Origin of the sequence: Sphingomonas zeae, from assembly GCF_014197135.1 — a bacterium.
GTDB lineage: Bacteria > Pseudomonadota > Alphaproteobacteria > Sphingomonadales > Sphingomonadaceae > Sphingomonas > Sphingomonas zeae.
Genome location: NZ_JACIFA010000002.1, coordinates 166,858 through 222,823, shown reverse-complemented (window position 1 = coordinate 222,823; position 55,966 = coordinate 166,858). Strand labels below are relative to the sequence as shown.

53 protein-coding genes and 1 tRNA gene (2 of these 54 running past the window's edge) are annotated in these 55,966 nt (G+C 66.3%); 16 read left to right on the top strand and 38 right to left on the bottom strand.

The features are described 5' to 3' along the window. The 5 genes from lpdA to GGR45_RS04115 all read right to left on the bottom strand — a co-directional run. Positions 1-408 carry the beginning of a dihydrolipoyl dehydrogenase gene (gene lpdA, locus GGR45_RS04130; RefSeq protein ID WP_175312880.1) on the bottom strand. Its footprint begins 1,005 nt before the window's first position, so the window shows 408 of its 1,413 coding nt (coding positions 1-408); the start codon lies at positions 406-408; its stop codon lies beyond the left edge, outside the window. 61 nt (positions 409-469) lie between these two features. After that, positions 470-865, bottom strand: coding sequence for an acyl-CoA thioesterase (locus GGR45_RS04125; protein WP_175312879.1), 396 nt, complete (start codon positions 863-865; stop codon positions 470-472). Continuing rightward, entirely contained in the window at positions 862-1,074 is a 213-nt protein-coding gene (locus tag GGR45_RS04120; RefSeq protein ID WP_175312878.1) for a hypothetical protein, read from the bottom strand. The genes GGR45_RS04125 and GGR45_RS04120 overlap by 4 nt, the downstream gene beginning before the upstream one ends. Before the next feature lie 20 nt (positions 1,075-1,094). After that, complete coding sequence (locus GGR45_RS19975; protein ID WP_415640788.1) at positions 1,095-1,172, bottom strand: hypothetical protein; 78 nt, start codon at positions 1,170-1,172, stop codon at positions 1,095-1,097. Then, positions 1,145-2,437, bottom strand: coding sequence for a pyruvate dehydrogenase complex dihydrolipoamide acetyltransferase (locus tag GGR45_RS04115; protein ID WP_415640786.1), 1,293 nt, complete (start codon positions 2,435-2,437; stop codon positions 1,145-1,147). The genes GGR45_RS19975 and GGR45_RS04115 overlap by 28 nt, the downstream gene beginning before the upstream one ends. 129 nt (positions 2,438-2,566) lie before the next feature. On the opposite strand from GGR45_RS04115, the gene GGR45_RS04110 reads away from it, so the two are divergent. Then, on the top strand, positions 2,567-3,022 hold the full coding sequence (locus tag GGR45_RS04110; protein ID WP_175312877.1) for a universal stress protein: 456 nt from the start codon (positions 2,567-2,569) through the stop codon (positions 3,020-3,022). Between the two features lie 134 nt (positions 3,023-3,156). Here GGR45_RS04110 and trxB read toward each other — a convergent pair whose 3' ends face one another. Next, positions 3,157-4,125, bottom strand: a complete 969-nt coding sequence (gene trxB / locus GGR45_RS04105; protein ID WP_175312876.1) for a thioredoxin-disulfide reductase — start codon at positions 4,123-4,125, stop codon at positions 3,157-3,159. Between the two features lie 118 nt (positions 4,126-4,243). Here trxB and GGR45_RS04100 point away from each other — a divergent pair, with 118 nt between their 5' ends. The 3 genes from GGR45_RS04100 to fdhD are packed head-to-tail and all read left to right on the top strand — an operon-like array spanning position 4,244 to position 7,853. Continuing rightward, on the top strand, positions 4,244-6,547 hold the full coding sequence (locus GGR45_RS04100; RefSeq protein WP_175312875.1) for an FdhF/YdeP family oxidoreductase: 2,304 nt from the start codon (positions 4,244-4,246) through the stop codon (positions 6,545-6,547). Beyond that, positions 6,544-7,050 (top strand): molybdenum cofactor guanylyltransferase, encoded by a 507-nt coding sequence (mobA, locus tag GGR45_RS04095; protein WP_175312874.1) that lies wholly within the window; start codon positions 6,544-6,546, stop codon positions 7,048-7,050. The genes GGR45_RS04100 and mobA overlap by 4 nt, the downstream gene beginning before the upstream one ends. Before the next feature lie 32 nt (positions 7,051-7,082). Next, positions 7,083-7,853 carry a formate dehydrogenase accessory sulfurtransferase FdhD gene (fdhD, locus tag GGR45_RS04090; RefSeq protein ID WP_175312873.1) on the top strand — a complete coding sequence of 257 codons (771 nt, stop codon included), beginning with the start codon at positions 7,083-7,085 and terminating at the stop codon, positions 7,851-7,853. 4 nt (positions 7,854-7,857) lie between these two features. Here fdhD and GGR45_RS19885 read toward each other — a convergent pair whose 3' ends face one another. From GGR45_RS19885 to GGR45_RS04070, 4 genes are all read right to left on the bottom strand, one after another. Continuing rightward, a complete protein-coding gene (locus GGR45_RS19885; RefSeq protein ID WP_175312872.1) occupies positions 7,858-9,081 on the bottom strand; it encodes a diguanylate cyclase domain-containing protein in 1,224 nt (407 codons plus the stop codon). Positions 9,082-9,409: 328 nt separating this feature from the next. Next, a tRNA-Met gene (locus tag GGR45_RS04080) sits at positions 9,410-9,486 on the bottom strand. Positions 9,487-9,541: 55 nt separating this feature from the next. Continuing rightward, positions 9,542-10,045: a 2'-5' RNA ligase family protein gene (locus GGR45_RS04075; RefSeq protein ID WP_175313095.1), complete on the bottom strand. Its 504-nt coding sequence runs from the start codon at positions 10,043-10,045 to the stop codon at positions 9,542-9,544. A gap of 17 nt (positions 10,046-10,062) precedes the next feature. Beyond that, positions 10,063-11,913 carry a potassium transporter Kup gene (locus tag GGR45_RS04070; protein WP_415640787.1) on the bottom strand — a complete coding sequence of 617 codons (1,851 nt, stop codon included), beginning with the start codon at positions 11,911-11,913 and terminating at the stop codon, positions 10,063-10,065. A 510-nt stretch (positions 11,914-12,423) separates the two neighbouring features. Here GGR45_RS04070 and GGR45_RS04065 point away from each other — a divergent pair. Further along, positions 12,424-13,680, top strand: a complete 1,257-nt coding sequence (locus GGR45_RS04065; protein ID WP_175312870.1) for a threonine ammonia-lyase — start codon at positions 12,424-12,426, stop codon at positions 13,678-13,680. A 116-nt stretch (positions 13,681-13,796) separates the two neighbouring features. Next, complete coding sequence (locus GGR45_RS04060) at positions 13,797-14,594, top strand: arginyltransferase (protein ID WP_175312869.1); 798 nt, start codon at positions 13,797-13,799, stop codon at positions 14,592-14,594. A gap of 156 nt (positions 14,595-14,750) precedes the next feature. On the opposite strand, the gene GGR45_RS04055 is transcribed toward GGR45_RS04060, so the two are convergent. The 4 genes from GGR45_RS04055 to GGR45_RS04040 all read right to left on the bottom strand — a co-directional run bounded on the left by GGR45_RS04055 (position 14,751) and on the right by GGR45_RS04040 (position 20,184). Then, on the bottom strand, positions 14,751-15,530 hold the full coding sequence (locus tag GGR45_RS04055) for a transglutaminase family protein (RefSeq protein WP_175312868.1): 780 nt from the start codon (positions 15,528-15,530) through the stop codon (positions 14,751-14,753). Continuing rightward, positions 15,530-16,465, bottom strand: coding sequence for an alpha-E domain-containing protein (locus tag GGR45_RS04050; protein ID WP_175312867.1), 936 nt, complete (start codon positions 16,463-16,465; stop codon positions 15,530-15,532). Before GGR45_RS04050 ends, GGR45_RS04055 begins: the two co-directional genes overlap by 1 nt. Continuing rightward, positions 16,465-17,958 (bottom strand): circularly permuted type 2 ATP-grasp protein, encoded by a 1,494-nt coding sequence (locus GGR45_RS04045; RefSeq protein WP_175313093.1) that lies wholly within the window; start codon positions 17,956-17,958, stop codon positions 16,465-16,467. The genes GGR45_RS04050 and GGR45_RS04045 overlap by 1 nt, the downstream gene beginning before the upstream one ends. Before the next feature lie 204 nt (positions 17,959-18,162). Then, a complete protein-coding gene (locus GGR45_RS04040; RefSeq protein WP_175312866.1) occupies positions 18,163-20,184 on the bottom strand; it encodes a protein-disulfide reductase DsbD family protein in 2,022 nt (673 codons plus the stop codon). A gap of 67 nt (positions 20,185-20,251) precedes the next feature. Between GGR45_RS04040 and GGR45_RS04035 the strand changes: the two genes are divergently transcribed. Beyond that, positions 20,252-21,943: an alkaline phosphatase family protein gene (locus GGR45_RS04035; RefSeq protein ID WP_175312865.1), complete on the top strand. Its 1,692-nt coding sequence runs from the start codon at positions 20,252-20,254 to the stop codon at positions 21,941-21,943. Positions 21,944-22,079: 136 nt separating this feature from the next. Here the strand turns inward: GGR45_RS04035 and GGR45_RS04030 are convergent, their stop codons facing one another. The 7 genes from GGR45_RS04030 to GGR45_RS04000 all read right to left on the bottom strand — a co-directional run bounded on the left by GGR45_RS04030 (position 22,080) and on the right by GGR45_RS04000 (position 30,772). Continuing rightward, positions 22,080-22,676: a DUF1989 domain-containing protein gene (locus GGR45_RS04030; RefSeq protein ID WP_175312864.1), complete on the bottom strand. Its 597-nt coding sequence runs from the start codon at positions 22,674-22,676 to the stop codon at positions 22,080-22,082. Then, positions 22,673-23,392 (bottom strand): guanitoxin biosynthesis heme-dependent pre-guanitoxin N-hydroxylase GntA, encoded by a 720-nt coding sequence (gene gntA, locus GGR45_RS04025; RefSeq protein ID WP_175312863.1) that lies wholly within the window; start codon positions 23,390-23,392, stop codon positions 22,673-22,675. Before gntA ends, GGR45_RS04030 begins: the two co-directional genes overlap by 4 nt. A gap of 120 nt (positions 23,393-23,512) precedes the next feature. Continuing rightward, the gene (locus tag GGR45_RS04020) at positions 23,513-24,667 is read right to left on the bottom strand and encodes an EAL domain-containing protein (protein ID WP_175312862.1); all 1,155 of its coding nucleotides are present in this window, start codon (positions 24,665-24,667) and stop codon (positions 23,513-23,515) included. Positions 24,668-24,846: 179 nt separating this feature from the next. After that, the gene (gene metH / locus GGR45_RS04015; RefSeq protein ID WP_175312861.1) at positions 24,847-27,444 is read right to left on the bottom strand and encodes a methionine synthase; all 2,598 of its coding nucleotides are present in this window, start codon (positions 27,442-27,444) and stop codon (positions 24,847-24,849) included. A gap of 128 nt (positions 27,445-27,572) precedes the next feature. Next, positions 27,573-28,619: a homocysteine S-methyltransferase family protein gene (locus GGR45_RS04010; RefSeq protein WP_175312860.1), complete on the bottom strand. Its 1,047-nt coding sequence runs from the start codon at positions 28,617-28,619 to the stop codon at positions 27,573-27,575. Positions 28,620-28,871: 252 nt separating this feature from the next. Then, positions 28,872-29,813 carry a methylenetetrahydrofolate reductase gene (gene metF / locus GGR45_RS04005; RefSeq protein ID WP_175312859.1) on the bottom strand — a complete coding sequence of 314 codons (942 nt, stop codon included), beginning with the start codon at positions 29,811-29,813 and terminating at the stop codon, positions 28,872-28,874. Further along, the gene (locus GGR45_RS04000; protein ID WP_175312858.1) at positions 29,810-30,772 is read right to left on the bottom strand and encodes an ArsR/SmtB family transcription factor; all 963 of its coding nucleotides are present in this window, start codon (positions 30,770-30,772) and stop codon (positions 29,810-29,812) included. The genes metF and GGR45_RS04000 overlap by 4 nt, the downstream gene beginning before the upstream one ends. A 125-nt stretch (positions 30,773-30,897) precedes the next feature. Between GGR45_RS04000 and GGR45_RS03995 the strand changes: the two genes are divergently transcribed. Beyond that, positions 30,898-31,275 carry a hypothetical protein gene (locus tag GGR45_RS03995; RefSeq protein ID WP_217498082.1) on the top strand — a complete coding sequence of 126 codons (378 nt, stop codon included), beginning with the start codon at positions 30,898-30,900 and terminating at the stop codon, positions 31,273-31,275. A gap of 86 nt (positions 31,276-31,361) precedes the next feature. Here GGR45_RS03995 and arfB read toward each other — a convergent pair whose 3' ends face one another. Together arfB and GGR45_RS03985 are read right to left on the bottom strand one after the other, a co-directional pair. After that, positions 31,362-31,787: an alternative ribosome rescue aminoacyl-tRNA hydrolase ArfB gene (gene arfB / locus GGR45_RS03990; protein ID WP_175312856.1), complete on the bottom strand. Its 426-nt coding sequence runs from the start codon at positions 31,785-31,787 to the stop codon at positions 31,362-31,364. Between the two features lie 12 nt (positions 31,788-31,799). Further along, complete coding sequence (locus tag GGR45_RS03985) at positions 31,800-32,441, bottom strand: RluA family pseudouridine synthase (RefSeq protein ID WP_175312855.1); 642 nt, start codon at positions 32,439-32,441, stop codon at positions 31,800-31,802. A gap of 49 nt (positions 32,442-32,490) precedes the next feature. Between GGR45_RS03985 and GGR45_RS03980 the strand changes: the two genes are divergently transcribed. Further along, complete coding sequence (locus GGR45_RS03980) at positions 32,491-33,273, top strand: M15 family metallopeptidase (RefSeq protein ID WP_175312854.1); 783 nt, start codon at positions 32,491-32,493, stop codon at positions 33,271-33,273. 66 nt (positions 33,274-33,339) lie between these two features. On the opposite strand, the gene wrbA is transcribed toward GGR45_RS03980, so the two are convergent. Further along, complete coding sequence (wrbA, locus tag GGR45_RS03975) at positions 33,340-33,942, bottom strand: NAD(P)H:quinone oxidoreductase (RefSeq protein ID WP_175312853.1); 603 nt, start codon at positions 33,940-33,942, stop codon at positions 33,340-33,342. 29 nt (positions 33,943-33,971) lie between these two features. Then, positions 33,972-34,718 carry a pirin family protein gene (locus GGR45_RS03970; RefSeq protein WP_175312852.1) on the bottom strand — a complete coding sequence of 249 codons (747 nt, stop codon included), beginning with the start codon at positions 34,716-34,718 and terminating at the stop codon, positions 33,972-33,974. Between the two features lie 136 nt (positions 34,719-34,854). On the opposite strand from GGR45_RS03970, the gene GGR45_RS03965 reads away from it, so the two are divergent. From GGR45_RS03965 to ctrA, 3 genes are all read left to right on the top strand, one after another. Then, entirely contained in the window at positions 34,855-35,775 is a 921-nt protein-coding gene (locus tag GGR45_RS03965) for a LysR family transcriptional regulator (RefSeq protein WP_175312851.1), read from the top strand. Continuing rightward, the gene (locus tag GGR45_RS03960) at positions 35,772-36,869 is read left to right on the top strand and encodes an AI-2E family transporter (RefSeq protein ID WP_336621455.1); all 1,098 of its coding nucleotides are present in this window, start codon (positions 35,772-35,774) and stop codon (positions 36,867-36,869) included. The genes GGR45_RS03965 and GGR45_RS03960 overlap by 4 nt, the downstream gene beginning before the upstream one ends. 99 nt (positions 36,870-36,968) lie before the next feature. Further along, positions 36,969-37,670, top strand: a complete 702-nt coding sequence (gene ctrA / locus GGR45_RS03955) for a response regulator transcription factor CtrA (protein ID WP_058717908.1) — start codon at positions 36,969-36,971, stop codon at positions 37,668-37,670. An 85-nt stretch (positions 37,671-37,755) separates the two neighbouring features. Here ctrA and GGR45_RS03950 read toward each other — a convergent pair whose 3' ends face one another. From GGR45_RS03950 to GGR45_RS03940, 3 genes are all read right to left on the bottom strand, one after another. Beyond that, positions 37,756-38,814 (bottom strand): choice-of-anchor A family protein, encoded by a 1,059-nt coding sequence (locus GGR45_RS03950; protein WP_175312850.1) that lies wholly within the window; start codon positions 38,812-38,814, stop codon positions 37,756-37,758. A 77-nt stretch (positions 38,815-38,891) separates the two neighbouring features. Further along, entirely contained in the window at positions 38,892-40,565 is a 1,674-nt protein-coding gene (locus GGR45_RS03945; RefSeq protein WP_175312849.1) for an amidohydrolase, read from the bottom strand. 175 nt (positions 40,566-40,740) lie between these two features. After that, the gene (locus tag GGR45_RS03940) at positions 40,741-41,184 is read right to left on the bottom strand and encodes an Lrp/AsnC family transcriptional regulator (RefSeq protein ID WP_175312848.1); all 444 of its coding nucleotides are present in this window, start codon (positions 41,182-41,184) and stop codon (positions 40,741-40,743) included. A 128-nt stretch (positions 41,185-41,312) separates the two neighbouring features. On the opposite strand from GGR45_RS03940, the gene ald reads away from it, so the two are divergent. Both ald and GGR45_RS03930 read left to right on the top strand, forming a co-directional pair. Next, a complete protein-coding gene (gene ald, locus GGR45_RS03935) occupies positions 41,313-42,419 on the top strand; it encodes an alanine dehydrogenase (RefSeq protein WP_175312847.1) in 1,107 nt (368 codons plus the stop codon). Positions 42,420-42,791: 372 nt separating this feature from the next. Further along, positions 42,792-43,004, top strand: coding sequence for a DUF3072 domain-containing protein (locus tag GGR45_RS03930; RefSeq protein WP_042484874.1), 213 nt, complete (start codon positions 42,792-42,794; stop codon positions 43,002-43,004). Between the two features lie 4 nt (positions 43,005-43,008). Here GGR45_RS03930 and GGR45_RS03925 read toward each other — a convergent pair whose 3' ends face one another. The 6 genes from GGR45_RS03925 to ccmC all read right to left on the bottom strand — a co-directional run bounded on the left by GGR45_RS03925 (position 43,009) and on the right by ccmC (position 47,721). Then, positions 43,009-43,671, bottom strand: coding sequence for a tetratricopeptide repeat protein (locus GGR45_RS03925; protein WP_175312846.1), 663 nt, complete (start codon positions 43,669-43,671; stop codon positions 43,009-43,011). Then, complete coding sequence (locus tag GGR45_RS03920) at positions 43,635-44,012, bottom strand: cytochrome c-type biogenesis protein (protein WP_175312845.1); 378 nt, start codon at positions 44,010-44,012, stop codon at positions 43,635-43,637. The genes GGR45_RS03925 and GGR45_RS03920 overlap by 37 nt, the downstream gene beginning before the upstream one ends. Continuing rightward, the gene (locus GGR45_RS03915; RefSeq protein ID WP_175312844.1) at positions 44,009-44,536 is read right to left on the bottom strand and encodes a redoxin family protein; all 528 of its coding nucleotides are present in this window, start codon (positions 44,534-44,536) and stop codon (positions 44,009-44,011) included. Before GGR45_RS03915 ends, GGR45_RS03920 begins: the two co-directional genes overlap by 4 nt. Next, positions 44,533-46,467: a heme lyase CcmF/NrfE family subunit gene (locus GGR45_RS03910; protein WP_175312843.1), complete on the bottom strand. Its 1,935-nt coding sequence runs from the start codon at positions 46,465-46,467 to the stop codon at positions 44,533-44,535. Before GGR45_RS03910 ends, GGR45_RS03915 begins: the two co-directional genes overlap by 4 nt. Then, on the bottom strand, positions 46,464-46,898 hold the full coding sequence (gene ccmE / locus GGR45_RS03905) for a cytochrome c maturation protein CcmE (RefSeq protein WP_042484865.1): 435 nt from the start codon (positions 46,896-46,898) through the stop codon (positions 46,464-46,466). The genes GGR45_RS03910 and ccmE overlap by 4 nt, the downstream gene beginning before the upstream one ends. A 97-nt stretch (positions 46,899-46,995) precedes the next feature. Continuing rightward, positions 46,996-47,721 (bottom strand): heme ABC transporter permease CcmC, encoded by a 726-nt coding sequence (gene ccmC, locus GGR45_RS03900; protein WP_175313089.1) that lies wholly within the window; start codon positions 47,719-47,721, stop codon positions 46,996-46,998. Between the two features lie 290 nt (positions 47,722-48,011). On the opposite strand from ccmC, the gene GGR45_RS03895 reads away from it, so the two are divergent. Beyond that, complete coding sequence (locus GGR45_RS03895; protein ID WP_175312842.1) at positions 48,012-50,075, top strand: TonB-dependent receptor; 2,064 nt, start codon at positions 48,012-48,014, stop codon at positions 50,073-50,075. Positions 50,076-50,165: 90 nt separating this feature from the next. Here GGR45_RS03895 and GGR45_RS03890 read toward each other — a convergent pair whose 3' ends face one another. From GGR45_RS03890 to GGR45_RS03875, 4 genes are all read right to left on the bottom strand, one after another. Beyond that, positions 50,166-50,615 carry a MaoC family dehydratase gene (locus GGR45_RS03890; protein ID WP_175312841.1) on the bottom strand — a complete coding sequence of 150 codons (450 nt, stop codon included), beginning with the start codon at positions 50,613-50,615 and terminating at the stop codon, positions 50,166-50,168. Then, on the bottom strand, positions 50,612-52,465 hold the full coding sequence (locus GGR45_RS03885) for an acetyl/propionyl/methylcrotonyl-CoA carboxylase subunit alpha (RefSeq protein ID WP_175312840.1): 1,854 nt from the start codon (positions 52,463-52,465) through the stop codon (positions 50,612-50,614). The genes GGR45_RS03890 and GGR45_RS03885 overlap by 4 nt, the downstream gene beginning before the upstream one ends. A 78-nt stretch (positions 52,466-52,543) precedes the next feature. Beyond that, the gene (locus GGR45_RS03880) at positions 52,544-54,142 is read right to left on the bottom strand and encodes a carboxyl transferase domain-containing protein (RefSeq protein WP_217498081.1); all 1,599 of its coding nucleotides are present in this window, start codon (positions 54,140-54,142) and stop codon (positions 52,544-52,546) included. 16 nt (positions 54,143-54,158) lie between these two features. Next, the gene (locus tag GGR45_RS03875; RefSeq protein WP_175312838.1) at positions 54,159-55,325 is read right to left on the bottom strand and encodes an acyl-CoA dehydrogenase family protein; all 1,167 of its coding nucleotides are present in this window, start codon (positions 55,323-55,325) and stop codon (positions 54,159-54,161) included. Positions 55,326-55,505: 180 nt separating this feature from the next. Here GGR45_RS03875 and GGR45_RS03870 point away from each other — a divergent pair, with 180 nt between their 5' ends. Then, positions 55,506-55,966, top strand: the 5' end (the start) of a protein-coding gene (locus GGR45_RS03870) for a histidine kinase dimerization/phosphoacceptor domain -containing protein (protein WP_175312837.1). Its footprint extends 1,702 nt past the window's final position; only the first 461 of its 2,163 coding nucleotides appear in the window; its start codon is at positions 55,506-55,508; its stop codon lies off the right edge, out of view.

The following is a 55,966-nucleotide window of genomic DNA, read 5'->3' as shown; positions in this document are numbered from 1 at the left end:
CTTGGCGGTCAGCTCGGTGGTCTTGTCGCCCTGGACGACCGACAGCTTGCCCTTTCCGGTGATCGTGCCGACGCCCTCATGGACGGCGACCTTGTTCTTCTTCATCAGGCCCTTGACGCCCGCATTCAGCTGGCCCGCCACCTTGCGGCTGCGGTCGACCACCTTCTCCAGACTGAACGAGGGCTTTTCGACCGACAGGCCATATTGCGCGGCATGGGTCATGTAATGATAGACCTCGGCCGAGCGCAGCAGCGCCTTGGTCGGGATACAGCCCCAGTTGAGGCAGATGCCGCCCAGCCGCTCGCGCTCGACGATCGCGACCTTCAGGCCGAGCTGGCTCGCGCGGATCGCCGCGACATAGCCGCCGGGGCCGGAACCGAGGACGATAAGGTCGTAAGTGTCAGCCACTTGGATCTTCCTTCTGAACGCACGCCTCAAGGCGGCGGATGGGGTTACCCCCGAGGTAATGTCAGTCTTGTGCCGGGGCCATCGGCGGAACGGTACGCGGCTTGCGGTCCTTGTCGGTCGCGACGAACACGAAGCGCGCCTGGGTCACCTTGGTCGCGTCCTCCATATGGCGGGCACGGCGCCAGGCTTCGACCTCGATGGTCATCGACGTGTTGCCGACCCGGACGAGCGTCGCATAGACCGAGACCTCGTCGCCGACGAGCACGGGGGCGTGGAACTTCATCCCCTCCGCCGCGATCGTGACCGCGCGGCCGCCAGAGTGGCGCGACGCCACCGAACCGGCCGCCAAGTCCATCTGGCCCATCAGCCAGCCGCCGAAGATATCGCCATAAGGATTGGCGTCCCCCGGCATGGCGGTGACGCGGATCGTCGGGTTCAGATCGGGCAGTGCGGTCATTGTTCGCTATGCCTGCGCGCCATGCGATCGGCGATACGCGCACGGTGGAGCGGGCCGATGCCCATCGCCACCGTCACGATCGCCGCCCCCGCCCCACACCACCAGATTTCGGTGCGTGCCAGCGGATAGGCCCAGGCGGCGGCCCAGGTCATGACGAGCGCCGCGACCAGCCCCAGGCCGATATAGAACAGCTCGATCCCGACCCGCATGGCCCCGCCCCTTCGCTGCTTTAGGCCAGCATGGCGAGCGGACGCTCGACCAGCTCCTTGAACACCTTCATCAGCTCGGCACCGTCGGCCCCGTCGATCGCACGGTGGTCGAAGCTGCCGGTCGCCGACTGACGGTCGCCACGCCCAGCTGGTCGTCGACGATATAGGGCCGCTTCTCGCCCGCGCCGATCGCCAGGATCATGCCCTGCGGCGGATTGATGACCGCCTCGAACTGCTTGATGCCGAACATGCCCATGTTCGAGATCGAGGCGGTGCCGCCCTGGAATTCATGCGGCTGCAGCTTGTTGTCGCGAGCGCGGGTGGCCAGGTCCTTCATCGTGGTCGAGATGGACGACAGCGACCGCGTATCCGCCTCCGACACGATCGGGGTGATCAGGCCCGCAGGCGTCGACACCGCGACCGAGATGTCGGCGCGCTTGAAGCTGATCAGCTGGTCCGGCGTGAACATGACGTTGCACTTGGGCACCGCCATCAGCGCGACGCCCAGCGCCTTGATGAGCATGTCGTTGACCGACAGCTTCACGCCGCGCGATTCGAGACCGGCATTCAGCTCGCCACGCAGCTTGAGCAGCGCGTCGAGGCGCACGTCCACCGTCAGATAGATGTGCGGCACCTGCTGCTTCGACTCGGTCAGGCGACGCGCGATCGTCTTGCGCATGTTCGACAGCTTCGACGCTTCATGCGGGATGTCCGGCACCTGCGCGGGCTTGGGCGCGGGCGCAGGCGCCGACGCGGTTTCCGCCGGAGCCGAAGCGGCGGGAGCGGCGGCCTTGGCCTGACCGGGCTGTGCGTTCTCGACGTCGGCCTTCACGATGCGGCCGTTCGGCCCCGAGCCGGTGACGGCAGACAGGTCGAGGCCTTTTTGCGAAGCGATGCGGCGCGCCAGCGGGCTGGCGATCGCGCGGCCGTTTCCGGCACTCGATCCACCCTGCTTGCCCGAATCGACGGGCTTGCCGTGATCCTCGGCCTGGGTCAGCGTGCGCTCGACCGGCTTGGCTTCGCTGCCGGTCTTGTTGGGATCGGTTGGGTCGGTCGGCATCGGCTTGGCAGGTGCTGGGGTTTCCGACTTGGTCGGGGCCTGGACCGACGCGGCATCCTCGCCCTCTTCGGCCAGGATCGCGATGACGGTGCCGACCTTCACATTGTCGGAGCCTTCGGACACGAGGATCTTGGCGATGACGCCTTCGTCCACCGCCTCGAATTCCATGGTGGCCTTGTCGGTTTCAATCTCGGCCATGATATCGCCGGACTTCACCGTGTCCCCTTCCTTCACCAGCCATTTGGCCAGCGTGCCTTCCTCCATGGTCGGCGACAGCGCGGGCATCTTGATCTCGATCGACATGGAGGTCCTCTCGGGGAAAACGAATTCCGTAGCGGCCCGTCTCTTGCGCCCGAATTGCGCTCGGTCAAGTCATGGCCTTGCATGAAATACTATGTAACGGCATCCCTTCATCGGAATTTGGGGGCCGCCATGCGCATCTATCTGGTCGTAATCGACGACAGTCCGGAATCGAAAATCGCGCTACGCTTCGCCGCTCGGCGCGCCGTCAAGACCGGCGGGGGCGTCGAAATCCTGACCGTACTGCCGCCGCAGGAGTTCATCGCATTCGGCGGCGTGCAGGCGACGATCGAGGACGAGGCGCGGCAACAGGCCGAGGCGCTTTTGGCCAGCGCCGCGGGCACGATCCTGGACGAATCGGGCCTGCGCCCCTCGATCACGGTGCGCGAAGGCGACGGGCCGAAGGTGATCCGCGAGATGATCGCGGCCAATCCCGATATCGCGGCCCTGGTGCTGGGCGCGGCGGCTAGCGGCGCGCCCGGCCAGCTGGTCAGCCACTTTGCTGGCACCGACGCCGGCGCGCTGCCGGTGCCGGTGATGATCGTGCCGGGGTCGCTGACGCCCGAGGCGATCGATCGGTTGAGCTGAAACCATTCCTCCCCTGCAAGGGGAGGGGGACCGCCGCGAAGCGGTGGTGGAGGGGGATGGTCGCAAGGGACGCCCTTTGTGGCACGCCCCCTCCACCAGCTTCGCTGGTCCCCCTCCCCGTTCCGGGGAGGAATTTACTCCGCCGCCTTGGCCAGTTCCTCGAACTCGGCCGCCGCCAGGAAGCGTTCGGCGTCGAGCGCGGCCATGCAGCCGGTGCCCGCCGCCGTCACCGCCTGGCGGTACACCTTGTCCGCCACGTCGCCGCAGGCAAACACGCCCGGCACGCTGGTCCGGGTCGATCCCGTCTCGACCGCGATATAGCCGTCCGAATCAAGTTCGAGATGGCCCCGGAACAGTTCGGTCGCCGGATGGTGGCCGATCGCGACGAAGCCGCCTTCGACATCCAACCGGCTATGCTCGCCCGTCACCGTGTCGAGCAGGTCGAGCGCGACCAGGCCCGCATTGCCACCACCGTCGACGAACTCGCGCACTTCCTTGTTCCACAGCACCTTTACGTTCGGATGCGCGAACAGGCGCTCCTGCAGGATACGCTCGGCACGCAGCGAATCGCGGCGGTGGATCAGCGTTACATCGTCCGAATGGTTGGTCAGGTACAGTGCTTCCTCGACCGCGGTGTTGCCGCCGCCGATCACCGCGACCTTCTTGCCGCGATAGAAAAAGCCGTCGCAGGTCGCACAAGCCGACACGCCCTTGCCCTTCATCGCCTCTTCGCTGTCCAGACCCAGCCATTTGGCCTGCGCACCGGTAGCGATCACCAGCACCTCGCCTTCATAGATATCGCCGCCATCGCCGATCAGGCGGAACGGGCGGTTGGTCAGATCGACCTCGGTGATCGTGTCCCACATCATCCGCGCGCCGACATGCTCGGCCTGTTTCTGCATCTGCTCCATCAGCCAGGGTCCCTGGATGACATCGGCGAAGCCCGGATAATTCTCGACATCCGTGGTCGTGGTCAGCTGACCGCCGGGCTGGATGCCCTGAACCACGATCGGCTGCATGCCTGCGCGCGCGCCGTAAATGGCGGCCGACAGCCCGGCGGGGCCGGAGCCGAGGATGAGCATACGCGTGGTGTGGGTGGTCATGTCCGAGTCCTGTGAAACGATTTGCCCCCAGATAGGCGCTGCCCGTCCAAAAATGAACTGCTTCTCATGCGGCCAATCGGCGCGTGCTTCGTTGGGCGTTTGAGTGGAGATTTGCCCGATGCGCGACGACGATGATGTGAAGATCACCGAATATACCGCCCCCGCCGGCGGTTGGGGTTCGATGAAGGGTATGGCCAAGATCCTCCCCAAGGAGGGTCTGGGGCCGGAGACGCTCGATACGCTGCGTCGTCAGAACAAGCCCGGCGGGGTCATGTGCGTCAGCTGCGCCTGGGGCAAACCCGCCAAGCCACATATTGCCGAGTTCTGCGAGAACGGGGCCAAGGCTACGGCCTGGGAACTCAGTTCGCTTCGCGTCACGCCCGATTTCTTCGCCAAACATAGTGTCACCGAGTTGGAAGCATGGCCCGACCATGACCTGGAGCAGGCGGGCCGCCTGACCCATCCGATGCGCTATGACCGTGCGACCGACCGATATGTTGCGGTCAGCTGGGACGAGGCGTTCGCGGCGATCGGGGCCAAGCTGAAAAGCTGCGACCCGACCAAGGTCGTGCTCTACGCCTCGGGCCGCGCCTCCCTTGAAACCTCGTTCATGTATTCGCTGTTCGGGCGGATGTGGGGGCAGCAGAACCTGCCCGACAGCTCGAACATGTGTCACGAGACCACCTCGGTCGGCCTGAAATCCGCCATCGGTTCGCCCGTCGCGACGATCCAGATGGAAGATTACGACAAGTGCGACGCGATCTTCTCCTTCGGGCAGAATGTCGGGACCAATTCGCCGCGGATGCTCCACAATCTTCAGGCCTGCGCCAAGCGCGGTGTGGAGATCGTCACCTTCAATCCTTTACGCGAGCGCGGCTGGGAACGCTTCGCCTCGCCGCAGAACCCGGCACAGATGCTGACCGGCAGCTCGACCGACATTTCCAGCCAGTACCATCAGGTGAAGGCGGGCGGCGACATCGCCGCGCTGACCGGTATCTGCAAGCTGGTGATCGAGGAAGACGACCGCGCCGTCGCCAAGGGCACCAAGCGCATCCTCGATCATCACTTCATCGAACAGCACACCACCCGGTTCGAGGATTTCGCCAATTACTGCCGCAATGCCGCGTGGAGCGACATCCTGCGCGATTCGGGGCTGACCCGCGACGCGATCGAACAATCGGCGCGCGTCTATATGAAGGCGGAGCGGGTCATTGCGGTCTATGGCATGGGCATCACCCAGCACCGCTATGGCATCGACGCGCTGCACATGATCGTCAACCTGCTCTTGCTGCGCGGCAATATCGGCCGCGAGGGCGCGGGGCCGGGTCCGGTTCGCGGGCACAGCAATGTGCAGGGCCAGCGCACCGTCGGCATCACCGAAAAGACCGAGCTCGCCCCCGTCGAGCGGCTGAAGGAATTGTTCGAGTTCGAGCCGCCGACCGAGGATGGCTGGGACACGGTCGAGGCCTGTCGCCAGATCATCGCGGGGACCGCCCAAGGCTTCGTCCAGCTGGGCGGCAACTTCCTGCGCGCGACGCCCGAACATGCCAGGATGAAGCAAGCCTGGGCGAAACTCCCGATCACCGTCCATATCGCGACGAAGCTCAACAAGAGCCATCTGGTGCCCGGCGAGGAGAGCTATATCCTGCCCTGTCTGGGGCGACTGGAAACGGACATGCAGAGGGGCGGACGTCAGGCGGTGTCGATGGAGGATTCGTTCAGCCATATCTACGGCTCGGTCGGAAAGGCGACGCCCGCCGCCGATACCTTGTTGTCCGAACCCGCCATCGTCGCGGGGATCGCCAAGGCTGTGCTGCCGCCCAACCCCAATGTGCCGTGGGACGAATGGGTCGGCGATTATGGGCTGGTCCGCAACGCGATCGAGAATGTCTATCCGGACAAGTTCGCCAATTTCAACGAACGGCTTTTCGAGCCGGGCGGCTTCTGGAAAGGCAATCCTGCGGCGCACCGCAAATGGGAAACCGAAAGCGGCAAGGCCGAATTCAACGTGCCGCGCGCAATGGACGCTTCCGGCATTACCCCCGCCGAGGGCCGGATGCGGCTCATCACCCTGCGTTCCAACGACCAGTTCAACACCACCATTTATGGCTATGACGATCGCTTTCGCGGGATTAGCGGGACGCGGATGGTCGCGATGATGAACAAGGCCGATATCGCAAAACTCGGCCTGTCCGATGGTCAGACCATCGCGCTGGAAAGCGACGCCGAAGATGGCGTGGATCGCGTGGTGGAGGGCCTGCGGGTGGTCGAGTACAACATCCCGGAAGGATGTATCGGGGGCTATTATCCCGAGCTCAACTATCTGATCCCGCTCGAACATCACGCATTGGAAAGCCATGTCCCCGCCGGCAAGTCGGTGCCCGTGAGGGTCCGCGTACAGGATGCGACCCTAGGCGCATGAGCATATTGGGCGCGGTCCTGACCGGAGGGCGATCCTCGCGCTTCGGATCGAACAAGGCGGTGGCAATGCTGGGCGACCGCACCCTGGTGGCGCACGCCCGCGCGACCATCGCCCCCCATTGCGCGCGGGTCATCCAGGTCGGGGGCATGGACGGTGTACCCGACATGCCCGCCCCCGGCCTGGGGCCGCTGGGCGGCATTGCCGGGGCGTTGGACTATGCGGCGAGCCACGGCTTTCGCTGCGTGCTGACCATCGGGTGCGACATGCCGCACCTGCCGCAAGGATTGATCGAGGCGATCCTGCGTCGCGAGCCCAGCTATTGCCGGGATGCGCCGGTGCTGGGGCTGTGGCCGGCTGCACTCGGGGCGCATCTGATGGCGCATCTTTCGCTTGGGCAGGATCGCTCGGTGCGCGGTTGGGTTCGGGCGATCGGGGCGATACCCATCGCTTCGCCCGAGCCGATCGCCAATGTAAACACGCCCGCCGATCTCGCCGCGTTGTGAGGGCGGGTTCCGATCCCGCCCGTCCGCTGACGATGATCCGCCTGTCCGCCGACGGTGCGGCAGCGTCGATCGAGCGCGCGGTCGCGGTGGAATGTCCGGTTGCGATCGAGGTCGACGGTTTCGGCTATGCCGTGATGATGATGACGCCCGAACGGCTGGAGGATTTCGCCACCGGCTTCCTCCTGACCGAGAGGCTGGTCGACGTGCCCGGCGACATCCTTGCCATCGAGCCCTTTGCCGCCGACACGGGCTGGATCGTCCGGGTGACGCTGGCGGCGCATCTGCGCGGTCGGATGCACGACCGGATCCGCCACCGGACCAGCGATACGAGTTGCGGGCTATGCGGCCTTTCGGGGCTGGAGCAGATCGCTCGCCCCGTCACCAAACGCCCCCCCCGGCCGAAAGCCAGCACCGAGACGCTGTTCGCGACGCTGGGCACCGTTCGCGCGCATCAGCCGCTCAATGCCCGGACGGGAGCCGTTCACGCCGCCATCGCCTGTGACGCAATGGGAGCGGTGCTGACGGCGGCCGAGGATGTCGGGCGGCACAATGCGCTCGACAAGCTGGTCGGCATGTTGGCCCGCGATACGGCGCTGCACGCCGACTTCATCCTTGTCACGTCGCGGATCAGTTATGAGATGGTCGACAAGGCACTGGTGACAGGCATCGGCCTGCTGATCGGGATATCCGCGCCGACCAGCCTGGCGATCGCCCATGCTCGCGCCCATGATCTGACCTTGATCGCGCTGGCCCGGTCCGATGCGATGCTCGTCGCGCACGATCCGCACGGCTGTTTCGCCTGACGGATCAGCCCGCGACGAGCCGGGGCACCTCCGCCCAGCCGATCGCATCGCGATCCGACGGCCTGTCGGGCGTATCCTGCAAGATGCGGTCACGCCCCGCCCGCTTCGCACGATAGGCGAGCTGGTCGGCACGCGCGATCAATCCGTCGAGCGTGTCGCCCGCCCGGTAGCGCACGATTCCACCGCTAGCGGTCAGCGCGGGCAGACCGCGCGCGGCAAAGGGCTTCAGCGCGTCACGAATCGCTTGACCCAGCCGGGCCGCGCGATTGTCTGGCCCAACATCTACGCCGTCGGCATCAGGGATCAGGATCGCGAACTCCTCGCCGCCCATGCGCACCGCCAACATATCCTTCGCGATCAGGCCCTGAAGCACGCGAGCGAAGGCGACCAGCACGGTGTCGCCCGTTGCATGGCCATGACAGTCATTGATCGCCTTGAAATGGTCGAGGTCGAGGACCAGGGCATGAAGCCCTCCGCCGCGCAGCGTCGCCTCGACCATCATGCGCGGCCCCACCCGGTACAGGCGCCGCCGATTGGCGAGACCGGTCAGCGGATCGGTTTCGGCATCGAGGATCGTCTCTTCCAAGGCTCTCTGGATCACCAGCAGCATCAGGCACAGCCCGGACGCGACCAACAGCACGCCGGTCGAGATTTGCGAGATGATCGCATAAAAAGTGCTTAGATAGGCCTTGGCCGAACTGCCCGATCCCAGCGATAGCGCCAGGAACGGCTTGGCCAGAAAATGCGCCCCGGTAACGGCGAATACGCCGACCAGCATGGCACGGATCGGCCCTACCGCCCCGATCTTCCGAACCGCCAGCATCACCCCCGCCGAGGCGATGGCGAAGGGAAGCTGGAACAGCAGCTCATAGGGCATGGTGTTGCGTGTGCCACCCCATATCGCAAGACGCAGCGCCAGTCCGCCGAGCCAGATCAGCAGGGGAAGCCGCCACGGCGGGCGATCCCCGACAAAGACCTGTATGCCCATTCCCATGGCCAGGATGCCACCCAGGAACGCCGCATAGCCCAACAGAGCGAACAGATCGGCAGCGTCGGTATAGCGGACCATCAGCTCGCAAATGGGCGTCAGGAAGCCGAGGAGATAGCTGACCGTGAACCAGATCGCCGCGCGCTGTCGCGGATAGGACACCGCGACCACGCCATAGGTCACGACGAAAAGCGCCGCCATGCAGCTATTGGCTATCAAGGCATAGACGGCGGCATTCACGACCTAATGTCCGAAGCTCCCTGGGAAAATCGTGACGCGAAGCTACCAAACAGAAGAAAAGGAGAGGTTAAGGCGCAACATACCCCTTGCCCCCGGACCCTGCTAGCGCAGAGAGAAGCACGCTATGGCAACCCGTGGCAATAGGCCATGCGGGCAAAGCGCCGAATGCACGAAATGTTATAAAGCCAAGTCATTTTACTTGCAAGAGCAACGCAAAGGCCGCGCTGAACACCGCCTGCCGACCGGCTCTTTCCAACGCACAGCCGCGCGATTCGAGGCGCAGGTCCGCCTGCGCCGGATCGTCACGATGATGGGGAAATACACCGGGTGGTAGCGAAGGAGGGACTTGAACCCCCGACACGCGGATTATGATTCCGCTGCTCTAACCAGCTGAGCTACTTCGCCATGCTAGGCGTTCCACCCGGTGGAGGCGCGCCTATAGACAGGCTGTTTTCGGGCGTCAAGCGAACAAATGACGCGACAGCATTTCCCAAGGACCCCCGCGATACCACCAGGCGCCCAGCCCTATCAGCTCGACCGGGCGGGGCCGGAAATCGCGTTCCATCTGTTGCAGCAGCAGCTTGGCGGTTGCGGGCGTCACCTTGTTCTGGATCGTCACATGCGGACGCCATCCCCCCGCATCCTGCGGGGTCAGCATCCCCGCAAAGGCATCGATCAGTTCGCGACGAATGGCGACGAGGCCGGGCGATTCGATCCGGATCGCCACGCCCCGGCCCAGCGACATCAGCCCGCCCGCGCGCGTATCGGGCGCGCGCACCCCGCGCGTCAGGCCGTTCAGGCGAAGCTTCAGCTCCGCCTCGACCGAGGGCGGCAGATGGTGGAACAGCGTGCAATGCGCGTCGAGCACGTTGCGCTCGGGCGGAAAATGCTGACGACGCAAGCCATCGAACCAGCCCTGGTCGGTACGACCGAACAGCGCGGTGACGATGATGGGCGCCGGGATCGGGGCGGGCTGGCCGCTCAGATTTCCACCTGACTGCCCAGCTCGACCACGCGATTGGTCGGCAGGCGGAAAAACTCCATGGCGCTTTCGGCGTTGCGCAGCATCCAGGAGAACAGCTTCTCGCGCCACATCGACATGCCCGGTCGCTCGGCGGCGAGCAGGGTCTGGCGCGACAGGAAGAAGCTGGTGTCCATCATCTTGAACGCGCCGCCTTCCATCTCGACCCGCTTGAGCGCGGCGGGCACGTCCGCCTCTTCCATGAAGCCGAAGCGCAGGACCAGGCGGTGGAAACCATGGCCCAGATCGTCGCGCTTGGCCCTGTCGCCTTCGGGCCAATAAGGCTGGCTCATGATCTTGACGGTCAGCAAGATGATGCGCTCGTGCAGCACCTTGTTATGCTTGAGATTGTGGAGCAGCGCGTGGGGCACCCCCTCGGGTGAGGAGGTCATGAAGATCGCGGTGCCCGACACCCGGCTCGCCGCGCCCGCCGCCGAATCGATGAAGATGTGGATCGGCATCGTCCCCTCGCGCAGCCGCTGGATCATCAGCTTGCGCCCCGTCGACCAAGTCGTCAGGAAGGTGAAGATGACGAAGCCGACCAGCAGCGGGAACCAGCCGCCCGACGGCACCTTGGTCAGGTTGGCGAGGAAATAGGCGCCGTCGACCAGGAAGAACAGGCCGAGCAGGGGCAGCGCGGCATAGAGCGGCCATTTCCACAACCGGGTCAACGCGACGCCGAGCAGGCAGGTATCGATCAGCATCGCCCCCGTCACCGCGATGCCATAGGCCGAGGTCAGGTTGGACGAGGAGCGGAAGAACAGGACGAGCAGGATCACCATCACCATCAACATCCAGTTGATGAGCGGGATGTAGATCTGCCCCGCGGTCGCCGCGGACGTATGCTCGATGCGCAGGCGCGGCATGAAGCCGAGCTGGATCGCCTGTTGCGTGACCGAAAAGGCGCCGGTGATGACCGCCTGGCTGGCAATGACGGCCGCGGCGGTGGCAAGCAGCACCAGGGGCAGCTGCAACCCTTCGGGCGCCAGCATGTAGAAGGGGCTCTCCAGCGCGGCGGCGCCCTCGCGGAACAGCAGCGCCCCCTGCCCCATATAGTTCAGCATCAGCGCGGGCAGCACGAAGACCAGCCAGGACAGGCCGATCGGTCGCCGGCCGAAATGGCCCATATCGGCGTAGAGCGCCTCCGCGCCCGTCACCGCCAGCACGACGGAACCCAACGCCAGGAAGCCACGCACCGGATCGATGAAGAAGAACCGCACCGCATGATGCGGCGACAGCGCCTGCAACACCTCGGGCGTCTGGACGAAGCTCATGATGCCCAGAACCGCGATCGCGCCGAAATAGAGGAGCATCACGGGTCCGAAGAACAGGCCGACCCGCTCGGTGCCCGAACGCTGGATCTTGAACAACACGATCAGGATGGTGATCGCGATCGGCAGGACGAAGCCGCCAAAGGCGGGCGCGGCGACCGCAAGTCCCTCGACCGCGCTCAGCACGGTGACGGCGGGCGTGATCATGCTGTCGCCATAGAAAAGCGCAGTGGCGAAGACCCCGAGCAGCACGATGCCCCGCGACCAGCGCCGCGTCTTGGTCTGCCCCGACACCAGCGCGAGCAGCGCCAGGCTGCCCCCCTCGCCCTTGTTGTCGGCACGCATGATGATCGCGACGTATTTGATCGAGACGACGATCATCATCGACCAGAAGATCAGGCTGATGACGCCCAGGATATGCGCATTGTCGAGCGGCAGCGGATGGTGCGGATTCGCGAAGGTCTCGCGGAAGGCATAGATCGGACTAGTGCCGATATCGCCGAACACCACCCCGATCGCCCCTAGCGCGAGCCGCGCCATGCCCTGGGGCGGATGGGGATGGGAGTCTTCGTTCGCGGTTGTGGCGATCCCGGTGGGAGAGACGCTCATGACTGGGGGATCGTGCCGGTGATGGGAAGGATCATCGGCGACATCCGTGGCAACCCTGTGATCATCGCGACGCCCTAGCATGGCCCCAAAAGACCAGCAACGCAGGGGCCGAGGGGTTGTTGCGTTGCTGCACGTTTTCGGGGGGCGGGCGATGCCGCAATGCAACAGTGGAGATGGACCTCGAGGCGTTCCTACCGTTGCCCCAAGCACGCCCCTCCCGCAGGCGGGAGGGGATGGGGGAGGGAAAGCCACGGACGCCAGGCTCGGTGAGACACCATACCCTCCCCCGACCCCTCCCGCCTGCGGGAGGGGAGAAAGAAGAGCTCCCCCCGTTCAGCCTGAGCGAAGTCGAAGGCCTCGCCCCGCCCTCACCCCGAACGCCCCACCCCAGACCTTTCCGAAACGGTTCACCTCCCGCCCGCGATCGGCTACGGCATCACCATGGTTAGTCGCACCGCCGCTCAGGCCGCTTCGGAAATCCCGTCCTCGCTCGTCACCATCGACGATGTCCGCGCCGCTCATGCGCGGATTTCGGACCGGATCATCCGTACGCCGACGCTGATCAGCCGGACGCTGTCGCAACTGACCGGGGCGACCGTTTACCTGAAGTTCGAGAACCTGCAGTTCACCGCCGCCTATAAGGAACGCGGCGCGCTCAACACGTTGCTCCAGCTCTCCGAGGAAGCCAAGGCCAAGGGTGTGATCGCCGCCTCGGCGGGCAATCATGCGCAAGGGCTGGCCTATCACGCCAATCGACTGGGCGTGCCCGCGACCATCGTGATGCCGCGCACCACCCCGATCGTGAAGGTCGTCCAGACCGAAGGACACGGCGCCACCGTCGTGCTGGAAGGCGACACCTTCGACGCTGCCTATGCCCATGCCCGCGTGCTCGAGGCGCAGCGTGGCTATACCTTCGTTCACCCCTTCGACGATGCGCGGGTGATCGCGGGCCAAGGCACGGTTGCGCTGGAGATGCTGGAGGACGCCCCCGACATCGAAACGCTGATCGTGCCGATCGGCGGCGGCGGGCTGATCTCGGGCATCGCCACCGTCGCGGCGGCGGCCGACAAGCCGGTCGAAGTCGTCGGCGTGCAGGCCGAACTGTTCCCCTCCATGTACAACCGGCTGAACGGGACGACCCTGCCCTGCGCAGGCGATACGCTGGCCGAGGGCATCGCGGTCAAGGAGCCCGGGGGCCTGACCTCGCAGATGGTCGCGCAACTGGTGCGCGAAATCCTGCTGGTCGATGAGCGTCATCTGGAAGAAGCCGTCAGCGCGCTGCTCCAGATTGAAAAGACCGTGGTCGAGGGCGCGGGCGCGGCGGGCCTCGCCGCGCTGATGTCCCACCCGGAGCGCTTCCGGGGCAAGACGGTCGGCATCGTGCTGTGCGGCGGCAATATCGACACCCGCCTGCTCGCCAACGTGCTGCTGCGCGACCTGGCGCGCTCGGGCCGCCTCGCCCGCCTGCGCATCCGGTTGCAGGACCAGCCGGGCGCGCTGTTCAACGTCGCGCGCATCTTCGACCGTGAGCGGGTGAACATCATCGAGGTGTATCACCAGCGCGTCTTCACCACCCTTCCCGCCAAGGGCCTCATCACCGATATCGAGTGCGAGACGCGCGACGCGCTGCACCTGCACCGACTGATCGAGGCGTTGCGCGCGGCGGGGTACGAAACCACCCAGGTCGAACTCGCCTGATCCACGGCTGTTTTTCGGCCGATCGTCCCGTTTCCGAACGATGCTGCCCCATCGCTTCGGACGGGAAGATCGCTAAAGAGAGTTATCGTCCCCTACTCGTAAGGAACTGCCCGGCGGTGACCGCGCCTTTTCGTTTTCCGCGCTTCTTCGTCACCAGCCCCGCCCCCTGCCCCTATCTGCCGGGGCGCGACGAGCGCAAGGTGTTCACCGAACTGAGCGGCGACCATGCCGATGAACTGAACGAAGCGCTGAGCCGCATCGGCTTTCGCCGCAGCCAGGGGGTCGCCTATCGCCCCTCCTGCGCGGGGTGCAGCGCATGCGTGTCGGTACGGGTCGTGGCGGGTGGCTTTCGGCCCAACGGCACCCAGCGCAAGCTGCTGCGCCGCCACGCCGACCTGGAAGTCACCGCCTGCCAGCCCTGGGCCACCGCCGAGCAGTTCGCGCTGCTCCGCCGCTATCTGGGCGAGCGGCATCCCGGCGGCGGCATGGCGGCGATGGATGAGAGCGACTATGCCGACATGGTCGAACTGTCGCCCGTCCAGTCGGTGCTGGTCGAATATCGCGAACCGACCGCGGCGGACGGGACGCGCGGACGCCTGGTCGGCTGCTGCCTGACCGATCGGCAGGGCGACGGCCTGTCGATGATCTACAGCTTTTTCGAGACGCAGGACGAGAGCCGCCCGGGTCTCGGCAATTTCATCATCATGGACCATATCCTGCGCGCGCGCGCCGCCGAACTGCCCTTCGTCTATCTGGGCTATTGGGTGAAGGGCTCGCCGCGCATGGCGTACAAGACGCGCTATCAGCCGCTGGAGGCGCTTACCGTGCGCGGCTGGTCCCCTTTCTCCGGCGAAAGCCCGACGCCGATCGCGCCTCCCCCGGTCGAAACCGCGATCGAGGCGGGGGAAGCCTGACCTGGCGCGCCCTTATTCCTCCCCTGCAAGGGGAGGTGGCCGGGCGCAGCCCTGACGGAGGGGTGTCACGCTCTCGATAGGGGGACACCCCTCCACCAGCTGCGCTGGTCCCCCTCCCCTTACAGGGGAGGAATGGGGCAGCAGCCTGATACGCCGCTACTGCGCTGCCTCGTCCACCAGCGCGACCTCCCGCCACGCTTCACCCGACAGCGCCGTCGCCCCGGCGGCATCGAGCGCTACGGCGACCCGCACGTGCCGGTCCTGCGGGCTGAGGCCGATACTGGGATCGAAGCCGATCCAGCCCAGCCCCTCGGCATAGGCTTCCGCCCAGCAATGCGCGGTGGCGCTTGCCGCATCGTCCCATGAGGCGAAGCCCGAGACGAACCGGGCAGGCACGCCCAGGGACCGCGCCGCCACGCAGAAGATGTGCGCCAGATCACAGGCACCCAGCGCTCCCGCCGCGAACGCCGTCGCGGCGTCCGGTGCGGGGCTGCGCGCGTCGCTGGCGAAGCGCCGATGAAGCGCCGCGTTCACCGCATGGAGCGCCGCCAGGCTGCTGTCCGCGCCCTTTATCGCATCCTCGGCAAAGGCCGCGATCGCCGCATCGGCGGGCGTGGCCGACGTCGCGCGCAGGAACAGTGCGGGTGGCAGCGTCTCGGTCGTTCCGCGCACCATGCCATGCGCGTCGCTGGTCAGAACCTCACCGGTCGCGGTGATCGTCACCGTCTCCGGCGCGTCTTGGATGTACAGCATGGTGACGACATTGCCGAAGCCGTCCTGTCCGCGCCGCAGCCGCGCATCGCAATCCACGTCGATATGCCAGTTGGCCACCGTCTGGTCGTCGTAATTCTCCGGCGTCAGGCGTAGCATCTGGACCGATGTCGGCCGCCCCGCGCGAGCACGGTGGACGATCTGGTGCTCGATTGCGATGCGCATCAGGCGAACTTGAACTGACGGCCGATCGCGCCGTGCAGCAGGGCATTTTCCTGGATAAAGGCTTCGAGATATTGATGAAGCCCGCCCGCGATCACGTCCCCCGACCGCGTCTTGCTCATCCGGTTTGCGCGCAACCTCGCCATACGATCCGCCTCCCCATGCTGCCCCGTCCGCCGGGCCAACTGTCCCAGCACGTCCACCGTTTCCTCGACCGACGCCGCCAGGCTGCGCGGCAACTCGGCACGCGCGATCAGCAGGTCGATGACGTTCGCGGGCTTCAACCCGTCCGAATAGAGCCAGCGATAGGCGGTGACGGCGGAGACGGTCTGCAGGATCGTCGTCCACTGGTCGCGATCCACGACGCCGCCGATCCGCTCGCCCGCCGGCAGCAGGATATGGTATTTGACGTCGAGCAGCCTGGCGGTGTTGTCCGCGCGCTCGACCGCCTGGCCCAGCCGGATGAACCAGGTCGTCTGGTTGCGCAGCATCCGGTGGACGGCGCCCTCAAACCCGCGCGTCTCGTTCTTCACCGCCTCGACCAGCCCGAGCACGGCGGTAGGATCGTCGGCCGCGGGCTTGGCCTCGAAATGCAGCCATGCGCGGTTGATCGCACTCCACGCCTCGCGGGTCAGCGCGGTGCGCACCGCACGGGCGTTGGTCCGTGCCATGTCGACGCAGCGGACGATCGAGCCGGGATGGCAGCTCTCGACCGTCAGGAAGCGCGCCACCTCGCGACGGCGCATCTCGCGCCCGCCCTCGGCAAAAGCGCTGGCCGTGTCGGTGACGGCCAGCGCCGAGCCCCAGGCGGCCAGCCCTGCTGAGCGCGGCGACAGCACGTCAAGCCTAACCGTCGCTTCGACCAGCCGGGCGATGAAGTCCGCCCGCTCGAAATAACGCCCCAGCCAGTAGAGCGAGGATGCGGTGCGCGAGAGCATCAGTGCGCTCCCTGCGTCTGAATCTGCGACTGCTGTCCCTGGACCTGGACCCAGCTGTCGAGTTCGGCCGGTAACAGGACGAAGCTGTCCTTGGTGCCGCCGCCCTGGCTGGAATTGACGACCAGCGAGCCCTCGCGAAGCGCCACGCGGGTCAGCCCGCCCGGCGTAACCTCGACGCCGCCAGCGCCCGTCAGGACGAAGGGGCGGAAATCGACATGGCGCGGGGCCACGCCGCTTTCGACCAGCGTTGGCACCGTCGACAGCGCCAGCGTCGGCTGCGCGATGTAGCGGTGCGGCTCGGCAATCAGCGCCGCGCGAAATTCTTCGATCTGGCGCGCACTCGCGGTCGGGCCGACCAGCATGCCGTAACCGCCCGAGCCGTCCACCAGCTTGACCACCAACTCGCTCAGGTGGTCCAGGACATAGGATAGCGCCTCCGGTTCCCGGCACCGCCAGGTCTCGACATTCTTCAGCTTCGGCTCGGCGCCCGAATAATAGCGGACGATGTCGGGCATATAGCTGTAGATCGCCTTGTCGTCGGCGATGCCGTTGCCCGGCGCGTTGAGGATGGCGACATTGCCCGCCGCATAGGCCGCGATCAGGCCCGGCACGCCCAGCATCGAATCGGGGCGGAAGACCAAAGGATCGAGGAAATCGTCATCGACCCGGCGATAGATGACGTCCACCTTCACCCGGCCCGCGATCGTCCGCATCCAGACGATGTCGTCATCGACCACCAGATCGGCCGCCTCGACCAGCTCGACACCCATCGAATCGGCCAGGAAGCTGTGTTCGTAATAGGCGGAGTTGTAATGTCCCGGCGTCAGCACGACACAGGTCGGCTCGGCGACGCCGTGCGGCGCGACCGACTTCATCGTGGCGAGCAGCCGGTCGGGATAGCTGTCGACCGCCGCCACCCGGAACTGGCGGAACAGCTCCGGGCAGAGGCGCAGCATCGCCTCGCGATTCTCCAGCATATAGCTGACGCCCGAGGGCGTGCGGGCATTGTCCTCCAGCACGAAGAAATCGTCCGGGCCGGTGCGGACGAGATCGATGCCGCAGATATGCGCCCAAACGCCATGCGGCGGGCGCATCCCGGCGATTTCGGGGCGGAATTGCGGATTGCCGAAGATCAGGTCGGGCGGCAGGATCCCGTCGCGCAGGATTTTCCGCTCGCCATAAATGTCGTCGAGGAACGCGTTGATCGCCTCGACCCGCTGCACCAGCCCTTCGGACAGGCGCGCCCATTCATCGGGCAGGAACACGCGCGGTACGATATCGAAGGGAATGATCCGCTCGGCGGCATCATTCTCGCCGTAAACCGCAAAGGTGATGCCAAGTTGGCGGAAGGTCGCCTCGGCCGCCTGCTGGCGGCGGCGGAGTTCGCTATCGGGGGTAAGATCGAGCCAGCGTTGCAAGGCAGAGAGTTCGGGCCGCGACGAACCTGCGCCGGAAGCCCCCATGATTTCGTCGAACGCGGCGATAGTCCCCATCCGGTCGTTACGCTCCCCCTCGTGTTCCGGTTCCATGCTGCACCGCATGATGGGGGTGCGCAAGGGGGAAACACGATCCTCCCCGGCACGGGGAGGGGACCGCCGCGAAGCGGGGGTGGAGGGGGATCACCGCCAGGGGCTCGCTAGATGGACAGCCCCCTCCACCAGCCTGCGGCTGGTCCCCCTCCCCGTGCCGGGGAGGATTTACGCGCCCAGCTTCTCCAGCATCGACGGGGTCAGCACCTGCGGCAGGACCTGCGGCTCCTTCGCACCCGGCGCATAATAGAGATACAGCGGCACGCCCGCCCGGTTATGCCGCTCAATAAAGCGTCCCAAAACCGGATCGCCATCGGTCCAGTCGCCGACCAGCACCGCTACCTTGTTGCGCTGGAACGCGTCGCGCACCGAGGAACGCTCGATCGCGGCGGCTTCGTTGACCTTGCAGCTCAGGCACCAGTCGGCGGTGAAATAGGCGAAGACCGGGCGGTTCTGCTTGCGCAGATCGTCCAGCTTGGCCTCGGTAAAGGCGGTGTCGGCAGTCGCCTTGGCGACGGCGGCGGCGGGCTTGACCGTCACGACGATTCCGATCGCCAGCACCAGGGCGACGATGGCGGGCCAGCCCGCGCGCCCCTTGCCACTGTGTTGGCGCAGACCCGTCCACCAGAAGCCCAGCGATGCGATCAGCCCAGCGGCGAGGCCCAGCGTCATGCCGGTCACGCCAGCTTCCTGCCCCAAGATCCAGGCCAGCGCGAGCGCGGTCAGGAACATCGGCACCGACAGGATATGGCGCAGCCGGACCATCCACATGCCGGGCTTGGGCAGACGCCGCCGCAGCGCGGGCACAAAACCGATGGCGATGAAGGGCAGCGCGATGCCGATACCCAGCCCCGCGAACACCGCCAGCGCGGCGGCGGCGGGCAGGACCAGCGCCGCCCCCAGCGCCCCCGCCATGAATGGCCCCGAACAGGGCGTTGCGACGAACGCCGCCAGCGCGCCGGTCGCGAACGATCCCATCGCGCCCGAGCGTCCGGCAAAGGCGGGCGTCGGCAGCTCGAACAGCCCCGCAAGGTTGAACGCGATCCCTGCGACCAGCAGCAGCAATATGCCGATCACGCGCGGGTCCTGAAGCTGGAACGCCCAGCCCGCGCTCTGCCCGCCCGCGCGCAACGCCAGCAGGACGACGCCCAGCCCGACGCACACCAGCACCACGCCCGCCGTATAGGCCAGCGCCTCGGTCCGCGCATGGCGCTCGTCCCCGCCGCCCTTGGCGAGGCTCAACGCCTTCAGGCTCAGGATCGGGAAGACGCAGGGCATGATGTTGAGCAGCAATCCACCCAGCACCGCCCCCAGAAAGGCCAGCGCGATCGCGCCGAAGCCATGATCCGCGCTGCCGCTCGCCCCGGCGATGGCACCCGGCTTGGCGGCGAAGGACAGGCCCTGCCCCTCACCGATCGACAGCACGCCCGACACCGGACCCGGCGTCGGCACGGCGGCGGCGGGCATGGCGAGGATCAGTTGGTCGCCGCTGCGCGTCATGACCTGCGGCGCGGCATGGTCGATGATGCCGCTGCGCTCGGGATAGAAATAGACGTCCCTGACCGCGACCGATGCGGGCAGCGGCACCGCGATCCGCACCTGCTTGCCCTGCGTCTCGATCACGCCGTCGCCGCCCAGCGGCCGGGGCAGCGCAGCGCGCCAGCGGTCGAACTCGGCACGCGTCGCAGGTGCCACCGCCCCGTCACCGACCGTCAATTTGGTCGACAGCGTCTGGCTTTCGGGCACGCAGATCGTATCGGTGCAGACCAGATAGTCGAGCTTGACCGTGACGGGCAGCGGCGTCCCCTTGGCCAGCCCGGCCGGGATCGACAGATCGACGAGCAGCGTGAAGGGCCGCTCATAGACATAGTTCATCAGCCCGGCGATCTTCAGCCGCCCCGGCACCGGATAGCGCAACTCGCCCGCGCTCACGCCCTTGGGCAGCGCCCAATGCGCCTCGGTCGGCAGGCCTGCATCGCCGCCATTCTTCCAATAGCCGTGCCAACCCTTTTCCGGCGTCGCGACGATCGCGAGTGTCGTGTGGCCACCCGCCGCCGGGGCTTCGCTTTCGGCGACCAGGCGCATCGGCAGATGGATCGCGCCCGGCGTGGGTGCGCTTTCGGCCATGCCGGGGCTTGCCGCCACCAGCATGAACAGAGCCGTCATCAGGATGTAAAACCAACCGCGCATCGACCTTGCCCTAACCCGCTTTCGCGTTCCATAGCGTCCCTGTCCCCGCTTTGCATCAAGGTTGCCCATGAACTCCCTGACTGCCGCGCTCCTCGCCTCCGCCGCGCTGCTCGCCATGCCTGCTCTGGCCCAGACCGCCAGTCCCGTACCTGGCGCCGCGCCTGCGCCGGTCGCCACCCTGCCGGGCACGCCGCAAGCCCCCTTCCCCACGACGCCGCCCAAGCTGATCGTGGCGATCTCGGTCGACCAGTTCTCGGCCGACCTGTTCGCGCAATATCGCAACCACTTCACCGGCGGCATGGCGCGACTGCTGACCGGCGCGGTCTTTCCCTCGGGCTATCAGAGCCATGCCGCGACCGAGACCTGCCCCGGCCACTCGACCATCCTGACCGGCTATCGCCCCGCCCATACCGGGATCATCGCCAACAACTGGGTCGACCAGTCCGTCAACCGCCCCGACAAGATCGTCTATTGCTCGGAAGACGAAAGTGTCGCGGGCATGGACCACAATAACTACGTCGTGTCGGACAAGCATCTGAAGGTCCCGACGCTGGGCGAGCGGATGAAGACCGCCGACCCCCGCGTCCGTACCGTCTCCGTCGCAGGCAAGGACCGTGCCGCCGTGATGATGGGCGGACACAAGATGGACGAGATCTGGTGGTGGGACGGCAAGACCTATGTCTCCTATGCCGGACGCGCCGTGCCCCTGGTCGTGGAGCGCACCCGCAAGGCGGTGGCCGACCTGATCGCCCGCCCGCAGGAGCCGATGCCGCTGCCGGGTTTCTGCAAGCCGCTCGACCGGCCGATCACGGTAGGCGGCCAGACGCTGGGCACAGGCCGATTCCAGCGCGCGGCGGGCGACCTGAAGGCATTCCGCGTCTCGCCCGCCGCCGATGCCGCCGTGCTGGCGATGGCCGCAGGCTTCGTGCAGGACATGAAGCTGGGCCAGGGTCCGCAGACCGACATTCTGTCGGTGGGCCTGTCGGCGACCGACTATATCGGCCATGCGCTGGGCACCCAGGGCGCCGAGATGTGCATCCAGATGGCCGAACTGGACCGTTCGCTGGCGGGCTTCTTCGAGGTGCTCGACCAGACCGGCGTCGATTATGAGGTGATGCTGACCGCCGACCACGGCGCGCATGACATGACCGAGCGCCAACAGCTTCGCGCCATGCCGATGGAAAGCCATGTCGCGCCCGAGGCCAAGACCAAGACGATGGCCGCTGCGATCGCCCGCACGTTGGGCCTGCCCAACGACCCGCCGATCATGATGAGCGCGGAGGGCGACATCTATATCGACCGCGCTTTACCGGCCGCCACGCGCGCGAAAGTGCTGGCCGAAGCCAAGCGCCGCTACGAAGCACTGCCGCAGGTGGCCGCCGCGCTGACCCGCGACGAGATCGCGGCGACGCCCTGGCCGACCACCCCGCCCGAAACCTGGACGTTGAGGGAAAAGGCGCGGTCATCCTATGACCCCACGCGCTCGGGCGACCTGCTGATCCTGCTCAAGCCTCGCGTGACGACCATCGAGGAGCCCGGCCCCGGCTATGTCGAGACGCATGGCTCGCCATGGGACTATGACCGCCGCGTGCCGATCCTGTTCTGGCGCAAGGGCATGGCCGGGTTCGAACAGCCGCTTTCGGTGGAAACCGTCGATATTGCGCCGACGCTGGCGGCGACGATCGGTCTGCCGATGCCGGGGGTCGACGGGCGGTGCCTGGACCTCGATCCTGGTGCGGCGGATACGTGCAGGCGATGAAAATATTCTCCCCGGCACGGAGAGGTGGCAGCGCGCAGCGCTGACGGAGTGGGGCTTCCACACAGGACGTACCGTGCGGAGACCCCCCCTCCACCACCGCTTCGCAGCGGTCCCCCTCCCCGTGCCGGGGAGGATTTCAGGCCTGCTCGACCCTGTATTCGATCGGTTTGAAGCTGCCCCCGTTCGAGGCGGGCGCGGAGCACGCGGTCAGGCCGATCACCAGGTCCATATGCGCCACGAAGCGGATATGGTCCCCCGGCCCGCTGAGCGGTGGCAGCACCTCCAGCTTGCCGGTCGCGCCGTCGATGGGGACGTTCATGAAACAGTTGAACGCCACCGGAATCCGGTCGGGCACCACGCCATAGGGCTCCAGCGCCGCCGCCAGATTGCCGAAGCAGCCTCGGTGACGCGGCAGGTCGGGGTAGAAATGATCGAATGTGTCGACCGAACACGGCGTCAGCAGGAAGTCGTGCATCCCGACCGTGTCTTCAATGATCTCCAGCATTACCCGCGAACGGTTGGAATAGAGCTTGTGCCCTTTGGTCAACCGGATCGTCTCGGCATAATCGAGCGTGCGGCCCGACGAGATCACCTCGTCCAGATCATCCGCGTTGAAGGCCAGCAGATCCGCCACCTGTCGCCCGCGCGGATCGATCACGGTCAGGCTGTCGCCCTTGGCCATGCGGAACGCGTCGCCGCTGCGCGGCGGGATTTCGACCGTCGCGCCGCTCATGGCTTGGCCTCGCTTGCCCCGCCCGCATAATGGAATGGGCAGCGCCAGCCCTCCTCGACCACGCGGCCGCTATATTGGCGCGCCTCGCTCATCTCGCCGTGGCGCGCGAGCATCGGGTTGCGCGATCCGGCCAGCGCTTCGTCGCGCATCAGGATTTTTTCGCGCATCGTCTCATACTTCCCCTGCGCGCGCAGAATCTCGAACTGGTCGTGCAGGTTGAAGATCATCGCTGGGCGCGGAAAGCGGCGTGCAGGGCGGCTGGCCTGGGGGTGCAGGCCCACCACGAAAAATGCTTCGCCGCCAAAGGAGAGTGAGAAATGCGGGTCGCTCGGATCGGCACTGACCCGCGTGTCCCAATCCTGGCCCAGCCAGACATCCTTGTCGGACAGCGACTGGATGCGCGACCACACCGCCTGCTCGAACGCCGCCTCGTCCAGCGTGTCCGGCCCGGCGAACACCACGGCCAAGCTGCGGAACAGTTGCGGCTCGGCCCGGTAGCGCTCGGCGAAGCGGCGCAGGGAGTCATGGATGCGTAAATCATCCCAGGCGCTGGCGATGTCGCGCGCACCCAGAATTTCGAGCGTGCCGCGCGCCATCGCCGCCTTGGCGCCCACGCATGGGAAATCGGCCTCCGCGATATGGGCGCGGAGCATCGCGGCGGATTCCGGCTCACTCGGATCATGAGCGGGGAATAGACTGCTTTCAGTGTCTGACATCGGATGCCCCAACGCCGCTTGGACCTGGGACGTTCCGAAAGATTCCCTGTTGCCAAATGATTGCGGATCATTTCTCAGGTATATTGATAAGGATCAATCCGGAAGCTGGTGGCGCCGTGCTCAGCTCTTGCCGGACACCAGCCGTGACATGGGCTCGCCATGACCACTGCCGCTACGCACGGCTTCCGGGTAACCATGATAATAGCCCTGTTGCCAGATTGCACCGCTGACAAAGGCCAGGTCGGCCATGGCCTGGGTCTCGACCCCTTCGACGATTACCGTCCCGCCCAATTCGCGGATCAGACCGATGAGATGCGGCAGGCTTTGGCAGGGCTCGCCGTCGCGGGTCGCCCGCTGAAGGAACAGCCCGTCAATCTTCACGAGAGCGGGAACCAGGTCCATCAGTTGGCGAATCGATGTGAAGCCCGCTCCGAAATCGTCGAGCGCCAGCGTCGCCCCCACCGCGCGCAGCGCCCGCGCAAAGGCAATCGCGTCATGAATGTGCGTGATCGGCTCCGTTTCGGTAATCTCGACGACCAGCCGCGCCGCCAGATCGGGCCGCTCGGCCAGTTCCGACAATATGCCTCTCCACCATCCGTTGAGGTGCGCCGAGCTTGCCGAGATATTGACGCCCAGAACCGCATCGGGATGAGCGCGTAGCTCGTCCATTACATGCCGGACCATCGCCCAGTCGAAGGTCGTCGCGGTCCCCGTCCGCTCCAGCGCCGGAAAGATCGCTGCGGGGGACAGCCCCGCCCCCGGTTCGTCGAGGCGGACCAGCCCTTCATGATACAGGGTCCGCGACGGATCGCGGTAGTCGCACACCGCCTGCCAACATACCGTCATCCGACCCTCGTCCGCACAGCGAAGCGATTGCGCAGCCAATTGCATGTCGTTCCGGTACAGCGCGAACCAGCCCTCGCCAGGATCGCGCGCGCCCCGGTATCGCGGCGGCTCGTCATTCCGCCAGGTCATGACGGCATGGACGGCCGCGCCGGGCTCGCCGGTGATCGCCTCGATCGATATCGACTCCGCAGTCAGGCGATAGGACAGATCGGCAAGGCGGTCCTGGGACGGCGCTCGCCCATTCTGCATGCTACCCAATATGCGAAACCGCCCGGACTTCGCATCGAGTTCGATCGCCAGCCCTGCCTCGCGCAGACGCGCCGCGATCCGACTTACGACATGGTCCCCTATCCGCGGCCCCCAGCACGCCGCGATCAGTTCGAGATTGCTGATCTCGATCTCACAAGCCCCATCCGGCACCCTGACCATGTCCCCCCGCGAACAGCAACCACCAAGGCACCACGCCCCCTGATGAATGCATAGAACTATTGCGGAGAGTTAGCGGCGCCTTGCTGAGTTGCATAGGCACAACACTTACATTAACCACGAAATCGAGTGGACTAAGATATCTTGCATATCAGTATTGAGACCGAATTTACGATTTGTCATTAATCTAGATTGGTCCGCAGCCACCGTGTTGCCTGTACCGCATCGACGCCGCGTCGTACGGCATAGTCGGCCACTTGATCCTCGCCGATCCGCGCGACGCCGAAATACTCTGCCTGACCGTGCCCGAAGTAGAAACCGCTGACCGCCGCCGTCGGCAGCATTGCGAAGCTCTCGGTCAGTTCCAGCCCTACGGCCTGTTCGGCGCCCAGCAGATCGAACAGCGTCCGCTTGATGCTGTGTTCCGGGCAGGCCGGATAGCCCGGCGCGGGGCGGATGCCGCGATATTGCTCGCGGATCAGCGCCTCATTGGTCAGCTGCTCGCCCGCCGCATAGCCCCACAGGTCGGTGCGGACATGGGCATGAAGCCGTTCGGCAAAAGCCTCGGCCAGACGGTCGGCCAGCGCCTTCAGCAGGATGTCGTTGTAATCGTCATGCCCTGCCCGGAAGCGTTCGATATGCGCGTCGATGCCGTGGATGCCGACCGCAAAGCCGCCGATCCAATCACCCGCCGGGTCGATGAAGTCGGCCAGGCACATATTGGCACGGCCTTCGCGCTTGGCGATCTGCTGGCGCAGGAAGGGGATGCGGGTTTCCGCGCCATCGGCGGTCAGGATCACGTCATCGCCGTCGCGACGGCAGGGCCAGAGCGCGGCCACCCCGCGCGCGGTCAGCCACTTCTCGGCGATGATCGTGTCGAGCATGGCCTGCGCGTCGGCATAGAGCCCGCTGGCGCTCTCGCCGACCACTTCGTCGGTCAGGATCGCGGGGAAGTTGCCTGCCAACTCCCAGGCGCGGAAGAAGGGCGTCCAGTCAATATAGTCGCGCAGGTCGGACAGATCCCAGTCCTGATAGACATGCACGCCCGGCTGCTTCGGATCGCCCGCCTTCAGCGCCATGTCGGCAACGAAGCCGCGCGCGCGCGCTTCCTCCAGCGGCAGGAGCGCGTTGGAACCCTTGCCCTCGCGCGCCTTGCGGACCGCTTCGTAATCGGCCGCGACCTGCGCGACATAGGGGTCGCGCTGGGTATCGGAGACGAGGGTCGTCGCCACGCCGACTGCGCGGCTGGCATCGAGGACGTGCACGACCGGCCCCGAATAAGCGGGCGCGATGCGCAGCGCGGTATGGACCTTGGAAGTCGTCGCGCCACCGATCAGCAGCGGCATGGTCATGCCCGCGCGCTGCATCTCCTCGCCCACCGTCACCATTTCGTCCAGCGAGGGGGTGATGAGGCCCGACAGGCCGATCATGTCGGCGTCATTCTCATTCGCTGCCGCGATGATCTTGGACCAGGGCACCATGACGCCCAGATCGACCACCTCGAAGCCGTTGCACTGGAGCACCACGCCGACGATGTTCTTGCCGATATCGTGCACATCGCCCTTCACGGTCGCGAGCACGATCTTGCCTTTGCCCTTGGCGCCCGGCTCCTTCGCCGCCTCGATGAAGGGGAGGAGATGCGCGACCGCCTTCTTCATCACGCGGGCGGACTTCACCACTTGCGGCAGGAACATCTTGCCGGAGCCGAACAGGTCGCCGACGACGTTCATGCCGTCCATCAGCGGGCCTTCGATCACCTCGATCGGCCGCGCGAATTGCTGGCGGCATTCCTCGGTATCGTCGACCACATGCGCGTCGATGCCCTTGACCAGCGCATATTCCAGCCGCTTGGTGACGGGCAGGCTGCGCCACTCGGCCGCCTGCTTCTCGGCCACCGCATCGGTGCCGCGATAGCGCTCGGCCAGCGCCACCAACCGCTCGCCAGCCTCGGGATCGCGGTTTAGGACCACATCCTCGCACGCCTGGCGCAGTTCGGGGTCGATCGTGTCATACACGTCCAGCTGGCCCGCATTGACGATCGCCATGTCCATGCCCGCCGGAATGGCATGGTACAGAAACACCGAATGCATCGCGCGGCGCACCGGCTCGTTGCCGCGGAAGCTGAACGACAGGTTCGACAGGCCGCCAGAGATATGGACGTGCGGGCAGCGCGCCTTGATTTCGCGACATGCCTCGATGAAGTCGACGCCGTAATTGTTGTGCTCTTCGATGCCGGTGGCGACCGCGAAGACATTGGGGTCGAAGATGATGTCCTCGGGCGGGAAACCGATCGACATCAGCAGGTCATAGGCGCGCGCGCAAATCTCGACCTTGCGCTCCTTGGTGTCGGCCTGGCCGACCTCGTCGAACGCCATGACGACCACCGCCGCGCCGTACGCCATGCAGCGGCGGGCATAATGAAGGAACGTTTCCTCGCCTTCCTTCATGCTGATCGAATTGACGATGGGCTTGCCGCTGACGCACTTCAGCCCCGCCTCGATCACGCTCCATTTTGAGCTGTCGATCATGATCGGCACGCGCGCGATGTCGGGCTCGGCGGCGATCAGCTTGAGGAAGGTCGTCATGGCGTATTCGGCGTCGAGCAGCCCTTCATCCATGTTGACGTCGACCACCTGCGCGCCATTCTCGACCTGGCTGCGCGCCACCTCCACCGCGCGGGCATAGTCACCCGCCAGGATCATCTTCTTGAACGCCGCCGATCCGGTGACGTTGGTCCGCTCGCCGACATTGACGAAATTGGTGGAGGTGTTGGTGGTCATCGTCTTGTTCCTAGCCCCTCCCCTTCAGGGGAGGGGTTGGGGTGGGGCCTGTCCAGGCAGTCAAAGGTCCGGGATGGAGGCCACGCCCCACCCCCAACCCCTCCCCTGAAGGGGAGGGGCTTTGCGGGTCAGGCCGCCATCGTGAACGGCTCCAGCCCGGCAAGGCGGGTGACGACGGGCGGGGTCGGTATTGTGCGGGGCTTCATCCCCCGAACCTTATCGGCGATCGCCTTGATATGCGCGGGCGTCGAGCCGCAGCAGCCGCCCAGCACATTGACCTGTCCCTCGACCGCCCATTCGCCGACCAGACCGGCGGTGGTGACCGGCGCCTCGTCATAGGCGCCCAGTTCGTTGGGCAGCCCGGCATTGGGATAGATCATGATCAGCGTGTCGCAGATCTCGCTCAGCGTCTTCACATGCGGGCGCAGCTGTTCCGCGCCGAACGAGCAGTTCAGCCCGATGGTCAGCGGCCTGGCATGGCGCACCGCGTGCCAGAAGGCCTCAACCGTGTGGCCCGACAGGTTCCGGCCCGACAGGTCGGTCAGCGTCATCGACAGCATGATCGGGATCTCGCGGCCCAGCGCCTCGCCCGCCTCGATCGTGGCCATGATCCCGGCCTTGGCGTTCAGCGTATCGAACACCGTCTCGATCAAGATGAAATCCGCGCCCCCCTCGACGAGCGCATCGATCTGTTCGCGGTACACGTTCTTGAGGAAATCGAAATCGATCTCGCGATAGCCCGGATCGTTGACGTCGGGCGACAGCGACAAGGTCTTGTTGGTCGGCCCGATCGCGCCCGCGACGAAGCGGGGGCGGCCGTCCTTCGCCTGATATTCGTCGGCGAGGCGGCGGGCGAGCTTCGCACTCTCGATATTGATCTCGCGCACCAGATGCTCGGCACCGTAATCGGCCTGGCTGATCCGGTTGGCGGAAAAGGTGTTGGTCTCGGCGATGTCCGCGCCTGCCTCGAAATAGGCGCGGTGGATGGACTCGGGCACCTCGGGCTTGGTCAGCGCCAGAATGTCGTTATTGCCCTTCTGGTCATGGGACAGGCCCAGCGTCCCCGCATAGGCCGCCTCGTCCAGCTTCCAGTTCTGGATTTCGGTCCCGAACGCGCCATCGGTGATGAGGATGCGCTTGGCCGCTTCGGCGAGGAATGTGTCGCGGGTCGTCATCGTCTTGCTCCTGCTCTGGCGAGCGGTTGTTCTTTTGAGAGTGGGGAGCCTCAGGCTTCATCGCCTGCGGCCCTGCCCTCCCCCATCCCCTCCCGCTTGCGGGAGGGGCGCGCTTGGGTCGTAGGTCGGGCGCTATCGCCGAACCTCGCCCTTCAATTTCATCACTCCCCTCCCGCAGGCGGGAGGGGTCGGGGGAGGGAAAGCCGCGAGTGACACCCTATGTGATATCGCCCTACCCCCGAAGGATTAACATCACGCCGCCGCGACCGCCTCGGCCTTCTTCCCCCGCACGCCCAGCAAATGGCTGATCGCATAGGCCAGTTCGGCGCGGTTGAGGGTGTAAAAGTGGAAGCCCTTCACGCCGCCCGCATAGAGGCGACGGCACATCTCGGCGGCGATGGTCGCGGCGACCAGCTGGCGCGCGGCGGGATGGTCGTCCAGCCCCTCGAACAGCCGGTCCATCCAGTCGGGGATGCGTGCCCCGCACATCGCGGCGAACTTGCGGGTCTGCGCGACGTTCGACACCGGCAGGATGCCCGGCACGATCTCTGCCATGATCCCCGCCGCAGCGGCGGCATCGCGGAAGCGGAAATAGGCTTCGGGCGAGAAGAAGAACTGGGTGATCGCGCGGTTCGCGCCCGCATCGATCTTGCGCTTGAGGTTATCGATATCCGCCTGTTGATCCGCCGAGTCAGGATGACACTCGGGATAGGCCGCGACCGAAATCTCGAACGGGTGCAGCTTCTTCAGGCCAGCAACCAGATCGGCGGCATTCTCATAACCGCCCGGATGGCTGACGAAACGCGCGCCCTCGGCTGGGGGATCGCCGCGCAGCGCTACGATATGCCGCACGCCCGCCGCCCAATATTCCTGGGCGACCTGATCGATCTCCTCGCGGGTCGCCTCGACACAGGTCAGGTGCGCGGCGGCGTCCATCGTCGTTTCGCGCTGGATACGCGCGACCGTCGCATGGGTCCGCTCACGGGTCGAGCCGCCCGCACCGTACGTCACCGACACGAAGCGCGGGTCGAGCGGCTCCAGTGTGCGGATCGCATCCCAGAGCTGCGCGTCCATCTTCTCCGTCTTGGGCGGGAAGAATTCAAAGCTGACCGCAATATCGCCGCCGACATCGGCGAACAGCGGTTCCTCATGCGCCAGCGCGGCCTCGGCTCGCGTCAGGATCGTGTTCGTCATGCCGCCCTCACCCTATTCGCCTCGACGGGCCGAAGCCCCTTCTTCACACCCAGCCAGAGTTTGACGGTCAGTTCGCCGCCCTCCAGCGTCCTCGTCTCCGCCAGCGTCAGCCCGGCAGGGCCGAACCAGCTGGCCATTTGCTCATCGGCAAAGCCCAGGCGGCTATGCGCCGCCTTTTGCCGCAATTCCTCGCGATCATGCGGCGCGAAGTCCGCGATCAGCAAGCGCCCGCCCGGCCCCAGCACCCGCGCCGCCTCGGCGATCGCCGCGCCCGGCTGCTGCGCGAAGTGCAGGACATGGTGCAGGATCGCGATGTCGGCCGCGCCGTCGCCCATCGGCAGCGCATAAAGGTCTGCCTGTCGCAACTCGGTATTGGCGCGCCCGTGCAGCTTGGCGCGGGCGAGCCGCAGCATCTCCGACGAACGGTCGATGCCGAGCGCGCTTTCCGCCCGGTCGCCGAACAGCTCGAGCATCCGCCCGGTGCCGGTGCCGATATCGATCAGCGCGCCCAGATCGCCCTCGCCGATCAGGCCCGCCATTGCCTCCTCGATCTCGCTGTCGGCGACATGGAGCGAGCGGATGGCGTCCCACTCGCCCGCATGATCCTCGAACCAGGCCGCCGCGCTCGCCGCCCGGTCGGCGCGCACCGCCGCCAGCCGCGCGACATCAGCCACCACCCAGGGGTCGGGCGTCTCCGCCGTCCAGCGATCGAGCGCCGCCGTCATCGGCTCCACCGCCTCACGGTCGCCCAGCGCGACGAAGACCCAGCTGCCCTCCTTGCGCCGCTCGGCCAGTTCGGCATCGACCAGGATCTTCACATGGCGGCTGACGCGCGGCTGGCTCTGGCCCAGCACCTGCGCCAGTTCGCCCACAGACAGCTCCATTGAGCGGAGCAGCGCCAATATGCGCAGCCGCGTCGGATCGCCCAGAGCGCGGAAGATTTCGAGCGCATTCGCCATGGATCACGATATAAAGATATCTTTATATGCGGTCAACGGAGCGAACAGATTTCGGCCGACACGGACCCGAAACGGATAATCTGCGTTGGCACGCCGATCATATGTTTGAAACGGGAGTGTTTGCCATGAAGAAGGCCCTGATCCTCGCCCTGACCGGCGCCGCCGCAATCTCGCTGGCCGCGTGCAGCCAAAACAGCCGCGAACAGTCGGAGCAGGCGGCCGACGCGATCGGCTCGGACGTGAAGGCGACGACGCAGAACGCCTCGGATGATGTCGAGGCTGCGACCGCCAAGGCGCTGAACTCGGCCGAGAATGCCATGGACAAGGCAGGCGACAAGCTCGACCGCGCCGGTGACCGCGCCGCCGCCAACGCCGATCGCGCGGGCGACAATATCGATCGCGGGCTGGACCGCGCGGGCGACAAGATCGAAAACGGCACGGCCAAGGCTCGCGAGGCGACCGGCAACGCGCTGGTCCGCGCAGGCGAGGATGTTCGCCGCTAAGGGCTTTATCCTTTCAGATGATGGAAGCGGGTCGGCGATGGGTTCGTCGGCCCGTTTTTTTATCGGGTTCCCTTAGCCCAGTGCGTTCAGTCGAACCGAACCTTCCCCCGCCCCGCCTTGACCTGGGCGCGCCCCTTCTTGGCATCCACGCGCCGGGTCTGCGACGCCCGCGTCGGTTTCGTCGGCCGCCGTTTCTTCGGCACGACCGTCGCCTCGCGGATCAGGTCGATCAGCCGCTCGCGCACCTCACGCCGGTTCATCTCCTGCGACCGGCTGGCATCGGCGCGCAGGGTCAGCACGCCGTCCTTGCTCAGTCGCTGCCCGGCCAGCACCGCCAGACGCAGCTTCACCGCCTCGGGCAGGCTCGATGAGCCTTCCACGTCGAAGCGCAGCAGCACCGCGCTATCGGTCGTGTTGACATGCTGCCCACCCGGCCCGGAGGCGCGGGTGAAGCTCTCGGCGATCTCGCGCTCGTCGATCACGATGGCGCGGGTGACGGGGATCAGCGCCATCGCCGGGCCGTCCTAGTCGCGGAACGCGCCGAAGCGTTCGGGGATCGGAGCCTCCGCCGTGATCGGGTCCTTCTCGCCACGCGGCACGGTCAGACTGGCGGCGTGGAGCAGCATCCCCCCGGGCTCGCCCGCGCCGTACACCAGATCGCCGACGACGGGAGCGCCCAGGCCGGTGGCGGCATGGACACGGATCTGGTGGGTACGCCCGGTTTCGGGCCGGAACTCGACCAGCGTACGCCCACCATCATGGCGCAGCGCGCGCCAGCCGGTACGCGCCGCCTTGCCCGCCGGATCGGCGACCATCCGCCAGCCTTCCTCCATCGTCGATACCTTGGCCAGCGCCAGCTCGATCATGCCCTCACCCTCGACGATGCCGTTCAGCACCGCAAGGTAACGCTTCTCGACCAGCCCCGCCTCGAACGCCTGCTGGAAGCGGGCATGGGCCTTGGGATTGCGCGACAGCAGCAAACAGCCGCTGGTGTCGCGGTCCAGCCGGTGGACCGCATGGGGCCAGCGCTTGAAGCCGAATTTCAGCGATTCCAGATGATTTTCAAGGCTGATCGACCCGTTGCGGGGCCGATCCACGGGCAAGCCCGCCGGTTTGTCGATCACCAGCGCTTCGCCGTCGATGAATAGAACGCGATCTCCGTGCATCGCGCTCCCTTGCCACCGTGCGCGCCGACATGCCAGAGCCCCGCGCGTCATGCCGACCGCTCCTGCCGCTTTCCTGCGCTTTCTGGCGCTGCTGATCTTCGCCGCGCTGCCCGTCGCGGCTCAGGCGCAGTCCTGCGACGGCGCGCTGCTGCCGCCCGGCCCGGATGGTCGCGTCGCGGGCCACTTCCCCTATGGCGATGCGCCGCCCGGGGACATAGTGCCCGCCCCCGCCGGGTTCGGGCTGAAACCCTATTGCCGGGTGCACCGGGCGATGCTCGGCGATCTGCAACGGCTGCTTGATGCGGCGAAGGCCGATCCGTCGGTCGGCGGCGCGTTGCGTGGCCTGTCCTGCCACCGCGAGGTCGCCCGCCAGCGCAACGTCTTCTGCCGCGACCGCAGCGTGTCGGCCGCCGAACGCGCTATCTCGGTCGCGCCTGCGGGGCATAGTGAACATGCGACCGGCTATGCGATCGACTTCGCAGTGCGCCCGGCCAAGGGCTGCCCGGATGCGGAGGCCTGCATGGCGGCCTCTCCGGCTGCGCGCTGGTTGATCGCGAACGCACGGCGCTTCGGCTTCGAGATGAGCTTTCCGGCGGGCAACAAGCAGCGGGTGAAGTGGGAGCCCTGGCACTGGCGCTGGGTCGGAACCAGCCCCAGCGAACCCGGCGCGGCACAGGCGCGGGCGATCTTTGCCAAGGCGCGGGCGCAGTTTCCCGCCGATCCCGGAATCCGCGATCCGTTGAGGGTGGTGGTGACGAGCCAGCCGCCGGTGCCAGTCGTTCCGGTGGCGGCTCCGCCTGCGCCGATGAAGAAGCGGGGCGGGCGGCGATAGGGTTTCGCTTGGCCGGCGCGGACGGCAAAAAAACGAGGGCACCCATCGGCGCCCCCGTCTCTCAAATCACCCGAACAGCTTCGCGGCCGTCTCGGCGATGCGCTTGCCCTGGTAGCGGGCGCCGTCCAGATCGACCTGGCTCGGCTGGCGACTGCCATCGCCATCGGCCAGCGTCGACGCGCCGTAAGGCGTGCCGCCATGGACTTCCTTGACGCCCATCTGGCCCTGGAAGCCGTAATCCAGCCCGACGATGGTCATGCCGTGGTGGATCAGGTTGGTCAGGACCGAGAACAGCGTGGTCTCCTGCCCGCCATGCTGGCTGGCGGTCGAGGTGAAGGCACCGCCGACCTTACCGACCAGACCGCCCTTCATCCACACGCCGCCGGTGGTGTCCCAGAAGGCCGCCATCTGGCTCGCCATCCGGCCATAGCGGGTCGGCGTGCCGACGATGATCGCGTCATAATTGGTCAGCGCGTCGGGACCCTCGATTTCAGGATGCGCGGTATCGGTCTTGAAGTGCGCGGCCGCGACAACCTCTGCGGGTGCGGTTTCGGCGACGCGGCGGATGTCCACCTTGGCACCGGCCGAACGCGCGCCCTCGGCGATGGCGTCGGCCATCTGCTCGATATGGCCATAGGACGAATAATAAAGGACCAGAACTTTGGCCATGTCAGATACTCCCTTCCAGAAAAATGAACTTACTCGGAATCCACCAGAACGATCTCGGCATCCTCGATCGCCGTGATCGTCACGGTCCGACCACCCGGTTCCCTGGCGGACAGCGCCGCCCCATCGCGTGCCGCGAACGGCACACCGTCGATTTCGATCCGTCCGGTGGCGGGGACGAGATAGGCGTGACGCCCCTCGCCAACCGCATGGGTCAGGCGTTCCCCGGCACGCAGCGTCGCACCCAGCACCCGCGCATCGGCACGGATGCGAAGCGTGTCGCCATCCTCGTCGAATCCGCTGGCCAGCGTCACGAACTTGCCCGAACGCTCGCCCTTGGGAAACGGCTTGGCCCCCCAGCTCGGCTGGCCGCCCCGGCTGCGCGGCTCGATCCAGATCTGGAACAGCGTCGTCGCCTCGGATTCCAGATTATATTCGGCGTGGCGCACGCCGGATCCCGCGCTCATCACCTGCACGTCGCCCGCCGCCGTCCGACCGACATTGCCCATCGAGTCCTGGTGCGTGATCGCGCCGGTGCGCACATAGGTGATGATCTCCATGTCGGCATGGGGATGCGGCGGAAAGCCCGAATTCGGCGCGATGACGTCGTCATTCCACACCCGGATCGCGCCCCAGCCCATGCGGGCGGGATCGTAATAGTTGGCGAACGAGAAATGGTGCCGCGCGTCGAGCCAGCCATGATTGGCATGGCCCAGACTGTCGAAGCTGCGCCGATCAATACCTTTGGCGATCTCGTTTCCGAGAACTTGCGTGGTCATGAGGGTAACTCCCTTGGTTATCCCCAAGATAGGCGCGATAATGATCGCGTAAACGGAAACGCTGGAAACCGATCGTTTCCACGTTCATTGTAGCGCAGAGCCAGCCGCCCCGGCGTGGCCATTTGGGGGGGTGTCGATGCGTCTGCCGGATCTGGAAGCCTGGGCGATCTTTGCCGCCGTGGTCGAGCACCGCTCATTCAGCGCCGCAGCCGACGCCATCGGCCTGTCCAAGGCCACCGTGTCCAAGGCGATCACCCGGCTGGAAGCACAGCTCAAACAGTCGCTGTTCCACCGCACCTCGCGCCGTCTGGCCCTGACCGAGGCGGGCAAGCCGCTGGCCGAACATGCCGCGCGCATCCTGGCCGAGGCCCGCGCCGCCGAGGAGGCCGCGCGCGACGCCGCCAGCGCGCCTGCGGGCCGCATCCGGCTGGCCGCGCCGATGTCGTTCGGGGTGACGAATATTGCCCCCGTCATCGCCGAGTTTCTGGCGCAGCATCCGGGGATCGAGATCGAACTCAGCCTGTCCGACGCAAGGGTCGATATCGTTGCGGAGGGCTATGACATCGCGCTGCGCATCGCCGATTTGCCCGACAGCTCGCTGCGTGCGCGGCGGCTGTGCGGCATTTCGACCCATGTCATCGCCTCCCCCGCCTATCTGGCCAAGCATGGCCTGCCCCGCCATCCCAACGAACTGGGCGAGCACCGGCTGCTAAGCTATTCCAACGTCACCGGCCCCTGGCGCTTCCGCCACCCCAATGGTGCAGAGGTGTCGGTCCGGCCTCAGGGACCCCTGACCGCCAATAGCGGCGATGCGCTGGTGCCGGCGGTGACGGCCGGGCTGGGCATCGCACGTCTGCCCGGCTTCATTATCGGGCCGCACCTCGCCTCGGGCCAGGTGGTCGCGATCCTGGAGGATTGGACTCCGCCGCCGATCGGGCTGCATCTGCTCACCCCGCCCAGCCCGCTGCGTCCCGCGCGAGTCGAGGCATTGATTACGTGGCTGGCCGACCGGGTGCGCGATCCGTGCATGACGGCGCAGGCGATGGAGGCCGCATGATGAACCGGCTGCGTCCCGACGAAAGCGATGCGCGTTTTATCCGCCGCGTCATCCTGACGCTGCTGATCCTCGGCGTGACGGCGGCGCTGTTCCGTGCGGGCGACCTGCTGATCCTGGCCTTCGGATCGATCCTGGGCGCGATCGTCATCCATGCCATTGCCGATCTCTATTCCGATCACCTGCCGATCGGGCCGAAGCGTTCGCTGACCCTTTCGATCGCGACCGTACTGGCGGTGCTCGGGTTCCTGGCATGGCTGTTCGGCGTCGCCTTTCGTCAACAGTTGAACACGCTGGTGACGCAGTTGCCCGATCTGATCGACCAGCTGGCGCGCTGGGCCTCGCAATCGCCTGTCGGAGCCAAGGTGGTCGATGCGGTGCGCGCCGCCTATGCGGGCAGCCGGGTGGCGCAGGACATTGGCGGCATCGTATCGGGGGCGGGCGAATTCGTGCTCAACTGCCTGTTGCTGCTGGTGGGAGCGCTGTTCTTCGCTGCCGATCCGAAAATCTATGAGCGTGGTTTCCTGTTGCTCATCCCCCGATCGATGCGCCCGGCCATGGAAGACGCGCTGTTCGACACCGGTTCCACCCTGCGGCTCTGGCTCCGCGCGCAGCTGATCCAGATGACGACGATGGGCGTACTGGTCGGCGTCGGGCTGGCGATCGCGGGCGTGCCCTCGGCCGCTGCGCTGGGGCTGCTGACGGGGCTCAGCGAGTTCGTACCCTATGTCGGGCCGATCGCCGCCATGCTTCCCGCCTTGGGTCTGGCAGCGCAGGGTGGGAACGGCGCGATCATCGGGACGCTCGTCACCTTCGCGGTCGTCCGCCTGGTCCAGACCAATGCGATCACCCCGTTCGTCACCAGTCGGGTCGTCGCGATCCCGCCCGCCGTCACCCTGTTCGCGATCATCGGAATCGGTACGATCTTCGGACTCTTCGGCCTGTTCTTCTCGGCCGCGCTGCTGATCGTGGCGTTCACCCTCATCCGCAGCCTGTATCTACGCGAGGTTCTGGGGGAAAACATTCCGGCGGTGAACCATCAGAGCCTGCTCGGCCCTGGCGCGCGCATAAAACAAGAAAATGAGAATCCGGGTTAGGATCGAATTAACCTTTTACGTTCACATCCACGTTGGTTAATGATCGAAAGGTCAGGTCGCCGGGGCAAGGGGGCGATCATTCGCAAATGGGGAATGTCGATGCGCGTATTGCTGATCGAGGATGAACCGACGACTGCCAAGGCGATCGAGCTGATGCTCGGCAGCGAAGGTTTCAACGTCTATACGACCGACCTGGGCGAGGAAGGCCTCGATCTCGGCAAGCTGTATGATTACGACATCATCCTGCTCGACCTGAACCTGCCCGACATGCATGGCTACGACGTGCTGAAGCGTCTGCGCGTCGCCCGGGTCTCGACTCCGGTGCTCATTCTGTCGGGCATCAACGAGATGGATTCCAAGGTGCGCAGCTTCGGCTTCGGCGCCGATGATTACGTCACCAAGCCGTTCCACCGCGAGGAACTGATCGCGCGCATCCATGCGGTCGTCCGCCGGTCCAAGGGCCATTCGCAGTCGATCATCCGCACCGGCAAGCTCGCGGTCAATCTGGACGCCAAGACGGTCGAGGTCGACAATGCCCGCGTCCACCTGACGGGCAAGGAATATGCGATGCTGGAGCTGTTGTCGCTCCGCAAGGGCACGACGCTGACCAAGGAAATGTTCCTCAACCATCTTTATGGCGGGATGGACGAGCCGGAACTGAAGATCATCGACGTCTTCATCTGCAAGCTGCGCAAGAAGCTGAGCCTGGCTTGTGAGGGCGAGAATTATATCGAGACGGTATGGGGCCGCGGCTATGTGCTGCGTGAGCCCGACGAGGTGGAGCAGGCCGAGGTCGCCTGATCCTATTTTGGTTTTTGCGTAGGAAAGGCCGGTTCGCGGGGCGCGGATCGGCCTTTTTCTTATGGATTCCCGTGGCCTTCCCCCATCAGGCCACCGCCCGCCGCCGCATTGCCAGACCGAGCAACGCCAATCCCCCCGCCAGCAACGCCACACTGGCAGGCTCCGGCACCGGCGCCGGGCTCCCGCCGCTGCTTCCAGTCCCGCCCGAACTGCTCGGCGGATTGAGCGTCCCCGGCGTATAGGTGCCGACATAGGTTCCGAGGTGGAACTCGCCGTTCTGGATCAGGCTGCCGAACACGGCCGAGCCCTCGATATAATTGCCAGTGGTCGCTGCCGCCTTGGGCGCGAGTACCGATCCCTTCCAGGCGGTGGTCAATTCCAGGTTGGTCGCATCGGGGAAGTTCCAGATGACGTGCTCGCCCAGCCCGCTCGCATTGTTCAGGAAGTTATCATCCAGCCGAACCGTGCTGCCGCTGACATTGACGATCACCGTGTCCGCGCCGTTGGTGTTGAATGCGATCTCACCGAAGCGCGACAGGTCGGCGGCGGTCAGGTTGAACACGCCGACGCCATTGGGGCCTGCGACTGCGTTGAACGTCGCGCGATTGTTGCTGATCGAGACCTGCGCCGTGGCCGACAGAGCGGCATAGCTGTTCGACAGGTCGGTCATGCTGCTCGCCAGCAACGTCTTTTGCTGATTCAGCCCGGCAACGAAATTGGGATCACTTAGACCCAGACCCGACAGCACGATATTCTGATTGATGTTGGTGTTGGACAACAGCCCGCCCACCTTCACCGTTTGAACCCCGCCATTCAGGTTGAAGCCGCTCGCGACATTGCCGCCGATCAGCGCACCCGAGCCGTTGTTGAGGTTCTTCGTACCACCAAGTACGTTGCCGACCACGGTCAGCCCAGGCACCGCATAGGTCGAGGCTGGCACCGAGCGAATTTGATAATTGGACGAATTGCCGCTCAGGTTCCCGCCGACAAAGGTCCGCCCCTCCACCTCCGAGCTGGAGGTCAGGTCCCCCAGCACGATCAGGTTCCATTCCTTCAGCGCATCGATCCCGACGACGGGCGAGGCCGCGGCCAGCGACGGGATGGCGGCCGCAATCAGGCCGATGGTGAGGATACGGTGCTTCATGACTGGCCTGATAGACAAGAAAGCCCTGACAAATTATTAGCTGTCGATCGCGACCTGTCCCGCTTTGGGTCGTTCCGTCAGCGCCGCTCCCACACCTTCTGGCCGCCGATCCAGGTTTCCTCGACCTGGGTGCCCCGCAACTCGCTGGGGTTGATGTCGAGGGGGTTGCGGTCGACGATGATGAAGTCCGCCTGTTGCCCTTGGCCCAACCGTCCGAACAGGTCCTCGGCGAACCCCGCATAGGCGCCATCCATGGTGAAGGCGCGCCATGCCGCCTCGCGCCCGATGATCTCCTGCGGCTGCCACCCGCCATAGGGCTGGCCGTCCGGCCCCTGGCGGCTGATCGCCGCCGCCCAGCCCGCAAAGGGATCGGGCCGCTCGACTGGATAGTCCGATCCGAACACCAATGCCGCGCCGTTCTTCAGCATCGAATTCCAGGCATAGGCCCCCGACAGCCGCGCCGCGCCCAGCCGGGTCTCGGCCATCTGGCGATCGCTGGTTTCGTGCACGGGCTGCATCGAGGCGATGATGCCGTGCTTGCCGAAACGCGGCAGATCGGCCGGATCGACGATCTGCGCATGTTCGATCCGCCAGCGCCGGTCGCCCTTATAGGTTTCGGCGAGCTCGTCGATCGCGTCGAGCACCTGGGCATTGGCCTTGTCACCGATCGCGTGCACCGCGATCTGGTACTTGTCCATGGCCGCGCGGCTCATCAGGTTGCGGATCACATCGTCCGACATGAAGCCGAGGCCGGTCTGGCCCGGTGCATCGGCATAGGGCTGTTTCAGCCAGGCGCCGCGCGACCCGAGCGCGCCGTCGCCGTACAGTTTCACGCCGACCAGCCGCAGCCTGTTATTGTACAGCCAGGGCGTCGGCCCGGTTCCGCCGATCCGCACCGTATCGTCGACGCCGCCGCCATAGCTCATGATCCGCACGCGAAGATTGCCCGCATCGCCCATCCGGCGATAGGTCATCCATTCGTCCAGCGTGGTACCCATGTCGGCCGTCGCAGTGATGCCGTGACTCAGCAACTCGTTCTGCGCCTTCAGAAAAGCGGCATTGCGGTCCTTGGCCAGCGGCTGGGGCACCGCCTTCTGGATCAGCTGCATGGCGGCATCAACGAACACGCCCGAAGGCTGGCCACCGACCTTTTCGATCCGGCCTCCGGGCGGAGAAACGGTCTTGGCCGTGATCCCCGCCGCCTTCATCGCCGCACTGTTCGCCCAGAGCGCATGGCCGTCGGCGCGCTCCATGACGACCGGTCGGTCGGAGACGGCGGTGTCCATGTCGGCGGCGGTCGGAAAGCGGCCCAGCGCCCAGCTTTCCTGGTTCCACCCGCCGCCCAGGATCCATTTCCGCTCCGGGTTGGCCGCGACATAGGCGGCGATCCGGCTACGCGCCTCGTCCAGCGACCTGGTGGTCGCCAGGTCGAGTTCGATCTGGCGGAAACCCAACGCCATGACATGTCCATGCGAATCGACGAAACCGGGCAGCATGACCCGCCCCTTCATGTCGGCGCGCCAGTCGAGCTTTTCGGGACGCTTGTCCTTGGCACCGAGCAGCTTCACGACCTTGCCATCCGGGGTCAGCAACAGCCCCGTGAAGCGGACCACCTTGCCATTCTTGTCCAGCGTCAGCCCCGTCACATTGTCGACCAGGGCATCAGCGAAGGCGGCGGCGGGGGTCAGCGCGATCGCCAGCGCGGCGAGAGCGGCACGAAGAACGCGGGGGGAGGAAACCTGCTTTACCATGGCCGTTCCCTATCGGGAGAATGGAGGGGTGGGAAGCGGGGTAACGATCCTCCCCGGTACGGGGAGGTGGCAGGGCGCAGCCCTGCCGGAGGGGGGCTTCCACAAAGGTCGTCCTTAGAGGCACGCCCCCTCCACCACCCTTCGGGTGGTCCCCCTCCCCGTACCGGGGAGGATTTCACGACCGTCGCACCACCTCGCGAATCACGAAATGCGAGGCCAGCCGCGTCACCCCCGGCAGGCGTGCCAGCGTCTCGCGGTGGATACGCTCGTAACTGTCGTCGCGACGCACCTCGACCTGGATCATGTAATCCGCCTCGCCGCTCATCAAGAAGCATTCGACAATCTCGGGACAGCGCAGGATTTCACGCTCGAACGCCGCCATCGTATCCTGTCGCTGGTCCTTCAACGTGACGTTGACCATCACGGTCGAGGGCCGCCCCCGTGCCTCATGGCTCAGGATCGCGCGAAATCCGGTGATGACCCCGCTGTCGCGAAGTTGCGCCACCCGGCGATGCGCGGCGCTGGCGGACAGGCCGACCTTCTCGCCCAGCGCGGCGCTGGTCAGGTCGGAATCGCGGGCCAGTTCAGCCAGGATACGGCGGTCGATCGCGTCGGACATTTCATCCCGATACACGGACGTTCGACGCAAGAATATCCCAAACAGCATGGCAAGACGGGACCGCTTTGCACACCTCTCCTGATCGCCTGGGGCTATTATCGGTGCAACGCTATTCAGGAGAGTCGATCATGCGCGTCGGTGTGCCCAAGGAAATCAAGAACCACGAATATCGCGTCGGCCTCACGCCGCCGTCGGTCGCCGAGCTGGTCGCCGCTGGTCATGAGGTGATCGTCGAGACCAAGGCGGGCGGCGGCATCGATTTCGAGGATCAGGACTATATCGACGCGGGCGCGCGCATCGTCTCCACCGCCGCCGAGGTGTTCGACCAGGCCGAGATGATCGTGAAGGTCAAGGAGCCGCAGCCGGTCGAGGTGGCGATGCTGCGCCCGCACCACGTCCTGTTCACCTATCTCCATCTTGCCGCCGACAAGCCGCAGGCCGAAGGGCTGATGAAGTCGGGCGCGACCTGCATCGCCTATGAGACGGTCACGTCCCCGCGCGGCGGCGTGCCCCTCCTGAAGCCGATGTCGGAAGTCGCGGGCCGCATGGCGGTGCAGGTCGGCGCGCATTATCTGGAGAAGCAGCAGGGCGGCCGTGGCATCCTGCTTGGCGGCGTACCCGGCGTGGCGCCTGCCAAGGTCGCGATCCTGGGCGGCGGCGTCTCGGGCGTGAACGCGGCGCAGATGGCGGTGGGCCTGCGCGCCGACGTCACCATCTATGACATCAACAACGACCGTCTGGCCGAGCTGGACATGTTCTTCTCGAGCCAGATCAAGACCGCCTATGCCTCGAAGGCGGCGATCGCGGCGGCGGTGAAGAATGCCCATCTCGTCATCGGCGCGGTGCTGGTCCCCGGTGCGGCGGCGCCCAAGCTGGTCACCCGTGACATGCTGAAGACGATGAAGCGCGGCTCGGTGATGGTCGACATCGCGATCGACCAGGGCGGCTGCTTCGAGACCAGCCATGCCACCACCCATCAGGACCCCGTGTTTGAGGTCGACGGCGTGATTCATTACTGCGTCGCCAACATGCCGGGCGCGGTCGCTCGCACCTCGACCTTCGCGCTCAACAACGCGACGCTGCCCTTTGCGGTCAAGCTCGCCAACATGGGGGCCGAGGCGGCAATGAAGGCCGATCCGCATCTGGCGGGTGGCCTGAACGTCTCGGGCGGCAAGATCCGCCACGCGGCGGTTGCCGAAGCACTCGACCTGCCTTTCGAGGCCTGGGCGGGCTAAACACCATCGTTCATACTGGGCGAAGTTGAAGGGCATGTCCGGGCGTCAGGCTCGTGGCCTTCGACTTCGCTCAGGCTGAACGGCTTCTGGGATTTAATCCCCACCTCCGTTCACGCTGAGCGTAGTCGAAGCGCACGCCCTTTCCTTCGCCACAAAGGCCCGAATCAGTTCGCGCGGAGACGCGGAGGCGCGGAGATGGCGTATCCAGCCGCCAGGCTGGCCTCTCACCGCCACGGTGCGGCAAAGCCTTCGGCGGAACTGCCGCCGGACGCCCACCCCATCCCGGCCCTCTCTGCGTCTCCGCGCCTCCGCGCGAACCAAAAACGAAACAAAACTGGAACATCGCCGTTGATCCCCTGAAAGGATCACCCGATGACCGACAACCCCAAGACCGAACCCTTCTCCAATGCCGAGAAGGATCCCGATGACTGGACCACCGGCGACGAGAAGATGACCGGTGCGCAGGCCAGTTACCTGAAGACCCTGTCCGAAGAGGCGGGCGAGCCGTTCGACGATACGCTGACCAAGGCGGATGCCTCCAAGCGCATCGACGCGCTTCAGGAAAAAACCGGCCGGGGCCAGTAAGCCCCTATTCCCCCATCATGCGGATCGCCTGATCGAGCAGCATCACCCGTTGCTCGATAGCCGGTCGATAAGCCGCGTTGGCGGGCGACAATTCCAGCGCGCGGTTCCAGAAGGCCCGCGCCTTGCGGAAATCGCCCGCGCGCATCCAGGCCAGCCCCTCGAAGAAGAAGGGCGCGGGGTCCCTCGGCCCCAGCGTTCGGGCGCGGCGAAAGGCGAAGCGGGCGGCGGGCGACATCTGATAGCCGTCATGCGCAAACAGGACATTGCCCAGCTCGGTCCAATAGGGAACGCTGCCCCGGTTTCCGCCGACCGCGCCCAGCATGATCTGCACCGCCGTCCGTTTGTTGCCCGAGCGCGACAGGGCATCCGCAGCGGTGAACATCGCTGCCTCGCCGCCATAACGCCCGATCAACTGCCCGCGCAGTTCGGAAATGGCGTCATTGTCGAGCAGCGCATCGGGGCGCGGTGCGGGCGCGCTCGCCGCCAGGGTCGGCCGCCCCTGCCACGCATAACCCACCCCGCCCAGCGCCAGCGCGGCGCCCAGCATCGTCCAGAGCGGTCGCGGAAAGCGCAGCCACAGCGCCGCGCCCATCGCTCCCGCCGCGATCAGCAACAGGATCAGCCAGCCCATCAGCGCCGCTTCCGAAAGCTGGACCGCGCGATCCATGCACCAAGCGCCAGCAATAGGATCGGCGTCGTCCAGAGCAGCGCGGTCGCGCCCGACAGCGGCGGGTCATAGCTGACATAATCGCCATAGCGCTCGATCAACCAGTGGCGGATCGCCTCCGGGCTTTCACCGCGCGCGATCCGCTGGCGGACAAGCGCGCGCATGTCGGCGGCCATGTCGGCGTCGCTGTCGGCGATCGACTGGCCCTGACACACGACGCAACGCAGCTCGCCCATCAGCGCGCGTGCCTGCGCCTCGGCTCGGGGGTCGGGCAGCTGGGTGTTGCCATAATCCGGCGCGGCTGTACCGGCCGCCAGCAACAGGGCGAGCGACAGACTCATCGCGTCGCCGCCATATCGCGGACGATCTGGTCCACCTGGTCGGCGCGGATGTCGCCGATATATTGCCGCACGATCCGCCCGCGCCCGTCGATCAGGAAGGTCTCGGGCACCCCCGACGAGCCGAGCGACATCTGCACCCGGCTGCGGCTGTCATCGCCGATCGCGGAATAGGGATCGCCGTTGCGGCGCAGGAAGGCGGCGACGGCGGGGCCTTTGTCATGGATCGCGATCGCGTCGATCGGCACTCCGCGCGCCTTCAACGCCATCAGCTGCGGCGCTTCGGCGACACAGGGGATGCACCAACTGGCAAAGACGTTGAGCAGGCGCGGCTTGCCCGTTCCGAAATTGCTGCTGGCCAGCCCCGGCTTGCCCGGCACCATCGGGGCGAGCTCGAAGGCGGGCAACGGCTTGTCGACCAGGGTCGAGTGGACGCCGGTGTCGGCAGGCCGCATCAACCCGGCCGCGATCACCACGAATAGCACCCCGAACAGGCCCAAAGGCAACCAGATCAGCGCGCGCTTCATCCCCACAGAGCCTCCCGCCGTCGTTGCTGCCAGGCCTTCAGCCACCGCCCGACTAGCGCCAGCACCCCACCCAGCGCGATCAGTGCGCCGCCGAGCCAGATCAGCGTCACGAACGGCTTCCACCACAGCCGCAACTGCCAGCGGCCGGTCGCCGCGTCCTGCTGCCCCAATACCGTGTAGAGCTGCCCGTCCCAGCGGGTCGCGATTGCGCTCTCGCTGGTCGTGGTCGGCGGATCGGTGAAGAAGCGCTGTTGCGGGCGCAGGGTCTCCCCGTCACCGTCGCGTGTGGCGGTCAGCCGTGCCTCCAGCGCCGACCAGTTCGGCCCGACATTGGGATAGATACGGTCCAGCTTCACCCGCCACGGTCCGACGATCGTCGCCTGCCCCGGATAGAGCGCGACCAGCCGCTCGGCGGTGAAGGCGCTGTCGCACGCCATGCCGATCATGCTGACGCCAAGTCCCACATGCGCGACGACCATGCCCCAGATGGGTAGCGGCGTGCGCCGCCAGTTACGTCGGGTGATTGGCAATATGCTCGCGACGATCAGCCCGACACCGAAGGACAGGCCGAGCAGCGACAACACGCCCATGCCCCCGGTCAGGGTCAGCATCAGCGCGAAGGTGCCCGCCGCCGCGACCATCGGCCACAGCATCCGGATCAGCACCGCCTCCGCCTCGTCGCTCCGCCAGCGTAAGGTTGGCCCCACCGCCATCACCGCGACCAGCACCAGCGCGATCGGCCCGGCGGCGGCGTGAAAGAAAGGCGGCCCGACCGACAGCCGCACCCCGAACCCGGCGGCGACCAGCGGATAGAGCGTGCCGATCAGCACGATGCCCAGGATCACCGACAACAGCAGATTGTTGACGACCAACCCGCCCTCGCGGCTGACAAAGGCAAAGCTGCGGCCGGCGCGCACCTGCCCGATCCGCGCGCCGAACAGCGCCAGCGCGCCGCCGATATAGAGGCCCAACAAGGCCAGGATGAACGCCCCGCGCCGGGGATCGACGGCAAAGGCATGGACGCTGGTCAATATGCCCGAGCGCACCAGGAAGGTGCCGATCATCGACATCGAGAAAGCGACCACCGCCAGCATCACCGTCCACGCTCGCAAGCCATCGCGCGCCGCCAGCACATTGACCGAATGGAGCAGCGCCGTCGCCGCCAGCCACGGCATCAGCGAGGCGTTCTCGACCGGGTCCCAGAACCACCAGCCGCCCCAGCCCAGCTCATAATAGGCCCAATACGACCCCGCCGTGATGCCGATGGTCAACAGCACCCAGGCACCCAGCACCCATGGCCGCATCGCGCGGGCAAAGGCCGGGCCGACCTGCCCCGTCACCAGCGCGCCCACCGCGAACGAGAAAGCCACCGACAGCCCGACATAGCCCGCGTAGAGCGTCGGCGGATGGAAGGCCAAACCGGGGTCCTGCAACAGCGGGTTCAGCCCCTGCCCCTCGATCGGCGCCGGGTTCAACCGCGCGAAAGGATTGGAGGCGAACAGCAGAAAGGCATAAAAGCCCAGCGCGATCGCGCCCTGCGCCGCCAGCGTCGCGACATGGGTCGCGCGGTCGAGCGTCCGCTCCTTCCACGCGACCAGCGCGCCGCCCGCCCCCAGGATCGTCACCCAGAGCAGCATCGAACCTTCGTGATTGCCCCAGGCTCCGGCGAATTTATAGATCCACGGCTTGGCCGAATGGCTGTTCTCGGCGACCAGTTCGACCGACAGATCGGTGTTCAGGAACACCGCGATCAGCGCCGCCATGGCCATGGCGACCAGCGCGCCCTGCACGATCGCGACCGGGCCGATCGCGGCCATCGCCTGCTCGCCCACCGCGCCCTTGCGTCGCAGGGCAAGGACGCCGAGCAGCAGCTGTAACCCCGCCACCATCGCGGCGAACCAGAGCGCGACCAGACCCGCCTCGGCGATCACGGCTCCAGGCTCCGGCTCTCGTGCATGTTGCCCGCCATTTCGGGCGGCATGTATTTCTCGTCATGCTTGGCGAGCAAATTGGTCGCGACGAAGCGGCCATCGGGCTGGAACTGCCCCTCCGCCACCACGCCCGATTTCTCGCGGAACAGGTCCGGCGTGATCCCGGCAAAGGTCACGGGCGTCGTTGCCTTGCCGTCGGTCACGACGAAGCGCACCGTCACCCCATCAGGCGCGCGGTGGACCGAGCCCGCCTCGACCATCCCGCCCAGCCGCACCGCGCGGCCCAGTGGCAGCCCCTGTTTCTGCGCGTCGGAGGGGGTGTAGAAAAACGCCGCCTGGTCCTTCATCGCCGACATGGCAAGCAGCACCGCCGCGACGATCGCGGCCAGCGCCAGCAGCGCCAGCGTGAGACGTTGGGATTTGGGCGTCATTTCTCGGCGCGCTTCATCGCCAGATAGCTGACAAGGGTCAGCGCGCCCGCGCCCCCCAGCATCACCGCATAGGCCGCCGCGACGAACGCCATCTGGTTCATGCGCGCGCCATCCGCCGAATCCGCGCCTCGGCCTTGGCCTGGGCAAGCAGCGTGCGCATCCGCATCAGGACGATGGCGGCGAACAGGAAGGTGAAACCGCCCAGCGAAATCGGCAACGGCCAAAGCAGCGACCTGTCGATGCTGGACCCGGTCAGCCCGATCGACTGGCCCTGATGCAGCGTGTTCCACCACACCACCGAATAGCGGATGACCGGCAGAAGCGCCGTGCCCGCCAGCCCGTACAGCGCCGGGATCCGCCCGTCGCCGCCGCGATCCGCATCGGCGCGGGCGAGCGCGATATAGCCCAAATAAACGAACAGCAGCAGCAACATCGATGTCAGCCGTCCATCCCATTGCCACCACGTCCCCCAGGTCGGTCGCCCCCAGATCGATCCCGTGGCAAGGCACAAGCCGGTAAACACCGCCCCCGGCCACGCAATGGCACGCCCGGCAACCTGCGCCAGCGGATGCCGCCAGACGATCAGCGACAGGCTGGCGGCCGCGATCCCGCTCCATCCGCCCATGCCGAGCCAGGCGGCAGGGACATGGATATAGAGGATACGCACCGTCTCGCCCTGAAGATAATCGGGCGGAGTCAGGGTCAGCCCCGCCCAGACCGCGACGGCGATCAGCGCGGTACCCAGCCCCAGGCAAATCCCGGTCAGCGGACGAGCGATCTTCAGGAAACGCGCAGGGTTCGCAAGGGCATGAAGGGTCGGCACGATAACCGGACTGTAGGGCGGTTTTTCCGGCGCGTCATCCGTGTTTGCGGTTCGCACGCACCTTCTTGAGCGCTCACCCCTCCTTCTTCTTTAAGCCCCTCCCGTAAACGGGAGGGGTTTGGGGAGGGCAAGGAGTCTCGCAGAGACCATCCCTGTGGCATGCCCTCCCCCATCCCCTCCCGCCTGCGGGAGGGGCGTGGGTCTCAGCGATGGCGGGACCCGTTAACGATTTGATTCGTCTTCGCTTCAAGACATCCCCAACAGGGGAGCAAAGGGGACCACCACACACCATGCCTGCACTCCACCGCCTGCCTCTGCTCGCCCTCGCCTTCACCCCCACCACCCTTCTTGCGCAAACCGCCGAACCCGAAACCATCATTGTCACCGGCCGCGGCCTGAACGACCAACCCGGCGAGCGCGCGCTGGACGTGGTCACGATCGACCGCGATCGGATCATGCAGAACGCCTCGCAGCGTCTGGAAAATGTGCTGGCGGATGTCGCCGGACTGCAGCAGTTCCGCCGCTCGGACAGCCGCTCAGCCCATCCGACCTCGCAGGGCATCACCTTACGCGGCCTGGGCGGCAACGCGTCGAGCCGCGCGCTGCTGGTACTGGACGGCGTGCCGCAGGCCGATCCGTTCGGCGGCTGGGTCATATTCCCGGCCTATGCCACCGGACGGCTGGGGCGCATCCGGGTGACGCGCGGCGGCGGCTCGGGCTTCTGGGGGCCGGGCGCGCTGGCCGGCACGATCGAGATGGACAGCGCGACGCCCGACCAGCTCGCCCCGCTCGACCTGGCGATCGCCTATGGGAGCCGCGATTCGGTCGATGCGCAAGGCTCGGCCTCGCTGGTCCGCGACGGTGGCTTCCTGACCGTATCGGGGGCCTATGCGCGCGGAGACGGCTTCATCCCGATCGTCGCGGGGCAACGCGGTCCCGTCGATCGCGCAGCGCCGTATGAGCAATATTCGGGCGCGGGGCGCGGCGTGATCGCGATCGCCCCCCAGACCGAGTTGCAGATGACGCTGGCGGCGTTTCATGACGCGCGCGACCGGGGGACCGACTTCACCGACAACCGCTCCGACGGCGCGGACGCCAGCATCCGGCTGGTCGGACGGGGGGCTTGGGGCTGGTCGGCGCTGGCCTATGTCCAGACGCGGCAATTCGCCTCGCGCTATGCCAGCGTAAATGCCGCGCGAACGGCGGCGACGCTGACTCTGGACCAATATAACGTCCCCGCCACCGGCCTGGGCGGACGCGTGGAGGTTTCCCCGCCGCTGGGCGACTCGGTCAAACTGCGGCTGGGCGGCGACATTCGCGATACCAGCGGGCGGACGCAGGAACTCTATACCTATGTCGCGGGGCTTCCCACGCGGCGGCGCGAGGCGGGCGGGGCGACGCGCACCATGGGGCTGTTCGCCGATGGCAGCGTCGAGGCAGGGATGCTGACCGTTACCGCCGCGGCGCGGGTGGACGACTGGCGCATTCGGAACGGGCGGCTGGACGAGGGCGTGCTGGCCACGGGTGCGGTGCTGACCGATACCGACTTTCCCGACCGCTCGGGTCAGGAATTTACCGGACGGCTCGGGGCGGCGTTGCGGATCGCCCAGCCGCTGACCCTGCGTACCGCGGCGTATCGCGGCTGGCGGCTGCCGACGTTGAACGAGCTCTACCGGCCGTTCCGCGCAGGCGCCGACGCCACCGCCGCCAATGCCGCGCTGAACCCCGAACGGGTCGAAGGCGTCGAGGGAGGCTTCGACCTGACCCCCGCAGCGGGATTGCGGCTGTCGGGGACCTATTTCCTCAACCGGCTGACCGATGCGATCGCCAATGTGACGATGGGCCGCGGGCCGGGGACCTTTCCCGGCGTCGGCTTCGTCGCGGCGAACGGCGTGTACCGGATGCGACAGAATCTGGACGCGATCCGGTCGCACGGGTTCGAAGTGGAAGCGAATGGTGCGGTCGGTCCGGTGAGTGCGCGGGCGTCCTGGTCGCACATCAGCGCGCGGGTCGAGGCGTCAGGCCTGGCCGCGCCGCTCGACGGTTTGCGGCCCGCGCAGACGCCGCGCGACCAGCTATCGGCGACCTTGGGAATCCAGCATCGCGGCATGGCGCTGAGCGGGACGGTGCGGCACGTCAGCCGCCAGTTCGAGGACGACCAGAATCTTCGCTCGCTGGCGCCTGCGACGACGCTGGACGTCTATGCTGCGGTACCGATCGTGCGGGGCTGGCTGATCGAGGCGCGGGCGGAGAATCTCGCCGATACGCGGGTGGAGGCCGCGTATAGCGGCGCGGGGCTGATCGAACGGGCGACGCCGCGGACGGTTTGGATCGGGGTGCGGACGCGGTTGTGACACCTTGGCCTTGGACTTCGCTCAGGCGGAACGGGAGTTGGGATCGTGGATCACACCCCGTTCGCCCCGAGCGAGGTGGAACTGCACACCCTATCCCCGCTTCTTCACCAAAGCCGTGCGCAGACACCGGCACACCACCTCGTCCCGCTGGTTCAGCGCCTCATGCCGGAACGTCACGAGCCCCGCCCCGGGCCGCGATTTGCTTTCGCGCAGCGCCGTTACCTCGCTCGTCGCGCGCAGCGTGTCGCCGAGGAAGACCGGTGCGGGCATGACCAGTTCGTCATAGCCCAGATTCGCGACCAATGTGCCCAGCGTCGTCTCCCCCACCGACAGCCCGATCATCAGCGAGAAGGTGAAGGTGCCGTTGACGAGGATCTGCCCGAATTCGCTGGCCTTGGCCGCCTCCGCATCGATATGCAGCGGCTGCGGATTATGGGTCATGGTCGAGAACAGGAGATTGTCCGTCTCGGTCACGGTGCGGCGGATGGGATGGTCGATCCGGTCGCCGATCGTCCAGTCGTCGAAGAACCGGCCGCTCATGCCGCGCCCTCCGCGACTATGCGGACCAGCGCGATGCCCTCGGCCACCTGACCGCCGGTGTCGGCCTTCAGGTCGGTGACGACGCCATCGAACGGCGCGGTCAGGACATGCTCCATCTTCATCGCCTCCAGCGTGACGAGCGGCTGGCCAGCGCGGACCGCCTGCCCTTCGGTCACGGCGACCGCGATGATCCGGCCGGGCATGGGCGACAGGATCGCACCGTCCCCAGCCCCGCCCGCCGCCAGGCCATCGGCGCGCCAGCGGGTGAAGGACCAGCTTTGCCCTCCCTCGGAGATCAGTACCTCGTCGGTCGGCGCCGGGGGCACCTCGCCCGCCTCGGTGAAATCGACGGTGATCGGCTGCCCGTCGAGCAGGAAGCGCGCGGTCCGCCTCGGCGCGGCGTTGAGGCGGAAGCCCGACAGTTCGTCCTGACCGATCAGTGCGGCGGCGGCCTCGGCCAGCGCCTCTTCCGACGGCTCGGTCGGCGGCATCAACGCCTCGCCCTCGCGCGCGATCAGGCCGGTATCGACCTGGCCGCTGGCGAAGTCGGGATGGTCGAGCGCCTCGACCAGAAAGCCCGCATTGGTGCGCACCGGCCAGATCACCGCCTCGTCCAGCGCATCGGCCAGCGCCTCGCGCGCCTCGTGGCGGGTGTCGCCATGCGCGATGACCTTGGCGATCATCGGGTCGTACCAAGGGGTGATCTCCGCGCCTTCCTCGACGCCGGTGTCGATGCGGATCGCGGCATCGTCGCCGAGGTCGAACACTTCGAGCGTGCCGATCGCAGGGAGAAAGCCCTTGGCCGGGTCCTCGGCATAGAGCCGCGCCTCGATGGCGTGGCCGTGGATGGCGAGGTCGCCCTGCGCCATCGGCAAGGGCTCGCCCGCCGCGACGCGAAGCTGCCATTCGACCAGATCGACGCCGGTGATCGCTTCGGTGACGGGATGCTCGACCTGAAGCCGGGTGTTCATCTCCATGAACCAGACGCGGTCGGCGCGCAGCCCTTCGGAAGCGTCGGCGATGAACTCGATCGTACCTGCGCCGACATAATCCACGGCCTGCGCCGCGCGGACGGCGGCACCGCATACGGCTTGGCGGGTCGCGTCATCCATGCCCGGCGCGGGGGCTTCCTCGATCACCTTCTGATGACGGCGTTGCAGCGAGCAGTCGCGCTCGAACAGGTGGACGACATGGCCGTGGCGGTCGCCGAATACCTGCACCTCGATATGGCGAGGCGAGAGGATGTATTTCTCGATCAGCACCCGGTCATCACCGAACGACGCCGCCGCCTCGCGACGGCAGGACGCCAGCGCCTCGGCAAAGGCGGTCGGGTCGTCGACACGGCGCATCCCCTTGCCGCCGCCGCCCGCGACCGCCTTAATGAGCACCGGATAGCCGACCGCATCGGCCTCAGCGGCGAGGCGTTCGGGGTTCTGATCCTCGCCCAGATAGCCCGGCGTGACCGGCACGCCGGCGGCGATCATCCGCGCCTTGGCCGCGTCCTTCAGGCCCATGGCGCGGATGCTGTCGGGATTCGGCCCGACCCAGATCAGCCCGGCGGCGATCACACTTTCCGCGAACTCGGCATTCTCCGACAGAAAGCCATAGCCGGGATGGATCGCCGCCGCCCCGCTGTCGCACGCGGCATCGAGGATGCGCGCCGCGTCGAGATAGCTTTCCCGCGCAGGGGCGGGGCCGATCATTATGGCTTCGTCCGCCATGCGGACGTGCAGCGCCTGGGCATCGGCCTCGGAATAAACGGCGATGGTGCGCAGGCCCATCTCGCGTGCGGTGCGGATGATACGACAGGCGATCTCGCCGCGATTGGCGATGAGGAGGGAATCAAACATGGGTTTCAACCTCAATCAGCCCCAAGCCATGCTTGGCGAGGGGGACCATGCGCAGCATGGTGAAGGGGCATCCCCCCATCACATCCGGAACACCCCGAAACGGGGCGCCTCCGCGATGGGTGCATTCAAGCACGCATCCAGCGCCAGGCCCAGCACGTCACGCGTCTGCGCCGGGTCGACGATACCGTCATCCCACAGCCGCGCGGTCGCGTACCAGGGATTGCCCTCATCCTCGTAACGCTGGCGGATCGGGGCCTTGAACGCCTCGACCTCGTCCGCCGTCCAGTTGTCCGCGTCGCGGTGGACGGTCGCAAGCACACTGGCGGCCTGCTCGCCGCCCATCACGCTGATCCGCGCATTGGGCCAGGTGAACAGGAAGCGCGGGGAATAGGCGCGGCCGCACATGCCGTAATTGCCAGCACCAAAGCTGCCGCCGATCAGCACCGTGATCTTGGGCACCTGCGCCGTCGCCACCGCCGTCACCAGCTTGGCGCCATGCTTGGCGATCCCTTCGGCCTCATAGCGGCCGCCGACCATGAAGCCGGAGATATTCTGCAGGAACAGCAAGGGGATGCGCCGCTGGCAGGCCAGTTCGATGAAATGCGCGCCCTTCTGCGCGCTCTCCGAGAACAGCACGCCGTTATTGGCGAGGATCGCGACCGGCTTGCCATGGATATGCGCGAAACCGCATACGAGGCTCGCGCCATAGAGCGCCTTGAACTCGTGGAAGCGCGATCCGTCGACCAACCGGGCGATGACCTCGTGCACGTCATAAGGTGCGCGCACATCCTGCGGGATCAGGCCGTACAAATCTTCCGCCGGATAGAGCGGTTCGTCCACCTCGGCCAGATTGACCTCAGGCAGCGTCTGCGGCGGCAGCGTCTCGACGATGTCACGAACGATCGACAGCGCATGGTCGTCACTGTCGGCGACATGGTCGACCACGCCCGACTTGCGGCCATGGGTGTCCGCTCCGCCCAGTTCCTCGGCCGAGATGACCTCGCCGGTCGCCGCCTTCACCAGCGGTGGTCCAGCGAGGAAGATCGTACCCTGCCCACGCACGATCACCGTCTCGTCCGACATGGCGGGGACATAGGCGCCGCCCGCGGTGCAGCTTCCCATCACGCATGCGATCTGGGGGATACCCGCTGCCGACATCTGCGCCTGATTGAAGAAGATACGACCGAAATGATCGCGGTCAGGAAAGACCTCCGCCTGATGCGGCAGGTTCGCGCCGCCGCTGTCGACCAGATAGATGCAGGGCAGCCGGTTCTCGAGCGCGATCTCCTGCGCGCGCAGATGCTTCTTGACGGTCAGCGGGTAATAGGTGCCGCCCTTCACCGTCGCATCGTTGGCGACGATCATCACCTGCCGGCCATGGACCCGGCCGATGCCCGCGATCATGCCGGCGCCGGGGACCGCATCGTCATAGAGACCGTTGGCGGCGAGTTGGCCGATTTCGAGAAAGGGCGATCCGGCATCGAGCAACTGCTCCACCCGGTCGCGGGGAAGCAACTTGCCGCGCGACACATGGCGGTCGCGCGAGGCTTGGTTTCCGCCAAGGCCTGCGCGCGCCACGTCGGCGCGGAGGCGTTCGGCCAGCGCGCGATTGTGATCGACGTTGGTCTGAAAAGCCGCGTCGCCGCGCGCGATCCGCGTGGGAAGAACCGCCCCCATCACTTCACCCCAAGGCTCATTGCGCCACCTTTTCGAGCTTGCCGATCAGCTCGCGACCGATCAGCATCCGGCGAATTTCGTTGGTGCCGGCACCGATGTCGAGCAGCTTGGCATCGCGCGCGAAGCGTTCGACCGGCCAATCCTTGGTATAGCCCGCCCCGCCCAGCGCCTGGATGGCCTCCAGCGAAACCTTCACCGCATTCTCGCTGGCCAGCAGGATCGCGCCCGCCGCGTCGAACCGCGTCGTCCGCCCGGCATCACACGAACGCGCCACCGCATAGACATAGGCCCGCGCCGAATTGAGCGCGACATACATGTCGGCGATCTTAGCCTGGATCAGCTGGAACTCGCCGATGGCGCGACCGAACTGGCGGCGCTCGCGGACATAGGGCACGACCACGTCGAGACAGGCCTGCATGATGCCAAGCTGAATGCCCGCCAGCACCGCGCGCTCATAGTCGAGCCCGCTCATCAGCACGCCGACCCCGCCATTCACCGGCCCCATCACCTGCGCGTCGGAGACGAAACAGTCGTTGAAGACCAGCTCGGCGGTCGGGCTGCCGCGCATTCCCATCTTGTCGATCTTCTGGCCGATCGCAAAACCGGCCATGTCCTTTTCGATCAGGAAGGCGGTGATCCCCCGGCTGCCCTCACCCGTCTTGGCATAGACGACCAAGGTGTCGGCATAGGGTGCGTTGGTGATCCAGAATTTGGTGCCGTTCAGCACCCAGCCGCCATCCGTCTGGTCCGCGCGCAGCTTCATCGAGACGACGTCGGATCCCGCCGACACCTCCGACATGGCCAGACTGCCGACATGCTCGCCCGAAATCAGGCCGGGCAGGTATTTGGCCTTTTGTTCCGCATTGCCCCAGCGGCGGATCTGATTGACGCACAGATTGGAATGCGCCCCATAGGACAGGCCAAGCGAAGCCGACGCCCGCGACACTTCCTCGATCGCGACGACATGCTCCAGATAGCCCAGGCCCAGTCCGCCATCGGCCTCGTCGACAGTGATCCCGTGCAGACCCAGCACGCCCATTTCCGGCCAAATGTCACGGGGAAACCAGTCCTCCGCATCCATCCGCGCGGCCAGCGGCGCGATGCGATCGGTCGCGAAACGCCGCGTCGCTTCACGGATCATGTCCGCGCTTTCGCCCAGTGCGAAATCGAAATCGTCGATCATGTCCTCTCCAAGCGGCTCTTTGAGTCCGTGGCTTCGCTTTAAACGGACATTACCCAAACGCGCAATATTCGTTCCAACCTGCCATCGCATCGCTGCCGGGTGGATCGATTGCGCACCTCAAACATTTGCAACGTCGTGCAAAACCCGACATGTGGCGGGCAGAGAGGAATTCCGACCCTGATGGCCACGCGCCCCCTCGCCACCGATCCAAGCCAGGATATCACCGCTTGCGATCGGGAACCCATTCATATCCCCGGCGCGATTCAGCCGCATGGCCTGTTGCTGGTCGTGGATGCCACGACCGGGATCATCGTGGCGGGCGCCGGCGCGATCGAGGAAAGGCTGGCATCCGAATGGCATGGCCTGCCCCTGTCCGCGCTGGCGGGCGATCAGGTGGCGGACATGGTGCAGGCCATGCCGATCGGTCCGGGCTCTACCACCTCGGCCGCGCCGGTCCGTGGGATTTCCGAAGTCTTTTGCGTCACCGCGCATCGCATCGCCGGCGACATGGTGCTGGTTGAATTGGAACCGGGGGTCGCCGATGCCCCCTGGGGGGCGGGCAGCCCGCTCGGCTGGCTCGATGCCGCGGCGACCGGCCTGGAGCGGACCGGCGACCTGGCGATGCTGTGCGAGCGTGCCGC

Bases quoted from the DNA above. Each gene is read 5' to 3' on its own strand.
- GGR45_RS04125 (WP_175312879.1), bottom strand. From the start codon at position 865: ATGACCGCACTGCCCGATCTGAACCCGACGATCCGCGTCACCGCCATG.
- GGR45_RS04120 (WP_175312878.1), bottom strand. From the start codon at position 1,074: ATGCGGGTCGGGATCGAGCTGTTCTATATCGGCCTGGGGCTGGTCGCG.
- GGR45_RS04115 (WP_415640786.1), bottom strand. From the start codon at position 2,437: ATGTCGATCGAGATCAAGATGCCCGCGCTGTCGCCGACCATGGAGGAA.
- GGR45_RS04110 (WP_175312877.1), top strand. From the start codon at position 2,567: ATGCGCATCTATCTGGTCGTAATCGACGACAGTCCGGAATCGAAAATC.
- trxB (WP_175312876.1), bottom strand. From the start codon at position 4,125: ATGACCACCCACACCACGCGTATGCTCATCCTCGGCTCCGGCCCCGCC.
- GGR45_RS04100 (WP_175312875.1), top strand. From the start codon at position 4,244: ATGCGCGACGACGATGATGTGAAGATCACCGAATATACCGCCCCCGCC.
- mobA (WP_175312874.1), top strand. From the start codon at position 6,544: ATGAGCATATTGGGCGCGGTCCTGACCGGAGGGCGATCCTCGCGCTTC.
- fdhD (WP_175312873.1), top strand. From the start codon at position 7,083: ATGATCCGCCTGTCCGCCGACGGTGCGGCAGCGTCGATCGAGCGCGCG.
- GGR45_RS04070 (WP_415640787.1), bottom strand. From the start codon at position 11,913: ATGGCGCGGCTCGCGCTAGGGGCGATCGGGGTGGTGTTCGGCGATATC.
- GGR45_RS04065 (WP_175312870.1), top strand. From the start codon at position 12,424: ATGGTTAGTCGCACCGCCGCTCAGGCCGCTTCGGAAATCCCGTCCTCG.
- GGR45_RS04055 (WP_175312868.1), bottom strand. From the start codon at position 15,530: ATGCGCATCGCAATCGAGCACCAGATCGTCCACCGTGCTCGCGCGGGG.
- GGR45_RS04050 (WP_175312867.1), bottom strand. From the start codon at position 16,465: ATGCTCTCGCGCACCGCATCCTCGCTCTACTGGCTGGGGCGTTATTTC.
- GGR45_RS04045 (WP_175313093.1), bottom strand. From the start codon at position 17,958: ATGGGGACTATCGCCGCGTTCGACGAAATCATGGGGGCTTCCGGCGCA.
- GGR45_RS04040 (WP_175312866.1), bottom strand. From the start codon at position 20,184: ATGCGCGGTTGGTTTTACATCCTGATGACGGCTCTGTTCATGCTGGTG.
- GGR45_RS04035 (WP_175312865.1), top strand. From the start codon at position 20,252: ATGAACTCCCTGACTGCCGCGCTCCTCGCCTCCGCCGCGCTGCTCGCC.
- GGR45_RS04030 (WP_175312864.1), bottom strand. From the start codon at position 22,676: ATGAGCGGCGCGACGGTCGAAATCCCGCCGCGCAGCGGCGACGCGTTC.
- gntA (WP_175312863.1), bottom strand. From the start codon at position 23,392: ATGTCAGACACTGAAAGCAGTCTATTCCCCGCTCATGATCCGAGTGAG.
- GGR45_RS04020 (WP_175312862.1), bottom strand. From the start codon at position 24,667: ATGGTCAGGGTGCCGGATGGGGCTTGTGAGATCGAGATCAGCAATCTC.
- metH (WP_175312861.1), bottom strand. From the start codon at position 27,444: ATGACCACCAACACCTCCACCAATTTCGTCAATGTCGGCGAGCGGACC.
- GGR45_RS04010 (WP_175312860.1), bottom strand. From the start codon at position 28,619: ATGACGACCCGCGACACATTCCTCGCCGAAGCGGCCAAGCGCATCCTC.
- metF (WP_175312859.1), bottom strand. From the start codon at position 29,813: ATGACGAACACGATCCTGACGCGAGCCGAGGCCGCGCTGGCGCATGAG.
- GGR45_RS04000 (WP_175312858.1), bottom strand. From the start codon at position 30,772: ATGGCGAATGCGCTCGAAATCTTCCGCGCTCTGGGCGATCCGACGCGG.
- GGR45_RS03995 (WP_217498082.1), top strand. From the start codon at position 30,898: ATGAAGAAGGCCCTGATCCTCGCCCTGACCGGCGCCGCCGCAATCTCG.
- arfB (WP_175312856.1), bottom strand. From the start codon at position 31,787: ATGGCGCTGATCCCCGTCACCCGCGCCATCGTGATCGACGAGCGCGAG.
- GGR45_RS03985 (WP_175312855.1), bottom strand. From the start codon at position 32,441: ATGCACGGAGATCGCGTTCTATTCATCGACGGCGAAGCGCTGGTGATC.
- GGR45_RS03980 (WP_175312854.1), top strand. From the start codon at position 32,491: ATGCCGACCGCTCCTGCCGCTTTCCTGCGCTTTCTGGCGCTGCTGATC.
- wrbA (WP_175312853.1), bottom strand. From the start codon at position 33,942: ATGGCCAAAGTTCTGGTCCTTTATTATTCGTCCTATGGCCATATCGAG.
- GGR45_RS03970 (WP_175312852.1), bottom strand. From the start codon at position 34,718: ATGACCACGCAAGTTCTCGGAAACGAGATCGCCAAAGGTATTGATCGG.
- GGR45_RS03965 (WP_175312851.1), top strand. From the start codon at position 34,855: ATGCGTCTGCCGGATCTGGAAGCCTGGGCGATCTTTGCCGCCGTGGTC.
- GGR45_RS03960 (WP_336621455.1), top strand. From the start codon at position 35,772: ATGATGAACCGGCTGCGTCCCGACGAAAGCGATGCGCGTTTTATCCGC.
- ctrA (WP_058717908.1), top strand. From the start codon at position 36,969: ATGCGCGTATTGCTGATCGAGGATGAACCGACGACTGCCAAGGCGATC.
- GGR45_RS03950 (WP_175312850.1), bottom strand. From the start codon at position 38,814: ATGAAGCACCGTATCCTCACCATCGGCCTGATTGCGGCCGCCATCCCG.
- GGR45_RS03945 (WP_175312849.1), bottom strand. From the start codon at position 40,565: ATGGTAAAGCAGGTTTCCTCCCCCCGCGTTCTTCGTGCCGCTCTCGCC.
- GGR45_RS03940 (WP_175312848.1), bottom strand. From the start codon at position 41,184: ATGTCCGACGCGATCGACCGCCGTATCCTGGCTGAACTGGCCCGCGAT.
- ald (WP_175312847.1), top strand. From the start codon at position 41,313: ATGCGCGTCGGTGTGCCCAAGGAAATCAAGAACCACGAATATCGCGTC.
- GGR45_RS03930 (WP_042484874.1), top strand. From the start codon at position 42,792: ATGACCGACAACCCCAAGACCGAACCCTTCTCCAATGCCGAGAAGGAT.
- GGR45_RS03925 (WP_175312846.1), bottom strand. From the start codon at position 43,671: ATGGATCGCGCGGTCCAGCTTTCGGAAGCGGCGCTGATGGGCTGGCTG.
- GGR45_RS03920 (WP_175312845.1), bottom strand. From the start codon at position 44,012: ATGAGTCTGTCGCTCGCCCTGTTGCTGGCGGCCGGTACAGCCGCGCCG.
- GGR45_RS03915 (WP_175312844.1), bottom strand. From the start codon at position 44,536: ATGAAGCGCGCGCTGATCTGGTTGCCTTTGGGCCTGTTCGGGGTGCTA.
- ccmE (WP_042484865.1), bottom strand. From the start codon at position 46,898: ATGACGCCCAAATCCCAACGTCTCACGCTGGCGCTGCTGGCGCTGGCC.
- GGR45_RS03895 (WP_175312842.1), top strand. From the start codon at position 48,012: ATGCCTGCACTCCACCGCCTGCCTCTGCTCGCCCTCGCCTTCACCCCC.
- GGR45_RS03890 (WP_175312841.1), bottom strand. From the start codon at position 50,615: ATGAGCGGCCGGTTCTTCGACGACTGGACGATCGGCGACCGGATCGAC.
- GGR45_RS03885 (WP_175312840.1), bottom strand. From the start codon at position 52,465: ATGTTTGATTCCCTCCTCATCGCCAATCGCGGCGAGATCGCCTGTCGT.
- GGR45_RS03880 (WP_217498081.1), bottom strand. From the start codon at position 54,142: ATGGGGGCGGTTCTTCCCACGCGGATCGCGCGCGGCGACGCGGCTTTT.
- GGR45_RS03875 (WP_175312838.1), bottom strand. From the start codon at position 55,325: ATGATCGACGATTTCGATTTCGCACTGGGCGAAAGCGCGGACATGATC.